The following is a 54,935-nucleotide window of genomic DNA, read 5'->3' on the forward strand; positions in this document are numbered from 1 at the left end:
TGGACGGTGAAGGGATGAGCCGGACGATAGCACAGGCCGTTTTCCAGCTCGAACACGGCACTGCGGGTCATGGAACGAATCAGGGAAAGCTTCATAAACAGGATGCCTCCTTGGATGTTGAAAGATTTATGGGTTGCCCACAGGTGGCGGGCATGTTTTACACTTGACCATGTAAAGTGTGTTTGAGTAGGGGGTTGCCCGCAGGTGGTGGGCATGGTACACTGAGAAAAAGAAACTGTTGAATGGGGTGTGCGGATGAAAGCGGAACGGGAAAAATGGAGCGGCCGGGTAACGGCAAAGGCGCTGCGGTTCCAGACCGGCCAGTATGAGCTGGCTGAGGAGGAGGAGATCTGCCGGATCATTCTGGTGTCCGGCGGCAGCTTTACGCTGGTGCGGGGCGGCGAGAGCCTGCTGGTGAACCCGGGCTGTGTGCTGCTGCTGGGCCCCGGCGGGGGCCTGCTGCAGCAGGCGGGCCACATTGCCCCCGAGCTCCTCGGCTGCCGGTTCCCCGCGGGCGTTCTCCCGGTGCTCAAAAACCTGATGCAGCGGGATTTCATGCCGCTGTTCGAGCCGGGAGCACAAACGGCCCTGTACGGCCCGGTGCAGTGGTCAGGCCGCCTGCGCACCCTGTTGGGCATGATGCAGAGCGCCGAGAGCGAGCCGGAAAGCCCCGGCATGATCTATCTGACCCTCATCCTGCACTATGTGGAGCAGGAGTGCCGCAGTGAAAAGCAGGACATCCGCCCCCGCAACGAGACGGTGGAACAGATCTGCGCTTACCTTGCAGCCAACTACCAGCAGAAATTTTCCCTGACAGATGTGGCTGCGCGGTTCTACCTGTCGCCCTATTATCTGAGCCGACTGTTCCGGCGGGTCACGGGCCAGTCCATTGTGGATTACATCAATGGCCGCCGCATCGAGGCTGCCCAGCGTCTGCTGGAGAGCACCGACCTGAACATCAGCGCGGTGGCCGAGCAGACCGGCTTTGCCTCCGCCGCCCATTTCCGCCGCGTGTTCCGCGAGACGATGGGAACGGGGCCGCTGCAGTACCGCAAGAGCCACCGTGGATAAGAACAACGCCCCCTGTGCACAGCACAGGGGGCGTTGCTTATTCATCGAAAGTCAATGGTTCTGTCCGCAGAGGGGGTGCTTAGCCCTTGACAGCACCGGCGGAGATACCTTCGACGAACTGATCCTGTGCACAGAAGAAAACGATCAGCTGCGGCAGGATGGAGATCAGGGACAGGGCCAGGATACGGTTCCAGGCAAAGCCGGTATCACCGTCCATGGACAGCTTGACGAACAGGGACATGGGGTACTTTGCAGGGGTCTGCACGTAAAGCAGGGGGCCCATGAAGTCGTTGCAGCTCCACATGAACTGGAACAGTGCGCAGGACACCAGAGCGGGCATCAGCATGGGGACAATGACCTTGTACAGGGTCTGGAAGGAGTTGCAGCCATCAATGGCGGCAGCCTCGTCCAGATCGCGCGGGACATTGCGCATGAACTGCACCAGCTGGTAAACAAAGTAGGTCTCAGTTGCAAATGCAGTGTGGACCCAGATGGCCAGATAGAACGGGCTGTTGACCCAGCCGAACTTGGTGTACAGCAGGAACTGAGGAACGTTCAGAACGACCTGAGGCAGGAACAGGGTGGCCAGCATGATGCTGAACAGGATCTTCCGGCCCGGGAAGTCGAAACGGCCAAAGCCGTAAGCTGCAATGCAGGAGGAGACCACCGTGCAGATGACCTTGGGCAGAACATAAGAATAAGTGTTCAGCATGGCCTGCAGGATGTTGATGGAACCGCCGAAGTTGTTCAGCGCGTTCTTGTAGCCCTCCAGGGTGGGGTTCTTGATCCACAGGCCGATGCCTGCAAAGATCTCGCTGTTGTCCTTAAAGGTAGCGCTGACCATCCACAGCAGGGGATAGATCATGATCAGGCCCACCAGGATTAGGACAAGATACTTAAAAAACGTCGCAATGGCGTTGGATGCTTTCATTCCCATACTGTCACACCTTACCTTTCATCCGAGTAGTAGACCCACTTCTTCTGGCTGGTGAAGGCGATGATCGTGAGGATGCAGACGATCACGAACATGATCCAGGCCAGAGCGGAAGCCATGCCCATCTGGTTGGACTTGAAGGCGTAGTTGTAAACCAGAATGGAGATCAGGGTGGTGGAGTTGCGCGGGCCGCCGTTGGTGATGATGAAGGGGCCGTTGAACTCCTGGAAAGCCTGGCAGATCTGAGTGACCAGGTTGTAGAAGATGATGGGGGTGATCATGGGAACAGTGATGGAGAAGAACTGTTTCCACTTACCGGCACCATCGATGGTGGCAGCCTCGTACAGGTCTGCAGGCACGCCCTTCAGGGCGGCCAGGAACAGCACCATGGCGGAGCCGAACTGCCAGATGCGCAGGAAGCAGATGATCCACAGCGCATAGTTGGGGTCGCTCAGCCAGGAGGGGCCCTGTGCGTGGCCGAAGGTGATGGCGCGGATGATGGTGTTGACCAGACCATCATCACGGAAAACGGCCTTCCACAGCACGGCGATGGCAACGGAGCCGCCCAGAATGGACGGGATGTAGTAAACGGTACGGAACAGGTTCACGCAGGCGATCTTGAAGTTCAGGATGTATGCGATGAACAGAGCAAAGATCAGCTTCAGGGGCACGGTGATGAACGCGTACTTGAAGGTGGTGACCAGAGCCTTGGTGACCTTGGCATCAGAGAAGGCGGTGACGTAGTTCATCACGCCGTACTGGTGGATGCCGTTGAAGAAGTTCATGTCGGTGAAGCTGTAATACAGCGACTGACCGAAGGGGATGGCCTTGAACACGACAAAGCCGATGATCCAGGGGATCAGGTAGATCAGACCCTGCCACTTATCCAGGAACTTCTGTGCGGGGGTACGCCCGAGAGAGGGCGCTTTGCTTTCTTTCATCCGGGGATCCTCCTTTGGTGAAAATCAGTGCAACAAACCTTATGTCACACTTTGGCAACAGATTTGTCAGAGAATTGTAACCTGTGCCTGAGAAAAAAGGGGCATCGGGCCTACGGGTGGACGATGCCCCTGATATGTAATTTGACTCAGGTCAGCAAAGAAGATCAGACAGTGTAGCCAACAGCAGACATGCCGTCCAGCAGAACGTCAACGACATCTGCACCGCTCTTGTTGTCGTAGTCGACGGTATCGAACACTTCCTGATAGGTGCCGGTGCCGGTAGCCTTCAGATCGGAAGACTCGAACAGGGGATCCAGCTGGCAGGAAACAAAGCTCATGACCTTGCCGTTTGCCTCAGCGACCAGCTCGTTGATCTTACCGGCGGCCTGAGCGGTAGCCAGACCAGCCTTGGAAGCGGGGATGCCGCACTCGGAACCCATGATGGCAGCGCCGTCGCCGTTCCACAGGTACTCGATCAGGGTAGCAGCCTCAGCGGGGTTCTTGCAGGTCTTGGTGATGGCCATGCCCATGGAGACCTTGGAGAAGCCGCCGTTGTAATCGCCGAACTTGATCTCCTCACCAACGGTGAAGCCGGGCTTGTTCTCCTCGTCCAGAGCGTCCTGGTACTTGGAAGCAGCGGAATCCCACTCGAAGATGCCGGCGATCTTGCCGGTGATCCACTCGTTGGACTGGTGGGTAGCACCGTCGCCGTTTGCACCGTAGTAGGTGGGCAGCGGCATGATGACGTGGCCGTCGACCAGGCTCTTGATGAAGTCGATGCCCTCGGCGATCTCGTCAGCGGTGTAGTTCAGGGTAGAGGTGGTGGGATCTGCCCAGTCCTTGCCGTACTTGGACTCGAGGTAGAACACCATCAGGATCATACGGTCGTATGCGCCCAGGTGCAGGGGATAGTAATCATCGCCCAGCTTCTCCTGGAAAGCCTTGCCGGCTGCAAACAGGTCATCCTCAGTGGCGGGAACTTCGGTGATGCCAGCCTTGTTAAAGGTGGTCATGTTCCAGTAGAAGATACGGCCGGTCATGGAGATGGGCACGCACTGCTGTGCATTTGCAACGTTGCAGGCACCCAGCTTTGCGTCGTCCCACTGGGACATATCCAGGTAATCGGTGACGCTGTTCAGATCCAGGAAGGTCTGGCCGTTGCCGGAGTAGTTGTACAGCCAGTTCCAGTTGATCTGGCAGACATCCTCAGCCACGCCGCCTGCAAACTTGGTGGACATGGTGTCCTCCCAGCCGGACCATGCAGCGAAGGTGGGGTTGACGGTGATGGTGGTGTGCTCAGCAGAGAAAGCCTTCAGGGCCTCCTGGTAAGCGTTGTGGCGGGACTCGCCGCCCCACCAGCTCATGGTCAGGGTAACGGGATCGCTGCTCAAGCCAGCCACGGAAGCAGCCTCGGCTGCGGAAGAAGCGGTGCTGGAAGCAGCGCCGCCATTGCCGCCGCAGGCAGCCAGCAGACCAGCTGCACCAACAGCACCGGTGACCTTCAGGAAATCACGACGGGAAATTGCCTTGCTCATTGTTGTTCTCCTCCTAATAAATCAAAAAACATCGAGCGGGCCTTTCTGCACAAGGCTCGTTGTATACAAATATGATAACAAAAGGGCTGGGAAAAAGAAAGATGTAAATTGAAGTGATACGGACAAAAAACGAACAAATATTGCTCTCGTGATTTGCGGCGATTTGACGGCATTGCCGAAATGAATAAACTTGGAGCGAAAAAATATACAATCTGCATAATTGGATAGATTGCATAGAAACGGGCCGAGAGAGTGTGGCAGAACCTCTAAAATTGCAATGGTTTTGTAACTTTTTGCGAAATTGACGGTATAATGTTGTATACAACATGTGAAAAAAGTGACGATATCGCTGTTTTATAAACTGATATATCAATTGTGCAAAAAACGTTCGCCGTGGGATACAACTGATATATCACTTTGGAAGGCGGCAGGCAAAAAAGAGCGCCGCCCGGCTGGGCAGCGCTCTGAAAACTGTAAAAATCTTTTGGGAGATCTGGGATCTCACGCAGGAGAGGGCTCCTGTGCCTGCCGGAAATCGACACTTACTGTGCGTTCCGTTTGGCGTAAAACGCCCGCCGTGCCTTGAAATAGCACTGGGGGCACATGCTGACATACTGCACATCATTTTCCAGATCGATGGCGACCTGCTCGCCCTCAAAGACGAACTCCCCATTGACCCTGCGGCAGTTGCAGGTGGCCTTGCGCCCGCAGGTGCAGATGGTCTTCATCTCCTCAATGGTGTGGGCCAGCTCCAGCAGACGGGTGGAGCCGGGGAAGCCCTTGAGGGAAAAGTCTGACCGCAGGCCGTAGCAGATGACCGGGATGTTCAGGTCTACCGTGACCATGAACAGCTGCTCGGCCTGTGCCGGGGTAAAGAACTGGCTCTCGTCGCAGAGAACACAGGCCAGCGGCTGCTCCCCGGCAGAAGCGGCGCGCACGGCCTCGAACACATCCACCTCTGGCGGGATGAGCAGGTCGGCCCTGCGGCGCACGCCCAGGCGGCTGACCAGCTCGCCGCCGCCCTTGGTGTCCACCTGGGGCTTCAGGATCAGCACCCGCATCCCCTGCTCTTCGTAGTTGTGGGCCACCTGCATCAGCGCGGTGCTTTTGCCGCTGTTCATGGCACCGTATCGGAAGTATAGCTTCGCCATAGTTGCTCTCCTCATAAAAAGGCAACCCTCTCTGCTCGTTCGGGGGGAGAGGGCTGCCTGTTTTCTGTGATACGTTATGAATAGATGATAGATCAGTCCTGATTGCGCAGGCGGTAACCCAAGCTCATCAGGCTGTCGCCCAGGTGGACGTTCTCCACCACCACTTCGGGGTAGGGCACCGACAGGTCATAGTGGGAGAAGTTCCAGAAGCCTTTGATGCCCAGTTCGACCAGCCGGCCGCTGAGCTCCTCCGCACCGCTGCGGGGCACACAGAACACAGCCACCTCAGGCTTATGCTCTGCGCAGAAGGCCTCCAGCTCGTCAACGTGTAAGATCCGGATGCCGTTGATCTCTTTGCCCACCTCGCTGGGGGAATTGTCAAAGGCGGCGATCAGCTTGTAGCCGTTGGTGTCGGTGGTGATGAAGCGGCTGACTGCCTTGCCCAACCGGCCGCAGCCGATGAGGATGGTGGGCAGCAGGTCACCGTTGCCGAACAGCAGATGCTCCAGGATGGAAAGCAGGTTCTCCACCGAGTAGCCGATGCCCTGGCGGCCGTTCACGTCGCCGATGCAGTTGAAATCCTGCCGCACCTGAGAGGCCGTGGTGCCCATCTGGGCGGCCAGCTCGCGGGAGGAGATGCTGGTGATGCCGTCGTTCTTCAGCGTCCGCAGGTAGCGGTAGTACTTGGGCAGGCGCTTGATCACCGGAAGGGAAGCTTTGCCGGGATTGTTCATGGAAATGGTTCTCCTTTCATCCAAAGGGAATGCCGGTCTCTTTGCGCCCTGCAAGGTGCACCGGCGATTAAGACAGTTTCTGAACAATAATGATATATACTTGTCAATCTTATTCTTAGTATAAAGTATACTGCAATGAGACAGAATGTCAAATCCTCTGGGCCAATTTTTTTCAAAGTAAAGAAATCTTAGCCGCCGCATATTGCTTCGATCCCCGGGAACACTGAAAAAAACACCCTGAGGAGGAGCCAACATGCCGGAATATGAAAAGGAAACCACCGAACAGCAGCGGCTGGAGAAAGAGCAGCTGGAAGATCTGGGCACGGTGTGGCGCACCCGCGGCCCCCATGCCATCCACTGCCTGACCGTGATCGGCCAGATCGAGGGCCATGTGGAGGCCCCGCAGGGCCAGAAGACCACCAAGTATGAGCATGTGATCCCGCAGCTGGTGGCAGTGCAGGAGGACCCCGCTGTGGAGGGCCTGCTGGTGCTCATCAATACCGTGGGCGGGGACGTGGAGGCCGGGCTGGCGCTGGCAGAACTCATTGCCAGCATCTCAAAGCCCAGTGCCACGGTTGTGCTGGGCGGGGGCCACTCCATCGGCATCCCGCTGGCAGTCAGCGCCCGGCGCAGCTTTATCGTGCCCACGGCGACCATGACGGTGCACCCGGTCCGCCACTCCGGTATGATTTTGGGCGTGCCCCAGACCATGCGGTGGTTCGAGCAGATGCAGGAGCGCATCACCGGCTTTGTGGCGGGCCACAGCGGCATTACGGCAGCGCGCTACTCGGAGCTGATGCTCCGCACCGGTGAGCTGGTGATGGACGTGGGCACCATGCTGGACGGCAAAAAGGCCGTAAAGGAAAAGCTCATCGATCAGCTGGGCGGCATCTCTGATGCACTGGAATGGCTGTACCGGGAGATCGAGCGGACTGAGTGAGAGAAAAGACCTGCCCGGGGCGGTGTCGGGCTTACAGATCGCCCTTCCGCAGATACTTCACCATCATGGGGGCTTCATAGACCAGCATGAGGATCCAGCCCACAACATAGCTGTACGGCAGGGCCTCAATATCCATCTTCATCAGCAGCACAAAGACGGCAGCGGCCGCCACACGGCCTGCCATGTTGAGCGTGCTGCTGTTCAGGGTGATCTTAAGGTCGCCCAGGCCGCGGAAGCCGCCCTGGATGCCGTTGGTCAGCGAGGGCATCAGGTAGAACAGAGAGACCAGCTTCAAAAAGCGCACTCCCAGATGCACCACGGCGGCATCGGTGACGAAGAGCCGGATGATGGGCTCGGCAAAGAAGAAGCAGACAGCGGTGATAAAAATGGCGTAGAGGAACTCCAGCTTCAGGCCGCAGAAGAAGCTGGCGCGGACACGCTCTTTTTTGCTTGCACCGCGGTTCTGGGCCATCAGGGTGGTGGTGGCATGGCCGATGTTCTGCTGGGGCACATAGGCAAAGTCATCGATGCGGCCTGCGGCGGCAAAGGCTGCCATGGCGTTGACACCCATGGTGTTCACGATGGCCTGAATGGCGATCTTGCCCAGCTGAACAGTGGCCTGCTGCATGGCGCTGGTCCAGCCGTAGCTGATGGTCTTTTTCAGCAGCGATGAGTCAAAAATGAACCAGCGCCTGCCCAGCTGCAACACAGGGACCTTCCAGCGGATATAGATCAGGCAGAACACGCAGCAGAGCGCTTCGCTCAGCACGGTGGAAAGGGCACATCCCTCGGAGCCCCAATCCAGCACCTCAACAAAGAACAAGTCGCCGCCGATGTTCAGCACCGAACTGATCATCAGGAAGTACAGCGCGCTTTTGCTGTCGCCCAGCGCACGCATGGTGGCGGCGAGGAAATTATAGAAGAAGGTGAACAGCAGCCCGCCGAACACGATGCGCAGGTAGTTCACAGCGATGGGAAGGATCTCTTCCGGCACCTGCAGCAGACGGAGCAGCGGGTTTGCCAAAATCACACAGGTCAGCGAAAATACCAGGGAAAAGACGGAGCCTGCAATGGCGGTGGTGGAGACCTGACGCTCCACCAGCTCGGTGTTGCCTGCCCCGAACGCCAGGCTGACAAGGATGCCTGCACCCAGGCAGACACCGTTGATGAACAAAATCGCCAGCGTCATCAGCGGGTTGGAGGTGCCCACGGCGGCAAGGGCATCCTCGCCCACGAATTTGCCGACAATGATGCTGTCCACGGCGTTATAGGTCAGCTGGAACAGGTTACCCAGCACAAGGGGAATGGTGAAATTGACCAGCAGCGGTGTGATCGGGCCGGTCGTCATATCCTTGGTCATTTGGAACTCTCTTTTCTTTATAGATTAAATGCCTGCCGTCCGCTGAAGATAGCCAGCGCCGAGCGGCTGGTGCCGGTGGCAATCAGCTGTGCAGCGGCGTGGAGGGCTGCACCGGCGGCAGGGGAGGCGGGAATGGCATCGGTGGCAAGGACCCGCTGTGCAGCGCGGTTGGCATCGGTGCTGGTAACGGCGGCTACATTATCCACAACATAGGCGTTGTAATTGCCCGGCACGATGCCGTAGCCGATATCCGGGATGCCGTGCCCGCCGGTGAAGCCGCCGCCCAGAGCCTGATTCTCAAAGGGCTCCACGGCCACGATGCGGACATCGTTGGTCCAGGCCTTGATGGTCTCGCCTACGCCGGTGATGGTGCCCGCGCTGCCCACGCCGACCGTGATGGTGTCCACGAGACTGCGGCCCTCCCGGGAGATGGCCTGCACGATGGCGGGGCCGGTCACCCGGCGATGGTATTCGGGGTTATCGTCGTTGGCAAGCCAGTTCATATAGTACCAGCCCTTTTCGGCAGCGGTGGTCTCTGCCAGCGCCCGGGCCCCCGCAAGGCCCCGCTGGGCGGGGGAATGCAGGATCTGTGCCCCCAGCCGGAGCAGGTATTCCTGCCGCAGGGCCGGGGCATCCTCCGGCATGGTCAGCACCACAGGGTGGCCCGCCGTCCGCCCGGCAAGGGCCAGCGCCATGGCAAAGGAGCCGGAGGCCGCTTCAATGATGGGCTGGCCCGGGAGCAGCTTGTGCTTTTCCGCCGCAAGGGCCAGCATCCCCTCGGCCACCGAATCGCGGGACGTGCCGGTGGGCCCATTATAATCAAGGTAAGCATACAGCCGCCCTTTGAGCCCGCAGGCGGCAAGATAGCCCCGCAGCTCCACGATCGGACAGGGGACCAGGGTCTGGTAGATGTTTGGATAGATTGCCACGAAATTCCTCCCTTACGCAAACCTGAGCAGTCAGCACAGAACTGTCTGCCATGCCAAGGGCTCCCCTGTTAGGGGAGCTGGCAAAGCCATCAGGCCTAGACTGAGAGGTTTAATATCTATAAGGTAGCGCATCCTGTGCCCAGCGTCAAGCCGCAATTGGACAAAATGGAGAAAAACCTGCCGAAAAATCAGCAGAGTGATGGAAAAAAGCCTTGACAAGGAAAAGAATGTCTGCTATACTCCGTATGTAAAGCAAATGAACTTTACAACAAATGGAGGTCAGGGCAGAACGCATCATGGCAAAAGACTTTGAAATGGGCTATCTGCTCGATTTTTATGGCGAGGTGCTCACGCCCAAGCAGCGCGAGATGCTGAACCAGTATTACAACGACGACCTCTCCCTCAGTGAGATCGGGGAAAACTTCGGGATCACCCGTCAGGGCGCACGGGATGCCATCAAGCATGGCGAGACCACCCTGAAAGAGCTGGAAGCCAAGGTCGGCTTTGCAGGCCGCTACCGCCGGGTGCAGGAAAAGCTGGAGGAACTGGAACAGCTGGTCATTGACGCGCGGTTCGAGTGCACCGGCCCTTATGCCAGGCTCACCACCACTGAGTATGCAGCAACGCTGAACAAGATGCTGGGGCTGATCCGCTCCATCGACGAAGTCAACGAGAGCTGACACCATTACTATTTTGAGAGGAGCACCGAACATGGCATTTGAATCCTTGACCGACCGCCTTGCCGGTGTGTTCAAAAAGCTGCGCGGCCACGGCAAGCTGACCGAGGCCGACATCAAAGCCGCCATGCGCGAGGTGCGGATGGCCCTGCTGGAAGCCGATGTCAACTACAAGGTTGCCAAGGATTTCTGTGCCAAGGTCTCCGAGCGCGCCATGGGTCAGGAGGTCATGGAGAGCCTGACCCCCGCCCAGCAGGTGGTCAAGATCGTCAACGAGGAGCTCGTTGCCCTGATGGGCGGCGAGGAAGCCCCCCGCCTGATCGTCAAGAACAAGGGTCAGACCATCATCATGCTCTGCGGCCTGCAGGGCAACGGTAAAACGACCCACGCAGCCAAGCTTGCCAAATACTTCATCAAGCAGGGCCGCCGCCCCATGCTGGTGGCCTGCGATATCTACCGCCCCGCCGCCATCGACCAGCTGCAGGTGGTGGGCGGGCAGGCAGGTGCGCCCGTGTTCACGCTGCCGGGTGCCAAGCCCCCGGAGATCGCCCGCAAGGCGCTGGCCCACGCCAGGGATTACGGCAACGACATTGTGATCCTGGATACCGCCGGCCGGCTGCAGATCGACGAGGTCCTGATGCAGGAGCTCGTGCAGATCAAGGAAGCTGTCCCCGTGGACGAGACGCTGCTGGTGGTGGATGCCATGGCAGGCCAGGACGCTGTGAATGTTGCCAAGACCTTCAACGAGACGGTGGGCATCGACGGCATCATCCTGACCAAGACCGATGGTGATACCCGCGGCGGCGCGGCACTTTCGGTGCTGAGCGTCACCGGCAAGCCCATCAAGTTCCAGGGCACCGGCGAAAAGCTGGACGATCTGGAAGTGTTCCATCCCTCCCGCATGGCCAGCCGCATCCTGGGCATGGGCGATGTGCTGAGCCTCATTGAGAAGGCGCAGGATGCCGCCGATGAAAAGGCCGCAGAAGAGACCGCCCGGCGGATGATGGAAAACAAGTTCGATATGAATGACATGCTGGCCCAGTTTGCGCAGATCCGCAAGATGGGCGGTGCAGGTGCCATGCTGAGCATGATGCCCGGTATGTCCGGCATTGATGCCAGCCAGATCGACGAGAAAGCCTTTGACCGCATCGAGGCCATGATCTATTCCATGACCAAGGAAGAGCGTGAAAAGCCCTCCATCATCAACCCCAAGCGCAAGCGCCGCATTGCAGCGGGCAGCGGCACCCGGGTGGAGGATGTCAACAAGCTGCTCAAGCAGTTTGAGATGATGCAGAAGATGATGAAGCAGTTCAAGAAGAGCCCCAAGGGCTTTGCCCGCCGCCTGGGCGGCATGATGGGCAACCCCAATGCCTTCCGCGGCTTCAAATAACAATGGTATACACCCCGCAGGGGTTGTACAGATAGATTTAATCAAACCCCGAACGGGGCACAAACATTTTTGGAGGATATTTACCATGGCAGTTAAGATTCGTCTGCGCCGCGTTGGCGCTAAGAAGGCTCCCTTCTATCGTGTTGTTGTTGCTGACAGCCGCTTCCCCCGCGACGGCCGTTTCATCGAGGAGATCGGCACCTACGATCCCAACCAGGAGCCCTCTGAGGTGAAGATCGACGCTGAGAAGGCCAAGGCTTGGATCGCCAACGGCGCACAGCCCACCGATACCGTCCGCGTTCTGCTGAAGAAGTCCAACATTCTGTAAGTAGGAGGGCTGACTCATGCAGGAGCTGTTGCTGGCAGTTGCCCGCGGTCTCGTGGAGGACAAGGAAGCCGTCAAGGTTACGGTGGACGAGCCCCGCGAGGACGGCACCATCGTCTACCACCTGAGCGTGGCAGAGGGAGATATGGGCCGTGTCATCGGCAAGCAGGGCCGGATCGCAAAAGCCATTCGTGTGGTGATGCGCGCGGCTGCTGTGCGGGTCGATGAAAAGGTCCTTGTTGAGATCGACTGAGCACCCTACGGGCCCTTTGCCGCAAGGCAAGGGGCCTTTTTGTATTATTAGGCAGCTCGCCCTCTCAGGCCGCTTCGCGTCCAGCTCCCCCAAAGGGGGAGCCCTTGGCAAAACCAGAAACTTTGTGGTGACTGCCAAGGCCTCTCCCCTCGGGAGAGGTGGCATTGCGTAGCAATGACGGAGAGGGTGAGGATGCTAAAGGAGTAAAAGCAATGCAGAAATACTTGGAAGCCGGCAAGGTGGTGACCACCCACGGTGTGCGCGGCGAGATGAAGCTGGAGCTGTGGTGCGACGGCGTGGCCTTTCTGAAAAAGGTGGGCCGCCTGTACACCACCCCCCAGGGCGGCAGGTGCTACAAGATCACCTCCATCCGCCCCCAGGGGCAGATGGCCCTGCTCCAGCTGGAAGGGGTCAGCGATATGGATGCCGCCCGTGCCCTGCAGGGGCAGGTGTTCTACTTTGACCGTGACGATGCCACCCTGCCTGCGGGCAAGTGGTATGTGGCCGACCTCATCGGGTGTGAAGTGCGGGATGCCGATACCGGCAAGGTGTACGGCGTGGTGACCAGCGTGGACCACCCCGGCGCACAGGATATCTACACCGTCAAGGCCCCCAGCGGCAAGGAATATATGTTCCCCGGGGTGGATGCCTTTTTGAAAGAGCGCAACCCGCCGGAGGGCTATCTCCTCGTCACCCCCATCCCGGGCCTGCTGGATGACGATTTTGACAGTGAGCGGGAGGAGGAGTGAGCCATGGGGATGCGTGTGGACATCGTGACCCTTTTCCCGGAGATGTGCCAGCAGGTGCTGGATTCCAGCATCATCGGCCGCGCTGCCAAAAAGGGATATATTGAGACCCACTGCCACCAGATCCGGGACTACACCCTGAATAAACAGAAGCAGACCGACGACTATCCCTATGGCGGCGGCTGCGGCATGGTGCTCTATGCCCAGCCCATTGCCGACTGCCTGCGGGCAGTCCAGAAGGAAGTGCAGGAACAGGGACGGCCTGCGCCGCATATAGTATTCCTGACGGCAGGTGGGCAGCGCTATACCGAGGAGCACGCCCGGCGGCTGGCCCAGTACGACAACCTGACCCTGGTCTGCGGCCACTATGAGGGCATTGATGAGCGCGTGATCGATGCCTTTGCGGACGAGGAGATCTCCATCGGCGATTATATCCTCACCGGCGGCGAGCTGGCCAGCCTGGTGGTGGCAGACAGCGTCCTCCGCCTGAAACCCGGCGTTCTGGCCGAGCAGAAGGGCTACGAGGAGGAGAGCTACTGGGACGGCCTGCTGGAGTACCCCCAGTACACCCGGCCCGAGGTCTGGGAGGGCCGTGCTGTGCCGCCTGTCCTGCTGGAGGGCAACCACCAGAAGATCGATGCCTGGCGGGGGCAGCAGAGCCGGGAGCGCACCCGTCTGCGCCGCCCGGAGCTCTACGAGCAGTGGTGTGAGACCCATCCCCTGACCGAGATCCCCAAGTGGAAGCGGGGCGAGAATGTCCGGCTGGTCAAGACCGCCGAGCAGATGGAGGCTGCCGCAAAGCTGTTTGCGGAGGGCCGCCGGAGCATTTGCGCCAGGGGCTGGGTGCAGGAAGCGCTGGATGCCCTGACCCCGGAAATGTTCCTGCCGCAGCTGCAGCAGGAAAAGCAGGAAGGCTGGGTCTGCTACCTCCACTATACCAAGGATGTGCCGGATGCCACGGTCAGCGTACACCACAAGACCGGGCAGGTGGAGCATCTTTTTGTGACGGAGAGCGCCCGGGGCAGGGGCATCGGCCAGAAGATGCTGGATTTCGCCCGGAAGAAGCTGCCGGAGCATGAGCACCCGGTGCTTACGGTGCTGAACACCAACACCCGGGCACTGGCTCTTTACCGCCGCATGGGCTGGCAGGTAGTGGGCGCAAAGGAGAAATTCGACCCGGCCAAAGACCCGCTGGTGGTGCGCCCCAGTCAGGTGCTGGAAATGCGCTATCAGGGCTGAAAACAGGGTCGAACGGGCCGGGAAACTGTCGAAGGTCGAAAAAATGTTGAAAACTTTTGTATTACCCGGCCAACACTGGGGGAATAATTTTGTTATCTTTGTATAAAAGGCGAAAAAGACCCCCCTCATCATTGGGAAAACCGCCAAAAATGCGTTCTGGGGCTGTACATTGGTTTCGGCTTGCGCTAAAATAGGTACAACGCAACAGGCAAGAAACAAATCGAATTCCCGAGAACGATAATAGATAGGAGCGTTTTACTATGTACGTCAAAGAAGTTACCGTTGAAAATCAGGTTGGTCTGCACGCTCGTCCGGCTACCTTCTTTATCCAGAAGGCTAACGAGTTCAAGTCTTCCATCTGGGTCGAGAAGGAAGAGCGCCGCGTGAACGCTAAGAGCCTGCTGGGCGTTCTGTCTCTGGGCATCGTGGGCGGCACCACCATCCGCATCATCGCTGACGGCGCAGACGAGCAGGCTGCTGTTGACGGCCTGATCAAGCTGGTCGAGTCTGGCTTTGCAGAGTAATTCGAGCCTTTGATTTTTGAGGCGGCGGGATGTTTTTCCTGCCGCTTTTTGTTTTACCAAGGAGCTGCCATGACCAAAGCAGAACTATATCAGAAAGCCTGTATGCTGCCGCTTTTGCCCGGTGTGTATATCATCCGGGACAAAAGCGATACCATCATTTATATCGGCAAAGCCAAGCGCTTGCGCATCCGGGTGAGCCAGTATTTCCGCGAGGGTGTGCCCCACGACAACAAGGTCAGCCAGATGATCGCTCACGCCTATGCGTTTGATGTCATCGTCTGCCAGAGTGAGTTCGAGGCGCTGGTGCTGGAAGCCAGCCAGATCAAGGCGCACACCCCCAAGTACAATATCCTGCTGAAGGATGACAAAGGCTACAGCTATATCAAGGTGACCCGGGAAGCCTGGCCCCGCCTTTCCTTCGTGCTGCAAAAGGAGGAGGACGATGCCGAATACATCGGCCCCTATACCTCGTCCTTTGCGGCCCGGCAGATGGCCGAGACCGCGCTGGATGCCTTTTTGCTGCCCCGGTGCAGCAAGCGGTTCCCCCAGGATATCGGCAAGGGGCGGCCCTGCCTGAATGCCCATATCGGCAAGTGCATGGCCGTGTGCAGCGGCAAGATCAGCTGCGAGAACTACAATCAGGCCGTGAAAAATGCGGTGCATCTGATCCGGTACGGCAAAAAGGACATTCTCAAGACCCTGAACGAGCGGATGCTGGAAGCCTCTGACCGGCTGGAATTTGAGACAGCGGCCCTCCTCCGGGACCAGATCAACGCCATCACCAAGGTGACAGCGGGCCAGAAGGTCGTGGTGGACCCGGAGGTGGAGATGGATGTGGTGGCGCTGGCCGGTACCCCCAGCAGTGTCTGCGCGGCGGTCCTGCGCTTCCGGGAGGGGCGGCTGACCGATAAGCGGGAGTTCCTTTTCCACGATACGGCAGATATTGCCGCCGTGCGGGAGGAGTTTCTGCCCCGGTACTACCTGGATGATGAGCAGATTCCAAAGATCATTGCCGTGGACGAGCTGCCGCCGGACAGCGAGGCGCTGCAGCAGGCCCTGAACGAAAAGCGAGGCAGTGAGGTACAGCTCTATGTGCCCCAGCGGGGCGATAAGGCCCATCTGGTGGAGATGGCCCACACCAATGCGGTGGAACGGCTGGCCCGGGAGAGCGGCCGCTATGCCCGTGAGGAAAAGCTGCTGGATGAGATGGCGCAGGTGCTGGGGCTTTCCAAGCCGCCGCGCACCATTGAGAGCTACGATATCTCCAACTGGGGCGATGGCACCAGCGTCTGCGGCATGGTCACCTTCCGGGATGGCAAGCCCTACAAAGCCGGGTATCGGAAGTTCCGGATGAAGACCGTGCTGGGGACGGACGACTACGCTTCGCTGGCCGAGACGGTTTCCCGGCGGGCGGCAGAGTATGAGAAATACGCCGCGCTGGCCGCACAGGGGCAGGGCAGCGATAATTATTTCGGGCAGAAGCCGGATCTGCTGCTGATGGATGGCGGCCGGGGACAGGTCAGCGCGGCCAAGGCGGCACTGGCAGGAACTTCGCTGGCCGATGTGCCCCTTTACGGCATGGTCAAGGATGACCATCACCGTACCCGCGCCATCGTGGACAGTGAGGGCCGGGAGATCGCCATCAATATGAACCGGGGGACATTCACCTTTATCACGGCCATCCAGGACGAGACCCACCGCTTTGCCAATGCCTACCGCAAGCAGCAGATGCGGAAGAAGAGCTATTCCTCCACCCTGACAGAGGTGCCCGGCGTGGGTCCCAAAACGGCCAAGGCCCTGATGACACAGTTCAAGAGCGTGGGTGCTGTGCGGGAGGCCACCCCCGACCAGCTGGAAAATACCCCTGGCGTTGGCCCCCAGCTGGCACAGACCATCTATGATTATTTTCACGCATAACAAAAGGAGGGCGGCTGCTGATGCAGCCGCCCTCCTGGCGTATTCAGGGAAAGCTCAGTTCTCAGAGGAGATATCCTGACCGAAGTACTTCTCGCTCAGCTCCTTCAGGGTGCCGTCGGCGCGCAGCTCATCAATGGCGTTGTTGACGGCTTCCAGCAGGGTGGCGCTGTTGTCGCCCTTGCGCAGAGGGATGGCAACGTGGGAGGCATCCTCAGTCTGGGCCACGATCTTGAAGTCGGCATCCGGATGGACGTTCAGGTAATCGTAGAAGGAGACATCCGCATTCAGGGTGGCATCAATGCGTCCGGCAGCCAGCAGCTGGATGGTTTCCTCCAGGGTGTCGATGCCCTGCACGGTGGCACCGTAGCTCTCAGCCAGCTCCATGTAGGTGGAAGCTAGGCTGTTGGCAGTGGTCTTGCCCTTCAGGTCCTCAAAGGTCTTGATCTCGTCGTTGTCCTTGCGGACGGCCAGAGCGGTGTGGATGTAACCGTAGGGGGTGGTGAAATCATAAGTCAGGGCGCGCTCGTCGGTGACCTCCACGCCGTTGCAGACCATGTCAAAGCGTCCAGCGTCCAGACCGGCGAACAGGCTGTCCCAATCGCTCTCCACATACTCCGGCTCCACGCCCAGCTTTTCGGCGATGGCGCGGGAGACCTCGACATCATAGCCCACCAGAGTGTCGCTCTCGTCATGGTAGCTCCAGGGCTGCCATGCGCCCTCCAGTGCCACGATCAGCTTGCCACTGGCCTGAATGGCAGCCAGCTGGTCAGCAGAGGAACCGGCAGCAGAGGATGCACCGGCGCTTGCGGCGGTGGAGGTGCTGCTGTTGGAGCAGCCGGACAGGGTCAGAACGCCGGCAGCGGCCATGACACTCATCATCGAAATAAAAGTTCTGCGCTTCATAGTTAAGATCCTTTCATAGAAAAAGCTGTATCCTTATGCTGTATGCTCGATCTTCCGCAGGAACTCCCGGGTTCGCTCCTCGCGGGGGTGGGCAAAGAATTCGTGGGAAGGGGCCTGCTCCACCACCACGCCGTTCTCCATGAATACCGTCTTGGAGGAGACGTTGCGGGCAAAGCCCATCTCGTGGGTGACCACCAGCATGGTCATGCCCTCTTCGGCCAGCTTCCGCATGACCGAGAGCACCTCGCCGGTCAGCTCCGGGTCAAGGGCACTGGTGGGTTCATCAAAGTAAATGATCTCAGGGTCGGTGGCAAGGGCGCGGGCAATGGCAACGCGCTGCTGCTGTCCGCCGGAAAGCTGGCGGGGATAGTAGTCGGCCCGGTCGGCCAGACCGACCTTTTCCAGCATCCGTCTGCCGATCTCGTCTGCCTGCTCCTTTGGCATCCTGCGGGCAACGATCAGGCCCTCGGTCACATTCTGCAGGGCTGTCTTGTTCCGGAACAGGTTGTAGTTCTGGAACACAAAGGCCGTTTTTTTGCGCAGGCGGGCAATGTCGGCCCGGGAGATCCTGCCAAGATCGAAGGATTCGCCGTCGAACACCAGAGTGCCGCTGTCAGCGGTCTCCAGAAAGTTCAGGCAACGCAGCAGGGTGGTCTTGCCGGAGCCGGAAGGGCCCAGAATGGCAACAACGTCTCCCTTTTCCACACTCAGGTCCACGCCGTTCAGGACGTGCAGTGCGCTGCGCACCCGGCGGGCAGTGCCGCGCGGGAAAGGCCCGATGTGGAAGCGGGGCTTATCATCATAGGTGTAAAATGTTTTGTGGATGTCTTTGATCTCTAACATGGCCATACCGTCCACCCCTTTCTCACTGGAAGCCGTGTGCGTTCAGCTGCCGCTCCACCAGCGCCTGCAGCTTGGTGATGATGGTGCAGAACAGCAGGTAGACCACAGCCACCTCGCAGTAGATGGGCAGGAAAATGTAGGTGCGGGCTGCCACACGCTGGCCTGCCATGAACAACTCTGCCACCGTGATGTTGGAGGCCAGAGAGGTGTCCTTGATCATGCTGATGAGGGAGTTGGACAGGGAGGGCACGGCGGTGCGCAGGGCCTGCGGCAGAACGATGCGGCGCATGATCTGCCACCAGGTCATGCCCACGCAGGAACCGGCCTCCAGCTGGCCCTGGGGCACGCTTTCCAGCGCGCCGCGCATGGTCTCGGCGCAGTAGGCACCCTCGTTGAAGGCAAAGGCGATGACGGCTGCCGGAAAAGCATCCAGCATGATGCCCAGGCTGGGCAGGCCGTAGAAGATGATGAACAGCTGCACCAGCAGCGGCGTGCCCCGGATGACCCAGATGTAGAACCGGGCGATCTGGCGCAGCACCGGAACATTGGCGTACTGCACCAGCGCAACAGCCACTGCAATGACCATGGCAAGGCTGAAGGAGATCAGGGTCAGGGGAATGGTCATGGTCAGGCCTGCCGTCAGGATGCGGGGCAGGGCCTCCCACAGCACGCTGACCGTGCGGTTGGTAAGAAGTGCTTCAAACATATTTTTCTTCCTTATTGACAAAAAACGGTGGAATATCTTTAGGATACACCTTAAACTATGGTTCAGGTCAAGAGCATATCCTACAATTCCTACCAAAATACTATAGCATGAAATGGAGACAAGTGCAATCCATTGGCGAAAATCTTTCACTCTGGCCAAAAACAAAAGAAAACACCGGTTAACTTTGTGCAGACTGGCAAGGAGTTGACGCGGTACGATGTTTCGTGTAAAATGGAATCAGACAGGCCCCGTGCAGGAAGCGCGGGGAACAGGCCGGGCACACAAGCAGCCCGGCGCATACGGAGGACAAAACACAATGAAGCATAAAATTGGTATTCTGGGTGCAGGCACCTGGGGCATGGCTCTGGCGCGGATGCTGACGGTGAGCGGCAATGACGTGACCGTGTGGTCGGCGCTGGAACAGGAGATCGACAACCTTTCCACCACCCGGGTCCACCCCAATCTGCCCGGCATGACCATTCCGGCAGAGATGAAGTTCACCAAGAGCGTGGAAGAGGTGTGCACGGACAAGGAGATCCTGCTGTTCGCGGTGCCGTCGGTGTTCGTGCGCTCCACCGCAGCCAAAGCCCGGCCCTTTGTGCCGGACGGTCAGATCATTGTGGACGTTGCCAAGGGCATTGAAAAGGATACCCTGTTCACCATGACGGAGATCCTAGCCGATGAGCTGGGCAAAGAGGGCGGTCCCAAGGGGGTGCGTCTGGTGGCCCTGAGCGGCCCCACCCACGCCGAGGAGGTGGCGATCGACCTGCCCACCACCATCGTTTCGGCCAGCAAGGATATGGAAGCGGCCAGATTCGTGCAGACGGTGTTCACCAACAACGTCATGCGTGTGTACACCAATGAGGACATCAAGGGCGTGGAACTCAGCGGTGCCATGAAGAACGTCATTGCGTTGGGCGTGGGCATCTCCACCGGCCTGGGCTATGGCGACAACGCCCGCGCCGCACTCATCACCCGCGGCATTGCCGAGCTTGCCCGGCTGGGCGTGGCCATGGGCTGCAATGTCCACACCTTTGCCGGTCTGGCTGGCATCGGTGACCTGATCGTGACCGCCACCAGTATGCACAGCCGCAACAACCGGGCCGGCATCCTTATCGGCAAGGGTGAGACCCCGGAGCAGGCCGTGAAGGAGGTCGGTATGGTGGTCGAGGGCATGAACGCCCTGCCTGCCGCGCTGGAACTTGCCGCCAAGTATCAGGTGGAAATGCCCATCGTTCAGACCGTAAACGCTGTTGTGAACAAGGGCATGAGCGCCGCCGAGGCGGTGCGTTCCCTGATGGACCGTGACCCCAAGAACGAGCTGCCCCAGAGTTACGAAAAGTAATATTTTTTTCATCGAGAGGGACGACCCTCTCCGTCATTGCTTCGCAATGCCACCTCTCCCGAGGGGAGAGGTTTGGTGCTGTACTTTACGGCATCAAAAAAGCTCCCCCTTTCGGGGGAGCTGGCAAAGCCGCAGGCTTTGACTGAGAGGATTGTTCCTCTTTCGTTTTACTGCTGGGCCTCGATTGCCTTGACGATCTTGTCGGCGATGTACTTGTGGCCGGAGACGGTGGGGTGGCCATCCAGCTCAGTCTGAGCAAAGGGGATGGAAACGTAGGTGGCACCGTAAACATCGGCCAGCTGCTTTTCGTAGTTGTTCAGCTTGCTGAAGTAATCGCTCCAGCTGGGCAGCAGGGGCACGGGGTTGGTGGCACCGATGATCAGGATCTGGGCATCAGGGTTCAGCTCCTTGACAGTCGCCACGATCTGGCGCAGGTTGCTGCTGCTTTCGGGATAAGCGTTCTCGCAGATCTTGTTCATGCCGGAGAAGAACAGGTTCCAGACGGCATCTTTCTCGCTGCGGGTCAGGCTGAGCTTTTTCAGGCTCTCGTTCAGTGCGTCCTCGGTTTCCTTGCTGCTGCCGCGCAGGTTGCCGCTGAGCACGATGGAAGCCAGGTCCTCACTTTTCCAGTTGGTAGCCTCGCCAAAGGAGACCACGGTGGGCACAAAGGCATCATTGGAGCCCAGCTGGATGGAGATAACATCGGCACTTTTGATGTAATCTACAAACTCGGGGTAATTGTACTGGCAGCCGGAGAGGGTGTTCATCTCGGCCATGGTGCCGGTCTTGACCAGCTCCAGCATATCCTTGCTCATCACGCCGGGCAGGCCCAGATTGATGGCATGATCCCGGTCGAGGTTCAGGCTTTTGCCCACCTGACCCACATAGCAGGCCTCGGGGTAACCCTTGAAGTTGAAGGAAACGTCCACGCCCATCAAGTTATGTGCATATTGAACGGTAGTCAGGCCGATACCGGCGCAGATGCTGTCGCCCAGGGCAACATAGGTGATGGAGTTGGGCTCCTTCTCTTCTTCGGTGCTGCTGGAGGTGAAGAAACAGTTCTCCTCCTCTGCGGCGGTCTGTTCAGTGGTCAGAGCGGGGTCTGCGCTCTCTTCCGGGGCGGCTGCAAAGGCCGGAACGCTCAGGACAGAGAACAGCATGGCGACCGAGAGGGCCAGGCCAATCAGTTTCTTTTTCATGGTGTCGTCACGAATCCTTTCCAATGTGTATTATTCTGCTTAATAATCGCGGGGAGTGATCTCTTCTTCCAGCTTGCGATAATCAAATTTAGCGGCCAGTGTCAGGGGCATTTCGGGGATGATCTTGTACCCCACGGGCTGGACATATTCGGGCAGCTCCTCAATGCAGAGCTGACGCAGCTCCTTGATGATCTGCTTGCGCTTGGCGGCGGGAACCGCAGGGTCAAGCACCAGATAGACAAAAGGCAGGCGGCCCTGCACATGATCCTTGTCGGCGCAGCCCACCACAGAGCACTGATGCACGGCGGGATGCTGGCTGACCACATTTTCGATCATGGAGGGGAACACCTTGAAGCCATCGTGGCGGATGATGAGCCGCTTGATCCGGCTGTCCAGATAGACAAAGCCGTCCTCGTCCAGATAGCCGATGTCACCGGTATGCACCCAGACCCGGCCATCCGCATGGGTGTGCTTGATGGCGGCGGTCTCAGCAGGCTTGTTGTAGTAACCCTTCATAACGCCGGGGCCGGAGATGCACAGCTCACCCCGCTGGCCGATGGGCAGCTCTGTGTCGGTGCCCGGCTCAAAGACGGACACCAGCGTGTTGACCAGCGGCAGACCCACGCTGCCGGGCTTGTTGTTCCGGCCGGCAGCAGCGGTGGCGGCGGAGGAGACCTCGGTCATGCCGTAGCCCTTGGCGATGGGGAATTCCACATTGTGAGCGGCCAGGAAGTCGTTGACCGTCTGCTCGGCACCCCGGGCAATGGCATCGCCGCCCGCGGCATAGTTGCGGATGAAGGAGAGATCCTTGTTCTGCAGCTTGGGGTCAACAGCCAGCTGCTGGTAGTGGGAGGGCACGCCGAACATGTGCTCGGGCTTGTACTTCCAGATCAGGCTGCCCAGCTTATTGGGGTCGAGGTTGGGGACGATGACCACCTTGATGCCCAGCGTCAGCGGCAGATGTACGCCGCAGGCAAAGCCGTAGGCAATGAAGGGGGGCATGATGTTCAGCAGGGACTGACCCTTGGAGAACAGCGTGTCGCAGGCAGAGAACTGCATGGCGATGCCGTTGAAGTTGTTATCGGTCAGCATTACGCCCTTGGGGGAGCCGGTGGTGCCGCCGGTGTGCACCACCACGCAGGCGTGCTCCGGGTCATAGGGCTCCGCGGCAATGCTCTCGTCCTTCCCGGCAGCAAGGAACTGCTTCCAGTGGATGACATTGGAGTGATACTTGTTCTTGTCGAGATTCTTGATTTTGTAACCCAGCGCCAGAGGCAGCGGCAGGGAGTCGGCCGGGGAGAGCACCACCACATGCTCCACATGGGTGCGCTTGGCAGCCTGATGGCAGCGCTCATACACCACATTCAGGCAGATCAGCAGGTGGGAATCCACCTCTTCGATGTACTCGCGGATGCCCTCCACACTGTAACGGGGATCCACCAGGTTCAGAGTCGCGCCGATCATGTCGGCGGCATAGAATGCAAAGATGATCTCCGGGGTCATCACGCTGACCACAGTGGCGATATCGCCCTTTTTCAGGCCCGCGGCCCGCAGGGCTGCTGCCGTCTTTTTGACGTTGACGATAAAATCAGCGTAGGTGAACTTGCGGCCATAGTATTCCAGTGCGGTCTCGCCCAGCCGGTTCTTGTTCTGCCGGCAGACGAGCTCAAACGCCGTGCAGGCGGGCATGGTCTGGTCAATGTACTTCTGATCGTAGAATTTCAGCCAGGGACGTGCCTGGGAAGCATAGATCGGGGTGTTGGATGTTGTCATAAATTGTCCTTTGTCCTTTGAGCAGTCACTGCACCCGCAGCTGGGGCAGCCGGATTCAACAGGGTCTTAAATTTCGTCCGTTTGTTAAAAACAACACAATACGTACAAGAGCTATTGTAGTAGAGCAGGGTGGAAATGTCAAGAAACAAAGGGCGAACTTTGTCAAAAAACGCAAGAGAAAGTTTACATTTCAGTCAGCCAGTCTTTGGCCTCCTGCTCGCTGCAGAGCACCCAGTGGCTGGGGCGCAGCTCCCGCCACTGGGGAGCCTCCTGCGTGTAATCGTGCATGGCGGGGTCGTAGACCAGCAGCTTTTTCTTCCGCTCCAGCCTGGGGTTGGGCATGGGGATGGCGGAAAGCAGGCTGCGGGTGTAGGGGTGGATGGCATGGGTCACCAGCTCTTCCGCATCGGCCAGCTCCACGATATCGCCCTTGTGGATGACGGCGATGCGGTCCGAAATGTACCGCATGACCGAGAGGTCGTGGGCGATGAACAGGTAGGTGATGCCGCGCTCCTTCTGCAGATGGCGCAGCAGGTTGAGCACCTGGGCGCGGATGGACATGTCCAGAGCCGAGATGGGCTCATCGGCAATGATGAACTCAGGCTCCACGATCAGGGCGCGGGCAATGCCGATGCGCTGGCGCTGGCCGCCGGAGAACTCATGCGGGAAACGGGAAGCGAATTCAGGCAGCAGGCCCACATCCAGCAGTGCCTGCCGGACCTTCTCTTCCCGCTGGGCGGCGGTCAGGTCGGGCCGGACATTCTGCAGGCCCTCGCCCACGATGTAGCTGACCTTGGCACGCTCGTTCAAGGAGGACTGCGGGTCCTGGAAGATCATCTGGATCTCCTTGATGACCTGCTGGTCCAGCTGGCGGGAGATCTTGCCGTTGATCTTCTGGCCCTTGTACAGAACCTCGCCGCCCGAGGTGGGCAGGATGCGCATGATGGCGCGGCCGATGGTGGTCTTGCCGGAGCCGGACTCGCCCACCAGACCAAAGGTCTCACCCTTGTAAATTTCAAAGTTGGCACGGTTCACGGCCTTGAAGGCCTTGCGGCCGGAGCCGTAGGTCACCTCGAGGTCCTTGACCTCAAGCAGGACCTGCCGGGGCGAAGCCTCTCCATCTTGCTGGCGCAAGACCGTTTTTTCGCTCGAACACCCCGCCGGGGTGTTCGCTGCTTCGCAAACGCGAATGTCACGATTTTCAGGCATCCTGCATCCCCTCCTCTTTCAACAGTTTGACGGCGGCAGGCGGCTCCACCTTGGGGGCCCGGGGGTCCAGCAGCCAGGTCTTGGCCTTGTGGGTGGGGCTGACCGTAAAGTAGGGCGGGCGCTTGACAAAGTCGATCTTCAGCGCCTGAGGGTTGCGGGGCGCAAAGGCATCGCCGTGGATCTCGGTGAACAGGTTCGGGGGTGTACCCTGAATGTTGAACAGATCCTCGCCCTTGATGCCCATCTGGGGCATACTGGACAGCAGCGCCCAGGTGTAGGGGTGGCGGGGGTCGTAGTAGATCTCATCGGAGGTGCCGATCTCCACGATGTCACCTGCGTACATGACGGCCACCCGGTCGGCGATGTTGGCCACCACGCCCAGATCGTGGGTGATGAGGACGATGGTCAGGTTGTACTTGACCTGCATCTCCTTGAGCAGCTGCAGGATCTGGGCCTGAATAGTCACATCCAGTGCGGTGGTGGGCTCGTCGCAGATCAGGATCTGCGGGTTGCAGGCCACCGCAATGGCAATGACGACGCGCTGGCGCATACCGCCCGAAAACTCGTGGGGATACTGCGCAAAGCGCACCTCGGGGTCAGCAATGCCCACGTCCCGCAGGTATTCAAGGGTCTTTTCCCGGGCGGCCTTGCCCTTGAGATGCTGGTGCAGCTCCACGGCTTCCATGATCTGGTCGCCGATGGTCTTCAGGGGGTTCAGGCTGGTCATGGGGTCCTGCATGATCATGGCAATCTCATGGCCCCGGACCTTCAGCCAGTCCTTCTCCTTTTTCAGGTCGGAAAGGCGGATGGGCTTGCCGTCATCGGCACCGTAATAATCAATGGTGCCCGAGGTGATGGAGCCGTTGGCATCCAGCAGGCCCATGAAGCTCTTGGTGAACACGCTCTTGCCGGAGCCGGATTCGCCCACGATGGCAAGGACTTCGCCGTGGTAGATGTCCAGGTCGATGCCGCGGATGGCATGCAGCACCTTGCCGCGCAGGTTGAATTTGATGTTGAGGTCCTTTACAGAAAGGATGAGCTGATTTTTTTCCATCTTCTGTCCCTCCTTACTGCAGGTGGTTCTTCGGGTCAGCAGCGTCCGAGAAGGCGTTGCCGATGAGGTAGAACGCAATGGTGACAAAGCTCAGGATGATGGTGGGGTAGAGCAGCTGGTACCGCAGGCCCGCCTGCATCATCACCTTGCGGCCGTCGTTGATCAGGTTGCCCAGAGAGGGCGTTTCCACAGAAAGGCCCAGGCCGATATAGGTGATGAACACCTCGCTGCCGATGGCGGCGGGGATGGTCAGGGCCATGCGCAGCATGATGACCGATACCAGATAGGGCAGCAGGTTGCGCAGCACGATGCGGCGGATGGGGGTGCCGATGCAGCGGGAAGCCACGTTGTAATCACGGTCGCGGATGATCAGGATCTGGTTGCGGATAAAGCGCGCCATGGCGATCCAGCCCGTGATGGACATGCCCAGGATCAGGGTCTGGATGCTGGGGGATGCGACATAGGAGATCAGGATCAGGATGATGGTGGAAGGGATGTTATCGCAGATGTTGTACAGCTCGGTGAAGAAGAAATCAAGCTGGCGGACATAGCCCCAGAGCACGCCCACCGTGATGCCCACCACGGCCTCGATGAGGGCCACGAAGAAGGCGATGGTCAGACTGGTGCGTGCACCGGCCCAGATGCGGGCCCACAGGTCCTGGCCGATGGCGTTGGAACCCCAGATAAAGCCCTCTTCCCCGGGGGCGATATTGCGGAACTGGATACCGGTGGTAGAGTCTACCTGGCAGAGATTGGGATCTGCCTGACCGGGCAGATAGGGCTGCAAAAAGGCAAAGCCCACCACGAACACCAGTGCAATGAGCAGGGCCACGGCGATCTTATTCTTGAAGAAAGCACGGAAGGTGCTGCCCCAATAGCTGTAATTGGAGTAGGAGGTGGCCTCGGCACGCTCCTCGCTGAACCCGGCGGGGGTGAACAGCTCGTCCTCGGGCAGGTCGGCCCAAGCGGCGGGGCCGTCCTTCTGCAGCTTGTTCAGATCGTTTTCCAGAACAGCTGCCTTGTGATCTTTCATGTGGAACAGCATTATCGGCCACCTTCTTTCTTGCCAAAGTTGATGCGGGGATCGATGAGCACCATGAGCAGATCGCCCAGGATCAGGCCGATGATGCCCACGCAGGCGTACAGCAGCACGATGCCCTGCACCATGGTGTTGTCGTGGCGCTGGACGCAGGTGACCAGCAGGCCGCCCATGCCGGGGATGGAATACAGGCTCTCGATGTAGATGGAGCCGACCACAGTGTTCAGGAAGGCAGAGGGAATATACTGCACCAGCGGCACCATGGCATTGCGGAAGATGTGGCGCAGGGCGATGTTGCTCTCGCTCACGCCCTTGGCCAGCGCCAGCCGGACGTAATCCTTGTTGCTCTCGTCCACCATGTAGCGGCGCAGCCACATGGCGTAGAATGCCACGTTGCCCAGGCTCATGGAGCAGACCGGCAGCACCCAGTACCGCCAGTCGGAGGCATCAAACAGCAGGCCCACGCCCAGGGCGGTGGTGCCGTACATCTGAATATAAAGGTAATACACGGCAGCAGGCACGGCCTGAATGAGCACGATGATGGCGGTGCCGATCTTATCCGGCCAGCGGTTCTTGAATCGGCCCATCAGCAGGCCCATGGGAATGCCGATGACCAGGCTCAGCAGCATGGCGAACACGCCCATCTGGATGGAGATGGGCAGCTTTTTGGCCAGGATGCCGGTGACCGAGGCATTTACCTTATAAATATGGCTCACGCCCAGGTCGCCGTGGAGGGCATTCCACCAGAAGCGGCCGATCTGCACCGGCAGCGGATCCAGCAGGCCCATGGACTGCAGGCCCGCCTGGATCTGGGCCTCGGTCATTTTTTCATAGTTTGCAAAGTAGCCTTCCACCGGCATCAGCCGCAGCAGGCAGAACACGAGCGTTACAATGACGAACAGCGTCAGGATGGAACGCCCGATGCGTTTTGCCAGATATTTCAGCATATCTGTGCGCACCCCTCTTTCGTTTGTGGTTCCTCCGCGGACAGTGGTCCTGAACAGCGGATAGGAATAGAATACATCAAAATTGCACTTTTGGAAAGTGATTTGCCCGGATTTTGAAAAATGTTTTTGTAAAAGCAGGGTAAAGTGAACGTTTTTCTTACAAAAACAACCCTCTCCGCCGGGTTGACGGAGAGGGATAAAAGTTTTTATAAACCTCTGCGCTTCAAAATCTCATCCAGAATGGCATCGGCCACATCGGCCTTGCTCATCAGGGGCAGCTCCCGGGTGCCGTCGGGGGTGATGAAGGTGACCACGTTGGTGTCCACCCCAAAACCGGCCCCGGCGACTTTCAGGTTGTTGGCCACCACCATGTCCAGATTCTTCCGGGTCAGCTTGGCCGTGGAGTTTTCCACCATATCCCGGGTCTCCATGGAAAAACCGCAGAGGAACTGGTGGGTCTTTTTCGGGCCGATGGTGCCCAGAATGTCGGCGGTGCGCTCCACAGGGATGGAGAGGTCGCCGTCCTTTTTCTTGATCTTGTCACTTGCCACCGTCACGGGGCGGTAGTCTGCCACGGCGGCAGCCATCACCAGCACGTCCATCTCCTCAAAGCGGCTGGTCACGGCATCGTACATATCCTGCGCCGTGGTAATGGGAACATCGGTGGTGAAGCGGACCGGCGGCAGGTCGGTGTGGCCGTGGATGAGGGTGACCTCTGCTCCCCGCATGGCGGCGGCCCGGGCGATGGCATAGCCCATCTTGCCGGTAGAGTGGTTGGTCAGGTAGCGTACGGGGTCCAGCGGCTCCTGCGTGGGCCCGGCGGTCACAGCGACGCGGACACCGGCCAGATCCTTGGGCCGGGCGATGGTGTGCAGGATGTACTCGATGAGCACATCCTCCTTGGGCAGGCGGCCGCTGCCCACATCCTTGCAGGCCAGCACCCCGCTCTCAGAAGGGATGACCGTGAAGCCGTAGTGCTCCAGCGTGCTGAGGTTGTCCTGCGTGATGGGGTTTTCCAGCATCCCGGTGTTCATGGCCGGGCTGACCAGTTTGGGGCACTTGGCCGCAAGCACCACGGTGGTGAGCATATCATCGGCAATGCCGTGGGCCATTTTGGCAATGACGTTGGCCGTGGCCGGTGCCACCAGAACGACATCCGCCTTTTTGGCCAGCGAGATGTGGGTGACCTCGAACTTGAAATCGCGGTCGAAGGTATCCACCATGCATTTGTGGCCGGTCAGCGTCTCAAAGACGAGAGGGGTGATGAAATGGGTGGCGTTCTCGGTCATAATGACCTCCACGTCCGCCCCCAGCTTTTTGAGTGCGCTGGCCACATTTGCCATTTTATAGGCGGCAATGCCGCCGGTAACGCCCAAAAGGACGCATTTGCCCTGCAGATCCATCCAAAAAACCTCCTGTTTTGCGGGTTTGCCTCTTTAGTATAATCCAAAATCACCGCCAGCACAACAAAATCTTTCGGTTGGGTCTTGTATCCAGCGCAAAAATGCGGTAAAATAGCTTGACTTAGAATAAAACCTCTCCGTCAAGGTCTGCGTCTTTGCCGCCTCTCCTGCCGGGAGAGGCAAGCCACCCGGCTCCTCTGGCAGGGGAGCCGGAGCAAAGCGCCTGAGAGGTTTTGCAGGAAAGGTAAAATATGATCTTAGCCATTGATATAGGCAACACCACCGTCGCCCTGGGCGGCATCAAGGACGGACGTGTATGCTTTGTGGCCCACATGGATACGGTGCGCACCCGTACCGCCGCGGAATACCGCATTGAAATGGAAAAGGTGTTTGCCCACCGCCGCCACCCGGAAAAGCCCATCCGGTTCGAGGGCGCGGTGCTGACCAGCGTAGTGCCCCAGATCACCGGGGCACTGGCTGAGTGCGCCCGCTATTACACCGGCAAAAAGCCGGTCATCGTTTCACCGGAGATCCGCACAGGCCTGACCATGGGGGTGCCTGACCCCCATGCCGTGGGCAAGGACCGGCTGGTGGATGCCGCTTACGCTGCGGCGAACTTCCCGTTGCCGGTCATCACCGTGGATCTGGGCACTGCCACTACATTTAATGTTGTGGATGAGAACAGGGTATTCCGGGGCGGTGTGATCTGCCCGGGGCTTTCCACCGGCCTGCGGGCTCTGGGGGAGCGCTGTGCCCAGCTGCCGCAGGTGCGGCTGAGCTCCCCCAAAGCAGCCATTGGTGTGAACACTGAGAGCTGTATGCTTTCGGGCTCTGTGCTGGGCACGGCAGTCCTGCTGGACGGCATCACCCAGCGCATTGAGGAAGAGCTGGGCCGTCCGGCCACCCTGGTGGTCACGGGCGGGCTGGCAAAGTATGTCACGCCGCTCTGCCGCCATCCGCTGACCTACGACCCGGAGCTGCTGCTGAAGGGGCTGGCACTGCTGTACCAGATGAACGCACCTCAGCCGCACTATGCCGCCGGGGGCAGGCGGCGGAACCCGAACAACAATTTCCGCCGGGGCCGCCGTCCCCGCTCCCAGCGCCGGGAACGCCGCGAGGAGAAGAGCAAAAACGGCTGACGACGAAACAGGATGGAGAGAACAATGAAACTAGGGATCCTGGGCACGGGGATGATCGTGCGGGAGTTTCTGCCCTGGCTGGCAGGGCCGGACTGCCCCTTTACGGTGCAGGCGCTCTGCAGCACCCAGCGCAGTGCGCCGGTGGCCGACGAGATGTGCGAACAGTACGGCATTCCCCAGCGCACCACGAACTATTTTGAATTATTGCAGTGGGTGGATGTGGTCTATCTGGCCGTGCCCAACCTGCAGCATTACCGCTATGCCAAGGTGGCGCTGGAAGCGGGGAAGCATGTCATAGTGGAAAAGCCCATGGCCTGCACTGCTGCCCAGACCGAGGAGTTGGCAGCGCTGGCCCGCCGCAAAAAGGTGTTCCTGTTTGAGGCCATGACCACCCAGTACCTCGAAAACTACAACAAGATCCGGGAGCTGCTGCCCCGCATCGGCAGGGTGAAGCTGGTGCAGTGCAATTTCAGCCAGTATTCCAGCCGCTACGATGCCTTCTGTGCCGGGGAAACGCCGGTCTCCTTTGACCCGGAGTGTGCGGGCGGTGCCCTGATGGATCTGAATGTCTACAACATCAGCTATATCGTGGGCCTGTTCGGCGAGCCGAATCAGGTGCACTACCTGCCCAACATGGAGCGCGGCATCGACACCAGCGGTATCCTGACCATGGAGTACAACAGCTTCAAGGCAGTCAGCATGGCCGCCAAGGACTGCGGTGCGCCTGCCCGGTATGTCATCCAGGGTACAAAGGGCTATATCCTGCAGAAATCCACGGCCAACTGGTGCGGCGGCGTGACCTTCCACCCCAATCAGGGCAAGGAAGAGCACTTCAACCTGAACGGCGGCAGACCCCGGCAGGCGGCGGAGTTCCACGCCTTTGCCAAGGCCATCGAGGGCGGTGACCAGGAGCTGTGCAGCCGGATGCTGGATACCTCCGTGGCCGTCAGCCGTGTGCTGACCGTGGCCCGGCGGAGCGCCGGCATCAAATTTCCCTGTGATAGATAAACATCCTAACCCTCTCAGGCACTTCGTGCCAGCTCCCCCAAAGGGGGAGCTTTTGACAAAACCGCAAACTTTGCATGGATTGCCAAGGCCTCGCCCTTCGGGAGAGGTGGCATTGCGAAGCAATGACGGAGAGGGTGAGGTCGTTTATAAATTTTCAAGCGTCCCTGACATTTTATCAAAAACCAGATTTGCGCCGTATCCGACGTATAGGGCGGAACGGCAGCAGGAGGAAAACTGAATTATGAAAAACAACGATCTTCGCACTCTCACCCGACTGGCACTGCTGGTCGCCATCGAGCTTGTAATGAAGGCCATCGGCCTGGGCAGTGTGCCCATGGGCCCGCTTTACATGAGCTTCCTGACCCTGCCCATTGCGGTGGGTGCCATCACCATGGGCCCTGTGGCCGGTGCTGTGCTGGGCGGCGTGTTCGGCGCGGTGAGCTTCTATGATGCCGTTACCGGCGCTTCCGCCATGACCGGCGCTCTGTTCCAGGTCAGCCCTGTCAACACCTTTATCCTCTGCGTGGGCATGCGTGTGCTGATGGGCGTGTGTGTGGGCCTGATCTTCAACGGCCTGAGCAAGCTGGACAAGAGCCGCACCTGGAGCTATATCGTCAGCGCCATGTGCGCTCCGGCCCTGAACACCCTGTTCTTCATGGGCTATATCGTGCTGGCGTTCTACAACTGCGACTATGTCCAGAACCTGGTGTCCGTTAAGGGCGCTGCCAACCCCCTGATGTTCGTTGTGCTGCTGGTTGGTGTCCAGGGCGTGGCTGAGTTCCTCGTCTCCGGCATCCTGGGCGGCATCGTGGCCCGCGCCGTGCACAAGTTCCTGAAGTAAGAGCCCGCGTTCCGCGTCAGGGAAGAGCGTATGGGTTTGTAACATTGTAAAACAAAAGACCAGAACTGAACTGCCACTTGGCAGAACAGCTCTGGTCTTTTTCTGTGCGATGAAAAACAGAAACGCAGTCTTTACAGAGGCAGCTTGCCGCCGACCTTGTTGACGACATAGTAGGCGGCCTCTTCCTCAGGCTTGACGTAGATCTTGCAGGACTGCACGCCCACTTTGTGGGTCAGGCGGTAATCAGCCTTGGCGCGGTCCACAAGATCGGTGATGTTATACTGCTTACCGGCAAATTCAACGTAGATCTCAGGGGAAAGCGGGGGACGGCCCTTGTGGGCGGTCTTTTCCGTTTTGGGGGCTTTCTCCGTTTTGACAGCGGACTTTGCGGTCTTGCGTGCGGGCTTTGCCTCGGCTGCGGGAGCTTCTGCAGCGGCAGGAACGACAGGCTTTTTCACTGACATGGATTCTACCTTCTTTCTCATATAGTTTTGCGTGTGGGAATAATACCGGAATGCACCGGTAGAAAAACTTTGCATCAAACAGCAGCATATAACTATATAATAGTTTTTTGCGGCGCATTTGTAAAGAGGTTTTGTGAAAAAAGGTTCGTTTTCAGGCAGGAAATGCTTTTTTGTTTCTGGAAAAGTTACTGGGCGCACAGTCCCTCGGCCCGTGTGACGATGGACAGCAGCAGTTCAGCATCCCAGTCCTCTGCCAGCACAAATAGATCATCGCAGATCTCCTTCTGGATTTGTGCCGTCGTTTTTTGTCCGGCAAGGACGCAGACCGCGGAAAGCAGTCGAACTTTCAGGGCACAAATTTCTGCGGGTGCGCCCCATAAACGGGCAAGGTCATAATTGCTGGTGTTTCCGCAGGGCATGGCACAGGTAGCGCAGTTGGGAGCCACCCGGTGCTTCTCGGCTTCAACGATGTCAGTCATCCGGAGCAGCGCACTCTTGGCGGCCTCCGGGTCAGCCGCCAGCCGCAGACCGGCAGCTAGCACGCGGTCAGTGTCCTCCGTTTGGGGTTCATTGACCGTGGAGCGCGCCAGCCCCACCAGCGCGCCCAGCAGAGTGTCCCGCTGACGCTGTGCAGCGGTAACGGGAGCAGAAAACGTGTGATTCATAGGAACCTCCAGGCTCTTTTTTGCTGTAAGGATACCACGGAATCCCCGGAAAAGGAAGGCGAAAAATTCTTTTTTCTGCAAAAGGGAATAGCGTCTTGATTTTGGATGGAAAATCCGCTATAATAATACCGTTCTACATACGCCGGTGTGTCGGAATGGCAGACGAGGGGGACTCAAAATCTGCTTCGTGATTTTTCGTGTCTGTGCGAGAAATTTACGAGTGTTCGTTGAATTTTGAAAGTTTGTCGAAGCAGGATTTCCTACATCCCTCCTGAACATCCCTCCAATCTTCAGAAACCGGTACTAATGTCTCAAAATTGAATATAAGCCGATGTGGCGGAATGGCAGACGCAAACGACTCAAAATCCGCTTCGTGATTTTTCTTGTCTGTACGAGAAATTCACGATTGTGCGTTGAATTTTGAAGGTTTGTCGCAGCAGGATTTCTTACATCCCTCCTGAACATCCCTCCAATCTTCAGAAACCGGTACGAATGTCTCAAAATTGAATATCAGCCGATGTGGCGGAATGGCAGACGCAAACGACTCAAAATCGTTCGGGAAACCATGTGGGTTCGAGTCCCACCATCGGCACTCCATCATAAAACAGCTTAGAATCGAAAGATTTTAGGCTGTTTTTCTTTTTTGCCCATTTTTTATACTTTGGCGTTTTCTGGGAAGATATTGACGATTGCATTCGCCGAAGATACCTTACTGGAGAAATCCAGATGTGTATAAATGTTGCTTGTCGTGCTGATGTCGCTGTGCCCCAGCCACTCCTGAATCTCCTTCAGGCTCACGCCATTGGCATAGAGCAGACTGGCGCAGCTATGGCGCAGATCGTGAAAGCGGATACGCTTCATCTGGTGTGCGACCAGAAAATCCGGGAAATGTTGGCTCAGGAAATCGGGCCGAATCCGTTTTCCCATCGGGTCTACATAGATATAGTCAAGATAATCGGTGCAATAGCTTTTGCCGCAGACCTTCCGATTCTGCTCCTGCTCCTTTTTCATTTTATTGAGCATCTGCTCACAGGCAGGGATTAGGGGAAGTGTCCGGCAGCTCGACTTTGTTTTTGTCTTATCTCGTGCGATTTCTGTTAGCGTTCCGTTGACCTTTGCGGTCACAACCGTATGCTGAATGCTGATTTTCTTGTTTTCAAAGTCAATGGCATCCCATTTCAAGCCAACAACTTCACTGCGCCGCAGGCCGTAGAATGCAGCCATGATAACGCCAAACTCCGAAGGGTCACCTTGAATCGCTTTGAAAAGCTGCTCCAGTTCTTCACCGCTGTAAATCTCCGACTTGAACTTTTCCTTACGAGGACGTTCAACGCGATCTGCCGGGTTGGAACGGATCATGCCGATTTGAAAAGCGTACTGCAAGCATTTGCGGATGTTGGCGTGATAGTGAATGACGGTGTTTGCCGTAAGGCCACGATCCAACTCATGCTGGTAGAAGTCTTGGATGTATTTGGGATGCTGTTCCATATCCTGCAATGTATAGTGGAGCGGTTCAAAATATGGGACGATCTTGTGAACGATTGCTCTTTCATAGCTGGTATAGGTTGTGATTTCCACTCGTGACTTCATCATTTTCAACCAGTCCGTGATGAAGTCGGTGAAAAGTACCGGGGAGTTATCAAGGCAGGGGTCAACTTCTTTGATGGGGCTGACCTTCAGCCAATTATTGTCAACGGCATATTGTAGGGCATCGGTCAACTCCTTGTGCCAATCCAGAAGCTGCTGTACACTGGCCTCCTCCTGCTGACGCTCATAGCGGAAGAACGTTTCCAGATCGCGCGGAGAGAGTGCTTTCAAAGACAGCCGCTTCTTTTCAAAGTATGGGACAACTACTCTTCCCAGATCATAAGCATATCTGCCATAGGTTTCGGGCGGAAGGTTCATCACGCTTTCCCGAAGCCAGCGGTTCAGATATTCCGATACCGGCAGGTCGGAAACCTGCTGCATCGTTTCAGGGTTAAACTCTTTTTGTGTTTTACGCAACAGAGATTCAGCTCTTTTTTTGTTTCCTTTAACAGGAAGTCCTGTGCTGATGGATTTGGTTCTGCGCTTTCCATCTGTGTCTTTCCAGCTCAGAATCATCTGATACATACCGTTTTGTTCTCTTAAATGTCCGGCCACATTTGTCATAGTTATGCTCCTTTCTGTTCGCAGCCAAACGTCCTTTGCTTAGGCATCATAAGTTTAGAAGATTCTGGAGTGTTTTGCAAGGATGGCACAAGGGAGTTTGAAAGGTGCATCCCTCCAAGTTGCCGATCCTGATCGAGCAGGTACTCTACCACGCAGAGTTTTGGTATCTTATAGCTGCGTCCTACACGCGCCGAGTGGATCTTATTCTGCTTGACCAACAGATACGCATTCTTCCGGCAGATGCCAAGCATTTCCTGAAGATGCTCCACCGTCACCACATCCGGGTAGTCCTTGAACATCGTCAGATACCTCTCCGTCTTTCGGTCAGGCTCTTCCTGAATCAAAGTGCAGGCTGCGATCTCGCTCATTCCTGTCCTCTCTTTCTAGTTCAATATGTCGATTATTCAGCAGAAAATACTATATGTAAAGTGTGATGGTCTTTTTCGGGAACCATCTCACTTGCCAAAGGAGATATTCGAGCTTAGAACTTCATCGGCAGTGCGTCTTTCCTGCACTTGCCGTTGTAGGTGGTGTAGATGGGGTAAACGTACCGCCGCCAGCCCGGAAGCTTGGCGGGGTTATCCCGGCTGACACGGTAGAGCTCCATGGGATGGACGCCGCTCAGCGCACGGACAAGCCGCTCCTCGCTGTACTGCCCATGATACAGCTGCACAAAGTACATCACGCCCCGCAGGACAGCCGCCCGGAAGGAATCCGGTTTGCCCTCCCACGCTTCCACGATGTGCCGCAGAGCTTCGCAGTAGATCTCTTCGCCCAGCTGGTCGTACAGCTTCAGCGCCGTGCCCACGCAGCCGATGCGGTAGTCGCTCAGCTGCATACTGTCGTAGTTGAGGGAAAGCCCCGCCCGGTTAGTGGCTGCGACAAACGCCTTGGAAGGCGCATCGCCGCCCACCACCTTAGCGCGCAGCTTGATGCCCGCCGACAGGGGTGCGGCGTGACCGTTCTGCTCGGCAAAGAGCAGGGCTTCCTGCTCCATCGTCAGACCGGTGTAGACCTTGCAGAGGATCGGGCGGTCCTCGCCGCCGTTGAGGAGGATGCAGCCCTCGATGGTGTGCTGCCCATCCATTACATAGTACCTGCCGTTGCGGAAGCTGACCTTCGGCTCGTTAACGATGTACTCGTTGAAGTCCCTTGCAATCAGCTCCACCCTCTTGCGCTCTACGCCCCGCTGGTAGATCTCGCGGGGATAGATCAGCTTGCTGCTGTGGATGACCGAAAGCTGGTACGGCGGGTTGATACCAATGAAAGTATTGTTGTCGTTCAGGCGCATCGCATTTCCTCCTTGATTCTCCAAATGTACTTCTCGGCTTCCTCTAAGATCTCAGTCACCTGCTGCTTCCGCTTCGGGCTGGTGAGCAGGCTGGGATTGAAGGTGAAGCTATATTCGAGCCGCTGGATCATGGCATGAACCGCGGATTGCAGTTCGGTGTACAGCATCATTTCCTCGATGCTTCCGGCGTTCTCAAAGGACGACCGGATGGGCGTATAGGGGTAGACAGGCGGTTTGCCATCCACCACCTCAGGCGGCGCATAAACCGCCGTAGAGCGCCGGATAGGCTCTATCTGCTGGATGCTGCCCATAGGGTTCAGCGCAAGGCTGATGCGAACCGCATCATCCACCCGGCGCATCTCCTCTGGGGTCAGATGCCCCAGATACTTCAGTGCCCGGCTTTTGTCGATGGTGAAGATCTGCTCTGCCTGCACAACGGACGGCATATTCAACCCTGCGTTTTCCAACAGGCAGTGGGTCGGCTGGTTTACTTTCTTTTCCGCCTTGCTTGTCATGGTCGCAACGATCAGGGTCGGAGAGTGATAATTGCCCACGTCATTCTGAAGAATGACCGCCGGGCGGTCACCGTGCTGTTCCGAGCCGGTGCTCGCCCCGAAATGGGTGAAGAAGATGTCTCCGCGTTGGAATTTCCAGTTTTGCTGCAAAATTGTACCTCCATGTTGTTATGTGCAAAGCCCGCTGCCGGATGTTCCGCAACGAGCTTCGTTCAAGGTATGGTGGTATGGTTGGGTCAGCGGTGCATGACCACATAATCATAGCCGCGCCGCATCTGGCAGACGGTGCATGTGTCCATGCTCCGGTCTGGGCTGGGTACAAGCGCGATTTTGAAAGCCTTTGCATCCACAAAGTGCCGCAGACAGGTACCGCAGAGAGTTCGGATGGACTTGACCATCTCAGGGGTCAGCTCCATCTCCTCGTAGATCTCCTGCTCGCGCACCGTGGGGTTCAACTCGTCCATAAAAGTGTCCTCCTATGTATCAAAAGTGAATATTCGGATAAAGAATAAATAAGAGTACGTAAAAAAACGGGAACTGCCGGATGCGTGGAACGTACCCGACAGTTCCCGGATCAATATGATTAAAGGTCTCGCATATTCGCCCTCGGCTCCCTGCGAGTGGGGCATGAACATCTGGCAGCGGACTTGTACCGCTTCATTGGCATTTCAGCCACCCCGTCTGCTTTGTGACCGGGCCGCGAATTACGGAAGTATCATTATCGGAGTACCAGATGACGGAACTATTCAGTTTTCAAGGTCCCTGAGGTCGGACGTTTCGCCCTGCGGCAGGTGCCGCTTGGGAAATTGTCCTCTCACTTGGTAGCCGACGAGAAAGGTCAATTCGTAGCATTGAAATTGAAGTTTTTCAAAAATTTAGTAATTCTCTTGATTTTGATACTAATAGTGGGCCGAGATACGCCGTAGACTTTAGAAATTTCAGTGATGTCGTATCCCTCGTAAGCGTACATGGTGATGATTTCCAAATCTTCGGTTTTCAAAGTTTCGAGTGCAGTAAGCAACTGCTCGTTCTCAATCTCACCAATCCATGCAAAACGGCTTTTAGTTTCGTGGTAAGTATCTGTCACGGTAATCGCATCCTGATAGCGTAGCATCAAAGGCGACGCTTCTTCCTCAGAGCTTTCATACGCAGGAGCGGTGAATTCCTGCGTCCGCTCGATAAAGGTACGCTCCGAATTGAATTGCTGACGGTCATAATCGTACATCTTCTGGATGGCCTCTTTCGTCATTCCCGCAGCTGCGTACTCGATGCGCAACTTTTCCCAGTGTGCTTCAAACTTCTTCAACTCATAGCCTTTATTAAAAGACATCGTAAACCTCCAAATTTTCGATAAGTCGTAAAAAGTCGAAAATTTGGAAGGCTACGGATATTTCGCCGCTTGGGGCATCCATGAAAAACGGACAAACATAAAGCCTGCTCCTTTTTACGGGAGCAGGCTACCTGAAGGCTAAAAAAATAGCCGGACAACCAACTAACAGAGCGGTTCTAAAGCAGAATCACTCTATCAGCTGTTGCCCGGCTATTTGGTGCGCGTTTCATACATTGCCTTGCGGCAATGGCCCGTTGCTCGGTGACGAACAGTCCATATTCAGGGTGCAATGCACCCGATTTTTGAAATTGTGGTTTGTCTAAAAAAGTCAGCGTCTGCGGTAGGCTAAGTCAACTGTTGCTATGTTACCGCACTTGAGGCACTTTATGCTGATAGAGCCTGAACAGCTCTCGTTTTTTTGGTAGAGCTTGTGTCCGCAAACCGGACAAAACCTCCAGCCAATGCTGAATTGTGCCTGCTGTATATTGTTCAGCGGTTTACTCTTAAAAGAGCGATTATTTGACCAAGTCATATTATTCTCCAAATCGAATGACGTCCAATGGATGGCAGTGGATGGGTTTTCCGTTGATGACCTGCATCTGCTGTAATCTGATCCTGATCGCAGACCACGATACCCCGATCCGTGCAGCCATCTCCAGAATTCTTTCATAGTTCGGGTCCGATGCGGATTTGTACAGGATTCCATTTGGCAGGCACAGCGCTGCACGTTCTATTTCGGCGTTGACCAGAAATGTTGGCATCAGCAGCTCCGCTGCAAGGGTATTCGCCTGCCATTCTTCCCATGAGGGCTGTCCGTTTCGTTCCCGATAGGCAATGTGCCCACGGCACTTGACTGCTTTTCCGTAGTCGTTCGGAAACAGGTCAGCCAGTATATGGTGCGCCGCTTCATGCGCTATCGTGAAATTCCGGCATCCGGTGCAGCTGTCTGACGCAAGGGCGGAATCGATTACAACGTCCTTCGGCATGAACACCTCCACAAGCTTTGTCCCGTCCCCCAAGGTTACGGTAAAACCGCATTTCTGGAAAACAGTCAGTCCTAGAATACTTCCATCGCTGCATAGCGGCAGCATTTTCACATTCAGCCCAAGAACAGAACTTGCGAGCCGTTCAGGGTCAATGGGTTCTGGGTCATCTTTACTGATCCCGAAACGGGTATAGTACTGGTCGATATACTTACCCGCTATGTGCGAAAGATCTGCGCGGGATAAGTATCTTGCCATTACGAAGCACAGCTTTCCGGCACGGAGCAGTAGGCTTCCACGAACCACTTGCCCCGTTCAAGCCAAAGATTCCGCTTCTGACCGCAGATCAGGCAGGTGAAGCAGTGACCTTTTCCGCCTAGGCGTGATGTCCCATGTTTGACTGCCAAGACACGATCAATTCCATAAGTGTGAGCCTTGTCATAGTTTATGGCAAGAGGGCGGATCTTACCGTCAGGAGTAAAACGAACGTCCACTTCGACGTATCTTTTCTCACGGCGAAGGTTGTAATCACCACACATCAGAATTCCTCCTTTTTGCGGATTTATCAAAACACGGCGTGCATTACTTGCGAATCATACTGCGTGCCACGAGCTGTTTTTCGTTCAACAGCGGAACGGACACTGTATGTTTTTTCCACTCATCCATAGAGCAGGTCACTGCTTTGCACAGACGGCATTTTGTCCAGCCACCGGTTTCATCAAGATCCACATCATAATTCATGGTTCCGCACATTGGACATCTTACATTTTCTTTTCTCATAGTATCACCTCGCAAAAAAACGCCAAACAAACACAATCCCATACGAAAATAACACCAAAAGGCTGTTATTTGTGGATTTGGTTTGATTATACACCCACTTTATGGAGATGTCAATTACGAATTTATCGCCATTTTAGAGATTTCCTGTTGATTTCTTATATTTTCTATACTATAATAGAGCTACCGGATCACAAAGGAGTGTTCTTGTTATGAAAAAGAAAACCACGCTCACCAAAATGCACATAGCCCCATCCACAGTGCGCTATGATGCAGTCGCTGCGAGGGATAGCAATGAGGTTGGTCAGATTCTCGCAGGCACACGAAAAAGGAATGGCTATTCACTTGTAACTTTCTCTGAACTTCTCCGTCACTATGGCGTCGATGTCAGTGATAAAGGAATCAGCAAATGGGAAAAAGGCTATACCACTCCTAGCATCTACCAACTAGTTGCAATCTGCTACGCATTGAACATCAAGGAGGGTCCTTCCTACTTTACAAAGAACTTCCAGAAACCCGCCCTTCTAAATGACATCGGGCAAAAAAAAGTCGCTGAGTACGAAATGGACTTGATTGCATCCCGGCGCTACCAGCCAGACGCAGAAGAGCCCGCGGAAATCGACTACATAATGATGCCTGTATCAGAGTTGCCAGTATCGGCAGGTCTAGGAGCTTTTCTTGAGGGTGAAATGTTCCAGCAGATACAAGTGCCTGCCAGTAGCGTTCCGGCTGGTGCCGAGTTCGGGATATATGTTAGCGGTGATAGTATGGAGCCACGCTATCATAACGGACAGATTGTATGGGTGAAGCGCTGCGAAGAACTTGAGTGCGGGGATATCGGGATATTCGTATATGATGACTGTGGATATCTGAAAAAATACGATGAACATACCCCAGACAAATCCCAAGCAGAGTTCCTTACCGACAGCTATGGCGTGGTGCATAACCAACCGGTTTTGGTTTCTCTTAACACCAAATATTCGCCGATCCTTATATCTCCAGAGCAAAGATTCGAGGTTGTTGGAAAAGTTTTGAACTAAAAAGATGGGAGGAGTTTTTGTGGATACGATCAAGCGTGTTCAGGATTTGATGCAAGTGCGTGATATGAATCTATGTGTATTGGCAAAGAAATGCGGAATATCGTACTCCACGATTCAAACCACCGCCCGTCGGGGAGGGCAGTTAAGCGTAGAGACGATTGAAAGAATTTGTCAGGGTTTAGGAATTACATTAAAAGACTTCTTCGATTCCTCCTACCTGTAAATATAGGGGCAGCAAAAAAGCCGTTCGCCACGCTGGAAAATCTGCGTGGTGAACGGCTTTAATACTGCTTCTATTTATCCTTTGGTAATCTCCAGATAAACACTAATCTCCATGATTGTTACCATTGAAGGAATACATTTGCGACGATCTTCGGGCATACCGAATAAGATTTGCATTGGCAGTTGAAGACGGCTCATGTTACCTATTGCAATTCTGACTATTTGGAAATATACTTGTAAGTATCAAATTATTTCACTTTATGGGAGGAAATTATTATGGCAAGACCCAAGGGAAGCAAGAATAAGGCTCGTACTGTAAAGGCCAGCGTTGATTATGTAGCAGTCATTGCAGAAAAGGCTGCAAAAAAAGAGAAAATCGAATCTGAGGTTGCTACGTTGACTGCAAATCTCGATGATCTGAAGACGCAGCTGAAAGCCAAGAAAGCAGAATTGAAAGCCGCCACCAAGGAACTTGCCAAAGCCGAAAACAAAAAAGCTGCCGCCGAAGCAAAAGCAGCAGAAGAAGCAAAGAAGGGCGAAGCAGAAGATGTGCTGAAGAAGCTGCTTGCCAGCGGTATGACGGCTGAAGAAATCCTTGCAAAGCTCCAGTAATGCAATATGATGAACTGGACAAGCTGCTGAAGTAAAGGAAGGGGCTGTTGCACAAGGATAAAACCGGTGTAACAGCCTCTTTTTCATTCATGCTGCAATTTTTTCAGCTTTTCAAACGTATCTAAATTAAAGTGGCATATCATCTTCCTATTTCACAAATCCTTGCCGTTTTCAGACAGGAGGTTGCTTTTATGAAAGTATCTGCCGACTATCGTATGCTCGCTCTCGATGCCCTGCGCGGAAAATAGAAAACTGCTGTTTTGACAGGTATTGCCGCCAGTGCGCTCGGTGCTACCATTGTGAGCAGTTCCAACAGTGCCGTATCCAATTCCAATCAGGCAAAGGACATCCATTTTGAACTGTTCTCCCAGCCCAACGGCGGTCGGCTGCTTGCTGTTCTGCTTGCCGGCATTGTTCTGTGGGCAGTCCTCCAACTGATCGTGGGCGGTGCAGTTCAACTGGGATATGCTCATTTTAATCTGAACCTTGTAGATGGAAATGATGCTGCCATCTCGGACTTGTTCTCTCAGAAAGACCGTCTGTGGGATGGCTTCTGCATGAAATTCCTGCAGGGTCTGTACATCGCCCTCTGGTCGCTGCTGTTGGTGATTCCGGGAATCGTGAAAACATACAGCTATGCGATGACACCTTACATCATGTCCGAGCATCCTTCGCTGACCGCAAATGAAGCGATCACAGAATCCCGGCGGATCATGAATGGCAACAAATGGCGGCTGTTCTGTCTGGATTTCAGCTTCATTGGCTGGGAGCTGCTCTGTTCGGTGCCACTGTATGCCGAGGGTTTTCTGGTTCTCAAATATTTCACCGGTTCAGAGGCTCTGGCGATTTCTCTTGTTCTTCTGCTGACAATTCCATTGAGCATTGGCTTCTTTTTTGTACACCCCTATGAGGAAGCTGCATGGGCTACTTTCTACCGCGATATTACCGCAGCACCTACCGAACCGGATGAAGCATATTGACTTTTATATTAAAATTATCGTTGTAGTTCCCTTCATCGGCTATGACTCTAAATGGCCGGATCAGAGTAAACATAGATTGAAAAAGCTGATCCAAAACGCAAACGATTCTATTGTTATTTCACATTCTGCGGATGTTTCCAGTTATAAAAAAAGAAATTATTATATGGTCGATCATGCAGAGTACCTTATCGGTGTGTTTGATAATCAGAAAAAGCTGCGTTCAGGCACAGCACAGACAGTCAACTATGCCTTGCATCAGGGAAAAGTAATCACTCTGATCCATCCAGACACTATGGAGATAACAGCCCCTGCGCCTTAACAAATTCACAAAAATTTTTCATTAGCATTTCTAACAAAATATTTTCATTGAAGGGGTGCTGTGATATAATAAGATATAAAACTACGCTCAGAACAAATGGTGCCGCTATGAACAAATATATTGGACAGCAATTTGCTGCTTTAAGATACGAAAAAAATATTTTGGTTGTTGAAGAAACTACATCTGCTGGTGGATGCGGCTCCTTCAACGCGGCTTCTTCATGTCCTGCGTCAGCCTGTCTTTATGACAGTGCGGCGTGGGGCTTTTTTATTGCCTGAAAGGAGTATGAGAACATGAGTCTGAAATATACCTGCCCCAGCTGTGGAACCCCATTGGGTTATGAGGGATTGTGTTGGAAATGTAAGTGCGAGCAAGAACGGCAAGCTGCTCTGGCCTGGATGCCGGAACAAATTGTCGAAAAACAAAGAAACTTGATACAGAACATCCAGAGGCTGGCTGATATGGAGGACCCGGAGTTCACCGACTTCTGGCAGCTGCTTGGCTACCATGATGCCATCACCCCGGAGATTCAGCGAGTGGCACTGGCCGCAGAGGTGTTCTGGCCCTGTGAGATCTATTATCATGCTCCCGCCGATGTGCGGGATGGTCTGATCCATGCGCTGTTGTCCGCGGAATATTCCAGCGCGGCCTCCAACCTGATGAGTTGCCTTGCTATGCAAGGAGATGACAAGGCAATGGAGACTCTGCTGGAGCTGGAGCGAAATCCCCGGCCCTGGCGCAAGGGCCTCTATGTAGACCCATCCAGCTATGCGCAGATCGGAGGCTGGACCTTCGACAAGGAGGGCCAGAAAATCCAGCTCAACTTCGATACCTGCTATCCTATGGTCAAAGGAACCACCAGCGAGAAATCTCCCGTCCGCATTGGCCGGGCACGGGAGGACACATGCCCCCACTGTGGCGGACGCATGGTGGACATGCTGGTGCTGGATGGCCGGGATGAGCGGCTGAAATTTCTGGGGTTGGATGGTATTCTGACTGCCACCTGCTGCCCCAACTGTGTGGGATTCTTGAAAGGTCCAGCCTTTAACAGTTTTACCCTGGATGGCGGCGTGGAAGTCTTTCCCTCCGAGTTCTTTGACGGGGCGGAGAAAACGGATTGCTATGTCAGTCCCGAGGACTACAAGGCCCTCACGGAAAATCCCTTTGTGCTGGGCGAAGCGCCCGTGCCCCTGTTTTACGGTGCGGCCTGCCAGGATGTGAACACGGTGGGTGGCTTTGCCAACTGGGTACAGGACGCGGAATATACGACCTGCCCCCACTGCGGGAAACCTATGAAATATCTGGCCCAGATTCAGTGGGATACGGTGTTTGACTGTGCGGAGGGCACGCTCTATGTGGAATTCTGCCCGGACTGCCATATCGTGTCCATGCAGCACCAGCAGACCTAAAAAAGTCGCACAGTATGAAAAGAGAAATACCAGCAGGTATTTGCGTAAGGAGGCGTCCACTATGTGCGAGCACTGCCGAAACATTCAAACATGGAGAAAATTTGACGCCCCAAAGGACTATCTGGCCTGTATTGCTTACATTCAGCAGTTGGTGTCGGAGGGGGAATTTGAACTGATGCAAGAGGAATCCACCTGCCCACTGGAGAAGGTAAAGACAGAGGATGGCTGGGCAGACGAAATTATGGCTCACATGATTAGGTGCAAGCACTGCGGCCAGATCTTCACCTGTGTGGTCAACACCTGGCGAGGCAGTGGACACTTCAAAAAAGCAAAGCATGACACAGAAAAGGCGGTGAAATGATGAATCAGGCAGAAAAAGCAGAGCTGCTGGAGCAGCTTGAGCAATGGAATAAGAAGGACGAGTATTCCCGGTGTATCCGGGCCATCGAAGCCATCCCGGAACAGGAGCGGGGCTATCTGCTGACCGTCAAGCTGAGTCGGGCTTACAGCAATCTGGCGGTGCTGGGAGATCATGGAGAGCATGGGACCGACGGTGAAGTGGACGGGGATCTCATCCGACACGCCATTGAGCTGCTGGAGTCCGTCCGCGCCCAGGGTGAGAACGATCCCTACTGGAACTCCCGGATGGGCTATTCCTGCCTGATGGCGTACCGCTCCGCAGCCACCGCCTATGAATACGCAAAATGCTGGCTGGCCCTGGCCCCGGATGACCCAGCCGCCCAAAAGCTGGTTCGGGACTGCGAGGAATATCTTGAGGAGGAAAAAGCCTTGGAAATAGATTTGAAAGAACGGGAGGAATTTATTCGGCGGGAAACTCCCGATGATGAAAAGGGGGTTATATGTAAATGAACAGCGAACAGATCACAGCATTTTTACAAGAGCATTGGTACATTGCCTCGGTGCTCATCGGGGCCGTGATTTTGTTTGGAGCAATCCGCAACTGGAACTGGCTCTGCGACCCCACTGGTACGCGGGATGCCCATCGACACAGCAGAGGATACCGGCGTGTGGTTTTCTTTCTGCTGGGTGTCCTCTTGATTGTGGTGAGTATCTGGGGATTTGTGCTGAAATTGAAATAGGAGGAGAAAGACTATGATGACTGAGAAATATCCCACCTGGCTCATCGGCCATGTGAAAGAATGGGCGGAGAAGCGTTTGCCCACCGTGATACTTTGTTCCACCACCGGCAATGAACTGCTGGAGGTTTGGTATTACGGAGAACTGCTCACGGTGAAAGGAGAACCCCAATCCTATATCATAGATAGCGACGAGGCCCCCGGACTGGTGACAGCCCGTGACCCGGAGAGCGGCGAGGAGTTCGTCATCTTTGACGGTGGACGGCATGGCTACGACAATATGTTCTGCGATGAACATGATCCATCCGAGCTGGAGCACCGCCCCCTCAAGCGGTATGAGATCCCCGCCTCCAAGTTGGTGCTGGAGCTGGGGTACAGCATTGACTATGAGGACGAAAAAGAGAACTTTGAACCGGATGAGGCGGATACCGTGGAACTAATCAACGGTGAACGGATGCCGTGGGAGCAGGCCAAGCGGGACGGCATCGACTATATCGCCCTTTACTATGTGAACGAGAAAGGAAAACCAGTCCAGATCCTGGACGCAGAGCTGGCCTGAGTATACCGCAGCCAGATGACGGGATAAAGGAGGGCGACAGCGTGATCAGGACAGATGAAAACCGGGCGGTGCTCCATGTGGAGGTCATCTTCTGGAGCGGCAAACGAAAAATACCACCCAGCCTGGTCAGCGGAAAGTATTGTCCCCATTTTGTGGTCACAGGAACTACAGAATATTTGGGTGTATGCTTTCTGGACGGAACCGAGTGTACATTTGATACACCAGCTTTGGGAAATGCCCAACCCCTATATCCAGATACCATTGACTATGCCCCGCTGGAAAACAATGCGGAATTTTTGATCTATGAGGGAGCCAATGCCGTTGGCAAGGGCCGGGTGCTGGGCCGAACCGTTCCCTATAAAGTGAAACAACAACGAAAGCAGGTGCCTTATGTACCAAATTGCATATATTGGCCGCTGGGAGACCCTCCCGGAAACGGCTGCCGCCATCTGTGACCATGACACTCCCAAGCTGGAGGCGCTGCTCCAAGGCGGTCTGGATTTAGATGTTCCCATCCAGCTCAGCGAATACATCAAGCTGATGCCATTGGAGATTGCGGTTTTTCGGAATGATGTGCCCATGATCCACTTCCTGCTGGAGCATGGAGCTGATCCCGGTCTGGCAGAGGAACAGCCCCTGCTGCTCACCGCCGCCCGCTGTTGTGGGCCGGAGGTGGTGGCGCTCTTTGCTGGACAGGCCGCAAAACTCAGCTCGAAGCAGAAAGAGCGGGCCTTCCAGGAAGTGCGCTGGGGCAAGCGCCCGGAGAATATCCAGGTGCTGGAGCAAGCTGGGATCACAGTGAACAAGTTTGGCGGCGAGGCATTCCGGGCCGCTGTGTCTGAGGGCAATGCCAAACTTGCCCAGCTGCTTCTGGAAAAAGGGGCAGACATCAATTACCACAAGCCGGACATGGTGTTTCCGAACGCCTCTACCCCTGTCACCGAGGCCGCCCGCTCCAACAATTTCTCCATGGTGCGCTGGCTGGTGGAACAGGGAGCGAATATCACCCTTGTTGACAAATACGGCGACCGGCCTTACAGTGTGGCAGTTCAAAACAAGAATCAAGAGATGGCCGACTACCTGAAGGCGCTGGAGCCGGAGGACTGGCACAACGAACAAGAAAAGGTCCGGCAGCTTATGCCCTACAAGCTGCCTGCCAAGTTGGTGGAATACTTGAAAACCGGCCCCCTGCGTTTGGAATTCCCGGAGCAGGAATGGGTGAAATGGGCGGAGCTGTACGCCTACATGGATGTGCAGGAGATGACCTGGAAACGGAAGAAGCTGCTCTCCCTCATGGTGCAGATGGACAACTACAGCGACTATCTGCTGCTGTGGAGCCCCAGGGACAAAAAGCTGTGGTATCTGGACATAGAGCATGAGGAATTCCACCCTCTGGCCAAATGGGATGACTTCATCGCAGATCCCGGCCGGTATCTGAACGGGATGATCGAGGGCGAGTTTGAGAAATGAGGAGAATGATCTATGTTCGAAGAATTCTATGAGATGTATGAGACCGAGGAGCAGGAAGTGGTCGCTCTGATCAATCGCTGCATCGGAGGCGGATTTAACTGGAAAGGCAACTTTTGGGAAATGACCGTTGTGACGCTGGGCGTGGTATTTTGTGACACCGGCAAGGTCAGCACCAAAGAGGAGCGGCTGGAGTGGCCGGTCACCGATGAGGAGCGTAACAGCGAAAAGGGCTGGGAACGCTTTCAAAACGAGCAGATCTGCCGCCTGAAGATCCGCCAGATGAAAGAGGAATGGGCAAAGGATCTGGTGGCGTGGCCCTGGTGTATCTCCGAGGTGGTCAAGACCCATGAGGACTGCCCGGAACTTCAGGCCGTTCTGGACGAGTACCACAAGCCGGTGGTGATCCAGGACCAGGTGCTGGGAAAGCTCGAGCTGGACAAGGACCATGATGCCTTTGAGGGTGAGATCCAGTGGCGCGGAAAGGATGTGCTTCTTTCCCTTGAGGTCAATGCGGAGAGCAAGCCCTCCTGGACCCGCGCCCGCAGTGCCGCCAAGAAGTTGCTGGCCGACTGTGAAACTTGGGACAAGGCCATGCGAGAGCTTGCGGCCAAGAACCTGACCGAGCTGGCCAACAACTGGCTCTCCCAGGATGAGGAACCCCCCCGCAATCCGGAAACCGACCCCATCACAGAGGAAGAATTGGCCCGACGGATCAGCCTGACGAGCCTGTCCGTCACCTCCGGTGGCAGCTTCACCGCCTGGTTTGACTGCGACGAGATGTTCACCGACCATGCGGTGACGATCTACGGCTCCTTGAAAAAGGGCCTCAAAACTGCCAACATTGAGGGATAGGAGTTGTCTATGGAAAAAGCGACTGCTGTTAATACCTGCTTAGGTGTTTTGAAGGGACGGGACTGCATCTATCTGGATCAGGTGAAACAGGATGCTCTGAACAATCTGACCTTTACGGGGGACATCAATGGCCATCTAATCTCCCAGTGCAGGGACGAAAAAGACTGGTTTCCCTATACACTCACCTTCCGGCAGGTGCTGGCCTATTTTACCTGTGAATTGGACACCTATGAAAATATGGCTGGGACGGAGTATCTGGATGGCAGTTCCTTCGATTTAATTGAGGACAGCACCTGGCTGAAGTCTCTGCCAGTGCGGGAGGACTTTGACAAAGGCATCTATCGGCACTACCGGCTGTTTACATACGATGATGTTTACAACATCATTGCGGTTTCCTATGAGTTTGCAGCAGAGTTGTAAATGCCTGAAACATGGAAGACCATTGGAGGGATCTATCAAGGAAGGAGGTATGGCGATGAAACAGAATAAGCATCAGTTGGAGCATCTGCCCACACTTCTGGTTCAGCAGATCCGCCTGCAATGGTATAAAGACTGCCGGGGCGGAAATGCGGCCGCACAGCGGAACCAGTATCCCAGAGCCATGCGTCTGCCGAAAGACTTCTTCTCCTATTATCCTTTTGGTCTGCCTACTCACTTTGCATCTATCATACAGAGGCCCGATGGATTTCAGATCGATAGGGACTGTCGTAGGCTGATGGAATGGAAGCCGAATGGCACAATACGGCTTCACCCTTTCGAACTGATTCAGCAGGAGCCCGGAATCCATGTGCGTTACCGCAATGATTGGCACATCGGGGCGATACCGGAGCGATATACCTACGATAAGACCGGGCAGAAACAGCCTCTCAATGAGCTGGCACTGGATTTGATTCCTGGTGATTATGGTCGAGCTGTCTGCAATGGGCGGTTCCGAGACTGGGACACTGGGGTCTGGTATTATGTACTGGATATTTTGAATGTGATGCCGCTTGCAGAACCCACCGACGCATTGACCAGTTTTACGGACAGAGAACCGAATAAGATATATACCCAGATCGATCGGCTGTGGTGACGAAAAACAGGAGGATACTACCATGATCAAAGAACGCATCCCTATCTCTGGCGATCTGGGCAGCAAGGTTAAGCAGCTGATGGAGTACGCCGGGTGGTACGAAGGCCGCAGTGTGGACATCTCCATTGCGGAGCAGTATTACGCCGATCATGGCGTCCCGATGATGAAGACCACCCAGCGGCTTTATCGCAAATATTTCGGCCTGTGCTGCGAGTGGTACTTGGCACAGAAAAAGCTGAAATGGGCAGCTGACTTTGAGTTTGCTTTATTCCCTTACCTAGTCAATGGGATCAAAAACCATTTGGAGGACGCCTATTTCCGGGATATGTCCGGCTGTGAACTGGCAGAGATCGAACAGGCTGCCGGTGAAAAATGCCAGCCTATCGGTCATATCGGCTACTACTACCCGGCAGAGGTTTGGATCTCGGAGTATGGGAAACTGTATGCGAAATATGAGTATCAGGACGAGATCGAGTGCTTTCCCGATGTGTTTGCCCTGATCGAACGGGAACTGCGGCAGTGCAAATTTGATTCCGCTGCCATGAAAACGGTTGAGGCACTGGATAATAAACTTTGAAATCCTCAAAAAGAGGGGGTACTTTTATGCCAGACTGGGCACAAATCATATCTGATGCCTTGGACATTTTGAAATTTGACGGAGCCGTACAGGACACTCTGGCGGAACTGCGAGAAAAATGGGGCGCGCAGGTCCCGGCGCTGCTGGATGAACGCTTTGATGCCGTTGGCGTTCAGTATATGAAGCTATCCCATGAAAAAGGGGCGGCGGCATTGGGGCAGGAGCTGTCTGCCTTCGGCTGGGCGCTGTATAACCTGGATGATGAGGACGAGTATCTGTTTGCCTTGATCCCAGAGGAAGAACGCAGCGAATGGGAACGCTACTGCAAAAAGCAGGGGCAATATTGCCACCTGATGAAACAGCAAGGGCGAAAATGGGGCGACCATGCCAAGGAGCAGGACCCTGGGAAGCTGATGCCCTGCGAGGAATACATACTTCAGGATGAGTACGATTATTTCTTCAACTCCCTGGCGGGTGATTTTGCGGCGGGCGAATGGAAAAACCAGGATGCAGAAGAATGGAAAAACGGCTGTGTGGCCGATCTGCGCCAGCGTCCGCCCCAGGTGACCCGCGCCCACAGTTTGTCGCACCTTGGGTGCCTCACTTATTCCGCAGAAAATGGACTCTATGCCGCGTCCAGAGCCGCTGGCAGCGGGACTATTGGGCGGGCATTACTGAGCAAGAATCCGGCTACCCTCAACTGGTTCGAGCCGTCCCCCATTGGATATGACGGTCCGCCCCGGACCCTGTGCTGGGCTGACCATTCCCTCTGGGTGGGCGATCCCACCAACGCCACACGGATTGAACTCACCGACCGGGGCACCTGTCAGGATGTGAAAAACTGGCCCCTGCCGGAAGATGGATGGAGCACCAAATACCATTGTGGCATCGTGACAGACGGGCTGGGCCGGGTCTACTTTTCCAACGAGTGGTACAAGGGGCAGATTTACCGCTGGGAAAACGGCAAGGTAACAAAACACACCTTCTCTCTGGACGGATACGACCATCTCTCCGAGGCCGTTCCCGTTCCCGGCACAGGCCGCATTACCATGATCCACGCAGTCAGTGGCAAGGGGCGGATGGAAGAATGCCTGCTGGAACTGGACATGGACACCGGGCGGTGCCGCATCGCCCCCCTGCCCGGAATGGGCGAGGGGCTGAAACTTCGCTGGTTTACCGGGGACTGGCTGCTGGTGCAGGGAAACGGCGAAATCCTCTCCGATGACTTTGCTCAGCTCATCAATAGGAACACCTGTGAAGTGCTGCGTATCCGTCCGGGAATGTTCGGCGGGGAGAAAATGCAGCACATTGGAATACTCACCGATGGCACGGTGGTCATCGTTACCCGGCGGGACAGGGTTGGGCCGGTGTTCCGTTATCCCATCGACTTCTGGGGCTTCCTTCGGACGGCAAACAAGCCCAAAAAGCTGGAATGGCGGGAGTACAAAGAAGTATACCAAAATCTGCCCATCTTCCTACCGCCCAAGGCCACAGAGCGAAAAATCATTCTCAAAAAAGACAGCCTGACCATCCTGGGGTCGGTATTTACGCCGCCGTTTACCCTGTCGCAGCTGGCGGAAAAGTTGGGGCCTGCCCACATTGTCCTGCAAAATGGAACACGGAAAAGCCCCATGACTGGCCGAGAGAGTCCCTATACCCAGGCACTTGCTTTGTGGGACGAGCTTGGACTACAGGGCTGGTTGGACGAAGATGAGCAGACCATCAAAACCATTGGTGTCCGGGTAGCGGCACAGGGAGAGTATGCGGTCCGGCAGACATTTGACGGAGCGGTTTGGATCGGGTCCAAGGACTACCGAGAGGCCAGCTGGAAGGATTTCGCCGGATTTGCCCATACCCTCAAATTAGGCGGCTTTACCGTCTATACCCGCTTGCCGGGTCCTGTTTCAGAGGAGCAGTCAGCGCAGAAAGCAAAGCTGGAGGCCCTCTCCGCCATGGTGCAGATCAGCTGGAAAGAGCCAGAGCAAAAGGCGGCGAAAGCACAGAAATACAAGTTATCCAAGCCGACTGAACCAGTGCTCACCTTTACCAGCTTCAACTTCAAGCTGGCGGTCATGGAAGTCCTGATGTACGAGAAAGGCTTACTGGCTCCTAAACTGGATGCCCATGAGTTTGCCAGAGAGTATAGCCGACGCAAAATCGACATTGACACGGAAGGGTATGAACCCATCCCAGAGATTCGGAAGTGGCTGGAGAAATACCCTGTCCCGGAGCGGCTGGCACCGGAGGTCACAGAAATCGAGATGGATGGCGGCAGCGAGATTTATACCCAGCTCTGTCCGTTCTGGGATGGCGAGGATGGAGCCTTTGATCTTAATACCGTTACTGAGGCGGAACTGCGCCAGTTCCCCAATCTCAAACATATTACTCTCATGTCCTCCAAGCCAGAACAGGTGCTGCCGGTTCTGGAACGGTGCAGTATCAAGGTAGACTTGCTGTGAGGTGAAAGTATGAAAGAGAAACTAAAAGTGATAAAGAACTGGGAGTTCGAGGAATTTGAACTGACGGGAACTTCCTTCAAATACAGCCCGACTGGATGCAAGGGTATGGTAGCCCGCAGCGAGGATGAAATTGTGTTTTGGACCTATCATCTCTTGCAAAAGTGCAGCGGCGTTTTGTGGGTCAAAGGCGAAGTTTCCAGGTGGATTCCCAGCCCAGAGCCGAAAGAGCAGCAAGATGTTTGGGAAGTTCCTGTCTTGCTCTCATGCGACAGAGGAATACTGTTGGTTTGCCCAGCCAGTAAATCCCTTTGGTGGATGCCGCAGATGGATGGAGAGTGGATTCCGATCCCCATGGATAACTGGTGTGCCCAGGGTATTCCCAAGCCGGTGGCAGTCACCGGAAGCCATAGCGTTTTCCCTATTGTGTGCCGAGTGGACAACTCCGCTGATGCGACCAACAGTTTTACCAGCCTGACGGTAGACTTTGAAGCCATAACTGCACACTGGGCAGAAAGCGGCTCTTGTGTATACAGCAAAGCAGGAACCCGACAGACCCATTTGGCGGCGGTAGAGCGAGCTGGCGGCAATTTTGCCCAGGCAGACTTTCACTACAACTATCCTATGATTGGCTCCATACTGGAACAGAATGGACAGTTTTATGCCTTTTTGGAAAGCAGCACTATCAATCCGGCGGGTCTTTCTCTCATGGGCTACTATTGGTATCTGGAACTGGAGGAAAACGGACTATTCAAAAAGAAACTGTGGGGTAAAGATAATTTAAGCCGCCTGCCCGGAAAACATGGGATGCGCGGAAAATTCTCCGGTGACAGGACTTGCCTGATCCTATCTCCCATTTTTAAGAATGATGACTGGAAGGGTAAACAAAAGGTGCTGTGCCTTTCGGATTTGGTGCTGATCGACCTTGCCATGCCCCGTGGATACGCTTCCTTCCATGTGCTGGATGTATGGGGAAATCGGGCATTTCTCAGCGATGAGAAAGACAAGCTGGTTCTTTGTGAAATGACCTTGGAGTAGTTATGAGGGCTGAGTATGATAGCGTTGATATGAGGTAAGCCAATGGAATTATTTGCAAAAAGAATGACTTGGGAGCTGGACAATGATGAAGGGCTGTCCTGCCTGTCCTTTGAACTGGAGGATGGTTACTTTACACTCTCCCGCAAGACCGGCGCGGAAGCACTCCGCTTGGAAATGAATGATCCAGCCAATGGTCAGTTGATTGACCCGGACTGTTTTGAATATGCCCTTGATAATACCAGGTTTCGTCTAAATATCATGCGGAACAACCGAAAGGTTCTGCGGTATCTGGAAGAACACCACATCAACACGGAGTTGTATGGAGAAATTGTCCTTCACTACACTCCTCTCAGCAAGCCACAGCTTGAAACATTATCTGCCGTGACTCTCAGGCTGTTTTTCGGTGAACTGCTTTTTTAGGCTGAAACAGAAGTGTCGTTTGCAGAAATCATGCGAGGGGATAACTATGGTTAAAATTCATCGTATTTGGTTCAATACGGAGAGAATGGACAGAGAGGATCACTACAAAATCACATTATTCAGTCGCCCTCGTGTATCTATTCATGTGGACGAGTACATTTGGAGTTTCATCGAAGAAAACATTGTGAAGCCACACAAGCTTATGCGCAGTGAGAAGCATGGGTATCTGTTGGACATTTCGTTTGACCAGTTTGACCCAGCAAAACACCGATATTATCCACTTTCCCCGTACAACGGGCCGCTTCGGGAAGGTGTCGAGATGGACAGCGCAAACAGAAGCTATTTCCGTGAGGACTTTGCAGGCGGCAAGGATCGGACTACCTGGTTCTCTCCCGATAAAATCTGGACAAACTGCGGCAACAAGGTTCTGGATGTCAATATTGATGCCGCCAATGTGAGCGAGAGCATCACCCCCAGAGAATACGCAGAATTGCTGTTCGATGGGATTGGTGCTGCACTGGTGTTTAACTTCAAAAGGCTCAAGCGCGAGGAGTTTGATGA

The 54,935-nt window shown here is 55.7% G+C and carries 63 protein-coding genes, 1 tRNA gene and 1 pseudogene (2 of these 65 only partly in view); 36 read left to right on the plus strand and 29 right to left on the minus strand.

The features are described 5' to 3' along the window. Window positions 1–95, minus strand: partial view of a glycoside hydrolase family 28 protein gene (locus P0G09_RS12785; RefSeq protein WP_275252867.1) — the start only. 1,462 nt of this gene lie to the left of the window's left edge; 95 of the gene's 1,557 nt are visible here — the first part of the coding sequence; it begins with the start codon at window positions 93–95; its stop codon lies off the left edge, out of view. Between the two features lie 160 nt (window positions 96–255). On the opposite strand from P0G09_RS12785, the gene P0G09_RS12790 reads away from it, so the two are divergent. Then, window positions 256–1,071, plus strand: a complete 816-nt coding sequence (locus tag P0G09_RS12790; RefSeq protein ID WP_005934945.1) for an AraC family transcriptional regulator — start codon at window positions 256–258, stop codon at window positions 1,069–1,071. A 79-nt stretch (window positions 1,072–1,150) separates the two neighbouring features. Here P0G09_RS12790 and P0G09_RS12795 read toward each other — a convergent pair whose 3' ends face one another. The 5 genes from P0G09_RS12795 to P0G09_RS12815 form a co-directional block, all read right to left on the minus strand. After that, a complete protein-coding gene (locus P0G09_RS12795; protein WP_005934944.1) occupies window positions 1,151–2,008 on the minus strand; it encodes a carbohydrate ABC transporter permease in 858 nt (285 codons plus the stop codon). Between the two features lie 11 nt (window positions 2,009–2,019). Further along, window positions 2,020–2,946, minus strand: a complete 927-nt coding sequence (locus P0G09_RS12800; RefSeq protein WP_156060430.1) for a sugar ABC transporter permease — start codon at window positions 2,944–2,946, stop codon at window positions 2,020–2,022. Window positions 2,947–3,110: 164 nt separating this feature from the next. After that, complete coding sequence (locus P0G09_RS12805; protein WP_005934941.1) at window positions 3,111–4,481, minus strand: extracellular solute-binding protein; 1,371 nt, start codon at window positions 4,479–4,481, stop codon at window positions 3,111–3,113. Window positions 4,482–5,023: 542 nt separating this feature from the next. Then, window positions 5,024–5,632 (minus strand): thymidine kinase, encoded by a 609-nt coding sequence (locus P0G09_RS12810; RefSeq protein ID WP_005934938.1) that lies wholly within the window; start codon window positions 5,630–5,632, stop codon window positions 5,024–5,026. Between the two features lie 92 nt (window positions 5,633–5,724). After that, entirely contained in the window at window positions 5,725–6,366 is a 642-nt protein-coding gene (locus tag P0G09_RS12815; RefSeq protein ID WP_275252868.1) for a redox-sensing transcriptional repressor Rex, read from the minus strand. 253 nt (window positions 6,367–6,619) lie between these two features. Here P0G09_RS12815 and P0G09_RS12820 point away from each other — a divergent pair, with 253 nt between their 5' ends. Then, entirely contained in the window at window positions 6,620–7,306 is a 687-nt protein-coding gene (locus tag P0G09_RS12820) for an ATP-dependent Clp protease proteolytic subunit (protein WP_154277053.1), read from the plus strand. Window positions 7,307–7,337: 31 nt separating this feature from the next. Here P0G09_RS12820 and P0G09_RS12825 read toward each other — a convergent pair whose 3' ends face one another. Both P0G09_RS12825 and P0G09_RS12830 read right to left on the minus strand, forming a co-directional pair. After that, complete coding sequence (locus P0G09_RS12825; RefSeq protein ID WP_275252869.1) at window positions 7,338–8,666, minus strand: MATE family efflux transporter; 1,329 nt, start codon at window positions 8,664–8,666, stop codon at window positions 7,338–7,340. A gap of 17 nt (window positions 8,667–8,683) precedes the next feature. Continuing rightward, window positions 8,684–9,595: a pyridoxal-phosphate dependent enzyme gene (locus P0G09_RS12830; protein WP_005934933.1), complete on the minus strand. Its 912-nt coding sequence runs from the start codon at window positions 9,593–9,595 to the stop codon at window positions 8,684–8,686. Window positions 9,596–9,891: 296 nt separating this feature from the next. Here P0G09_RS12830 and P0G09_RS12835 point away from each other — a divergent pair, with 296 nt between their 5' ends. The 8 genes from P0G09_RS12835 to uvrC all read left to right on the plus strand — a co-directional run bounded on the left by P0G09_RS12835 (window position 9,892) and on the right by uvrC (window position 16,666). Beyond that, window positions 9,892–10,275: a sigma factor-like helix-turn-helix DNA-binding protein gene (locus P0G09_RS12835; RefSeq protein WP_035394754.1), complete on the plus strand. Its 384-nt coding sequence runs from the start codon at window positions 9,892–9,894 to the stop codon at window positions 10,273–10,275. Between the two features lie 31 nt (window positions 10,276–10,306). Next, complete coding sequence (gene ffh, locus P0G09_RS12840) at window positions 10,307–11,662, plus strand: signal recognition particle protein (protein WP_005934930.1); 1,356 nt, start codon at window positions 10,307–10,309, stop codon at window positions 11,660–11,662. Between the two features lie 85 nt (window positions 11,663–11,747). Next, a complete protein-coding gene (rpsP, locus tag P0G09_RS12845; protein WP_035394752.1) occupies window positions 11,748–11,990 on the plus strand; it encodes a 30S ribosomal protein S16 in 243 nt (80 codons plus the stop codon). Window positions 11,991–12,006: 16 nt separating this feature from the next. Beyond that, entirely contained in the window at window positions 12,007–12,240 is a 234-nt protein-coding gene (locus P0G09_RS12850; RefSeq protein WP_005934928.1) for a KH domain-containing protein, read from the plus strand. A 212-nt stretch (window positions 12,241–12,452) separates the two neighbouring features. Beyond that, a complete protein-coding gene (gene rimM / locus P0G09_RS12855; RefSeq protein ID WP_275252871.1) occupies window positions 12,453–12,989 on the plus strand; it encodes a ribosome maturation factor RimM in 537 nt (178 codons plus the stop codon). A 3-nt stretch (window positions 12,990–12,992) separates the two neighbouring features. After that, complete coding sequence (gene trmD, locus P0G09_RS12860) at window positions 12,993–14,225, plus strand: tRNA (guanosine(37)-N1)-methyltransferase TrmD (protein ID WP_275252872.1); 1,233 nt, start codon at window positions 12,993–12,995, stop codon at window positions 14,223–14,225. Window positions 14,226–14,485: 260 nt separating this feature from the next. Continuing rightward, entirely contained in the window at window positions 14,486–14,749 is a 264-nt protein-coding gene (locus P0G09_RS12865) for an HPr family phosphocarrier protein (RefSeq protein WP_005920365.1), read from the plus strand. A 69-nt stretch (window positions 14,750–14,818) separates the two neighbouring features. Then, window positions 14,819–16,666 (plus strand): excinuclease ABC subunit UvrC, encoded by a 1,848-nt coding sequence (gene uvrC, locus P0G09_RS12870; protein WP_154277057.1) that lies wholly within the window; start codon window positions 14,819–14,821, stop codon window positions 16,664–16,666. Window positions 16,667–16,720: 54 nt separating this feature from the next. On the opposite strand, the gene P0G09_RS12875 is transcribed toward uvrC, so the two are convergent. Genes P0G09_RS12875 through P0G09_RS12885 form a run of 3 tightly spaced genes read right to left on the minus strand, consistent with a single transcriptional unit; the run spans window position 16,721 to window position 19,118 of the window. Then, window positions 16,721–17,569: a transporter substrate-binding domain-containing protein gene (locus P0G09_RS12875; RefSeq protein WP_275252873.1), complete on the minus strand. Its 849-nt coding sequence runs from the start codon at window positions 17,567–17,569 to the stop codon at window positions 16,721–16,723. A 33-nt stretch (window positions 17,570–17,602) separates the two neighbouring features. Then, window positions 17,603–18,418 (minus strand): amino acid ABC transporter ATP-binding protein, encoded by an 816-nt coding sequence (locus P0G09_RS12880; protein WP_098924510.1) that lies wholly within the window; start codon window positions 18,416–18,418, stop codon window positions 17,603–17,605. Between the two features lie 16 nt (window positions 18,419–18,434). After that, window positions 18,435–19,118 (minus strand): amino acid ABC transporter permease, encoded by a 684-nt coding sequence (locus P0G09_RS12885; RefSeq protein ID WP_005931789.1) that lies wholly within the window; start codon window positions 19,116–19,118, stop codon window positions 18,435–18,437. 316 nt (window positions 19,119–19,434) lie between these two features. Here P0G09_RS12885 and P0G09_RS12890 point away from each other — a divergent pair, with 316 nt between their 5' ends. Next, entirely contained in the window at window positions 19,435–20,463 is a 1,029-nt protein-coding gene (locus P0G09_RS12890; protein ID WP_097773420.1) for an NAD(P)H-dependent glycerol-3-phosphate dehydrogenase, read from the plus strand. Between the two features lie 167 nt (window positions 20,464–20,630). Here the strand turns inward: P0G09_RS12890 and P0G09_RS12895 are convergent, their stop codons facing one another. The 7 genes from P0G09_RS12895 to coaBC form a co-directional block, all read right to left on the minus strand. Next, on the minus strand, window positions 20,631–21,662 hold the full coding sequence (locus P0G09_RS12895) for a GDSL-type esterase/lipase family protein (protein WP_275252874.1): 1,032 nt from the start codon (window positions 21,660–21,662) through the stop codon (window positions 20,631–20,633). Between the two features lie 39 nt (window positions 21,663–21,701). After that, on the minus strand, window positions 21,702–23,435 hold the full coding sequence (locus P0G09_RS12900) for a class I adenylate-forming enzyme family protein (protein WP_275252875.1): 1,734 nt from the start codon (window positions 23,433–23,435) through the stop codon (window positions 21,702–21,704). Window positions 23,436–23,618: 183 nt separating this feature from the next. Continuing rightward, window positions 23,619–24,644, minus strand: a complete 1,026-nt coding sequence (locus P0G09_RS12905; protein ID WP_275252876.1) for an ATP-binding cassette domain-containing protein — start codon at window positions 24,642–24,644, stop codon at window positions 23,619–23,621. Continuing rightward, window positions 24,637–25,698, minus strand: coding sequence for an ABC transporter ATP-binding protein (locus P0G09_RS12910; RefSeq protein ID WP_097771486.1), 1,062 nt, complete (start codon window positions 25,696–25,698; stop codon window positions 24,637–24,639). The genes P0G09_RS12905 and P0G09_RS12910 overlap by 8 nt, the downstream gene beginning before the upstream one ends. Window positions 25,699–25,711: 13 nt before the next feature. Then, window positions 25,712–26,743: an ABC transporter permease gene (locus P0G09_RS12915; protein WP_005931769.1), complete on the minus strand. Its 1,032-nt coding sequence runs from the start codon at window positions 26,741–26,743 to the stop codon at window positions 25,712–25,714. Next, window positions 26,743–27,684 carry an ABC transporter permease gene (locus P0G09_RS12920; protein ID WP_156059757.1) on the minus strand — a complete coding sequence of 314 codons (942 nt, stop codon included), beginning with the start codon at window positions 27,682–27,684 and terminating at the stop codon, window positions 26,743–26,745. Before P0G09_RS12920 ends, P0G09_RS12915 begins: the two co-directional genes overlap by 1 nt. A gap of 206 nt (window positions 27,685–27,890) precedes the next feature. Then, on the minus strand, window positions 27,891–29,087 hold the full coding sequence (gene coaBC / locus P0G09_RS12925) for a bifunctional phosphopantothenoylcysteine decarboxylase/phosphopantothenate--cysteine ligase CoaBC (RefSeq protein WP_275252877.1): 1,197 nt from the start codon (window positions 29,085–29,087) through the stop codon (window positions 27,891–27,893). A 251-nt stretch (window positions 29,088–29,338) separates the two neighbouring features. Between coaBC and P0G09_RS12930 the strand changes: the two genes are divergently transcribed. The 3 genes from P0G09_RS12930 (at window position 29,339) to P0G09_RS12940 (ending at window position 32,075) form a co-directional block, all read left to right on the plus strand. Continuing rightward, on the plus strand, window positions 29,339–30,226 hold the full coding sequence (locus P0G09_RS12930; protein ID WP_275252878.1) for a type III pantothenate kinase: 888 nt from the start codon (window positions 29,339–29,341) through the stop codon (window positions 30,224–30,226). A gap of 24 nt (window positions 30,227–30,250) precedes the next feature. Further along, complete coding sequence (locus P0G09_RS12935; protein ID WP_275252879.1) at window positions 30,251–31,234, plus strand: Gfo/Idh/MocA family oxidoreductase; 984 nt, start codon at window positions 30,251–30,253, stop codon at window positions 31,232–31,234. Window positions 31,235–31,475: 241 nt separating this feature from the next. Beyond that, window positions 31,476–32,075, plus strand: coding sequence for an ECF transporter S component (locus tag P0G09_RS12940; protein WP_097771480.1), 600 nt, complete (start codon window positions 31,476–31,478; stop codon window positions 32,073–32,075). A 131-nt stretch (window positions 32,076–32,206) separates the two neighbouring features. On the opposite strand, the gene P0G09_RS12945 is transcribed toward P0G09_RS12940, so the two are convergent. Beyond that, window positions 32,207–32,539: a DUF6465 family protein gene (locus P0G09_RS12945; RefSeq protein ID WP_035393739.1), complete on the minus strand. Its 333-nt coding sequence runs from the start codon at window positions 32,537–32,539 to the stop codon at window positions 32,207–32,209. A gap of 185 nt (window positions 32,540–32,724) precedes the next feature. Then, a complete protein-coding gene (locus P0G09_RS12950) occupies window positions 32,725–33,204 on the minus strand; it encodes a hypothetical protein (RefSeq protein ID WP_275252881.1) in 480 nt (159 codons plus the stop codon). 513 nt (window positions 33,205–33,717) lie between these two features. Here P0G09_RS12950 and P0G09_RS12955 point away from each other — a divergent pair. After that, window positions 33,718–33,796: transfer RNA gene (locus tag P0G09_RS12955), tRNA-Leu, on the plus strand. 62 nt (window positions 33,797–33,858) lie between these two features. Here P0G09_RS12955 and P0G09_RS12960 read toward each other — a convergent pair. From P0G09_RS12960 to P0G09_RS13000, 9 genes are all read right to left on the minus strand, one after another. Continuing rightward, window positions 33,859–35,355 (minus strand): site-specific integrase, encoded by a 1,497-nt coding sequence (locus P0G09_RS12960; RefSeq protein ID WP_097775163.1) that lies wholly within the window; start codon window positions 35,353–35,355, stop codon window positions 33,859–33,861. Between the two features lie 2 nt (window positions 35,356–35,357). Beyond that, window positions 35,358–35,723, minus strand: coding sequence for a helix-turn-helix domain-containing protein (locus P0G09_RS12965; protein ID WP_113993110.1), 366 nt, complete (start codon window positions 35,721–35,723; stop codon window positions 35,358–35,360). A gap of 113 nt (window positions 35,724–35,836) precedes the next feature. Next, window positions 35,837–36,646, minus strand: a complete 810-nt coding sequence (locus P0G09_RS12970; protein WP_097775162.1) for a DUF6551 family protein — start codon at window positions 36,644–36,646, stop codon at window positions 35,837–35,839. Then, window positions 36,637–37,311 carry a type II toxin-antitoxin system PemK/MazF family toxin gene (locus tag P0G09_RS12975; protein ID WP_097771475.1) on the minus strand — a complete coding sequence of 225 codons (675 nt, stop codon included), beginning with the start codon at window positions 37,309–37,311 and terminating at the stop codon, window positions 36,637–36,639. The genes P0G09_RS12970 and P0G09_RS12975 overlap by 10 nt, the downstream gene beginning before the upstream one ends. Window positions 37,312–37,397: 86 nt before the next feature. Then, window positions 37,398–37,625, minus strand: a complete 228-nt coding sequence (locus P0G09_RS12980; RefSeq protein WP_097775161.1) for a hypothetical protein — start codon at window positions 37,623–37,625, stop codon at window positions 37,398–37,400. Window positions 37,626–37,999: 374 nt separating this feature from the next. Continuing rightward, window positions 38,000–38,491, minus strand: coding sequence for a sigma-70 family RNA polymerase sigma factor (locus P0G09_RS12985; protein WP_015565818.1), 492 nt, complete (start codon window positions 38,489–38,491; stop codon window positions 38,000–38,002). A gap of 533 nt (window positions 38,492–39,024) precedes the next feature. Continuing rightward, window positions 39,025–39,732: an ImmA/IrrE family metallo-endopeptidase gene (locus P0G09_RS12990; protein WP_097784816.1), complete on the minus strand. Its 708-nt coding sequence runs from the start codon at window positions 39,730–39,732 to the stop codon at window positions 39,025–39,027. After that, entirely contained in the window at window positions 39,732–40,013 is a 282-nt protein-coding gene (locus P0G09_RS12995; protein WP_097775158.1) for a hypothetical protein, read from the minus strand. Before P0G09_RS12995 ends, P0G09_RS12990 begins: the two co-directional genes overlap by 1 nt. A gap of 43 nt (window positions 40,014–40,056) precedes the next feature. Next, window positions 40,057–40,254, minus strand: coding sequence for a hypothetical protein (locus tag P0G09_RS13000; protein WP_097775157.1), 198 nt, complete (start codon window positions 40,252–40,254; stop codon window positions 40,057–40,059). Window positions 40,255–40,463: 209 nt separating this feature from the next. On the opposite strand from P0G09_RS13000, the gene P0G09_RS13005 reads away from it, so the two are divergent. From P0G09_RS13005 to P0G09_RS13105, 21 genes and pseudogenes are all read left to right on the plus strand, one after another. Next, window positions 40,464–41,291 (plus strand): LexA family transcriptional regulator, encoded by an 828-nt coding sequence (locus P0G09_RS13005; RefSeq protein WP_097776430.1) that lies wholly within the window; start codon window positions 40,464–40,466, stop codon window positions 41,289–41,291. A gap of 19 nt (window positions 41,292–41,310) precedes the next feature. Then, window positions 41,311–41,514, plus strand: a complete 204-nt coding sequence (locus P0G09_RS13010) for a helix-turn-helix transcriptional regulator (RefSeq protein WP_223383275.1) — start codon at window positions 41,311–41,313, stop codon at window positions 41,512–41,514. A gap of 275 nt (window positions 41,515–41,789) precedes the next feature. After that, window positions 41,790–42,125, plus strand: a complete 336-nt coding sequence (locus P0G09_RS13015; RefSeq protein ID WP_015565819.1) for a hypothetical protein — start codon at window positions 41,790–41,792, stop codon at window positions 42,123–42,125. Window positions 42,126–42,385: 260 nt separating this feature from the next. Further along, window positions 42,386–43,105, plus strand: coding sequence for a DUF975 family protein (locus P0G09_RS13020; protein ID WP_242990387.1), 720 nt, complete (start codon window positions 42,386–42,388; stop codon window positions 43,103–43,105). Window positions 43,106–43,112: 7 nt separating this feature from the next. Then, window positions 43,113–43,424: pseudogene (locus P0G09_RS13025) on the plus strand (SLOG family protein); the annotation flags it as partial. Window positions 43,425–43,531: 107 nt separating this feature from the next. Next, window positions 43,532–43,702 carry a hypothetical protein gene (locus P0G09_RS13030; protein WP_008723379.1) on the plus strand — a complete coding sequence of 57 codons (171 nt, stop codon included), beginning with the start codon at window positions 43,532–43,534 and terminating at the stop codon, window positions 43,700–43,702. 15 nt (window positions 43,703–43,717) lie between these two features. After that, the gene (locus P0G09_RS13035; protein ID WP_117528113.1) at window positions 43,718–44,833 is read left to right on the plus strand and encodes a hypothetical protein; all 1,116 of its coding nucleotides are present in this window, start codon (window positions 43,718–43,720) and stop codon (window positions 44,831–44,833) included. Between the two features lie 61 nt (window positions 44,834–44,894). Further along, entirely contained in the window at window positions 44,895–45,194 is a 300-nt protein-coding gene (locus tag P0G09_RS13040) for a hypothetical protein (protein ID WP_117528111.1), read from the plus strand. Continuing rightward, window positions 45,191–45,703, plus strand: a complete 513-nt coding sequence (locus tag P0G09_RS13045) for a hypothetical protein (protein ID WP_242993151.1) — start codon at window positions 45,191–45,193, stop codon at window positions 45,701–45,703. The genes P0G09_RS13040 and P0G09_RS13045 overlap by 4 nt, the downstream gene beginning before the upstream one ends. Continuing rightward, entirely contained in the window at window positions 45,700–45,933 is a 234-nt protein-coding gene (locus tag P0G09_RS13050) for an immunity 17 family protein (protein ID WP_006773021.1), read from the plus strand. Before P0G09_RS13045 ends, P0G09_RS13050 begins: the two co-directional genes overlap by 4 nt. Window positions 45,934–45,946: 13 nt before the next feature. Then, window positions 45,947–46,489 carry a hypothetical protein gene (locus P0G09_RS13055; protein ID WP_217297650.1) on the plus strand — a complete coding sequence of 181 codons (543 nt, stop codon included), beginning with the start codon at window positions 45,947–45,949 and terminating at the stop codon, window positions 46,487–46,489. Between the two features lie 77 nt (window positions 46,490–46,566). Beyond that, entirely contained in the window at window positions 46,567–46,944 is a 378-nt protein-coding gene (locus tag P0G09_RS13060; RefSeq protein WP_275252885.1) for a hypothetical protein, read from the plus strand. After that, the gene (locus P0G09_RS13065; protein WP_217297648.1) at window positions 46,880–47,959 is read left to right on the plus strand and encodes an ankyrin repeat domain-containing protein; all 1,080 of its coding nucleotides are present in this window, start codon (window positions 46,880–46,882) and stop codon (window positions 47,957–47,959) included. The genes P0G09_RS13060 and P0G09_RS13065 overlap by 65 nt, the downstream gene beginning before the upstream one ends. A 12-nt stretch (window positions 47,960–47,971) precedes the next feature. After that, on the plus strand, window positions 47,972–48,811 hold the full coding sequence (locus P0G09_RS13070) for a DUF2262 domain-containing protein (RefSeq protein WP_217297646.1): 840 nt from the start codon (window positions 47,972–47,974) through the stop codon (window positions 48,809–48,811). 9 nt (window positions 48,812–48,820) lie between these two features. After that, window positions 48,821–49,231: a hypothetical protein gene (locus P0G09_RS13075; RefSeq protein ID WP_006773016.1), complete on the plus strand. Its 411-nt coding sequence runs from the start codon at window positions 48,821–48,823 to the stop codon at window positions 49,229–49,231. 49 nt (window positions 49,232–49,280) lie between these two features. Next, on the plus strand, window positions 49,281–49,883 hold the full coding sequence (locus P0G09_RS13080; RefSeq protein WP_118553539.1) for a hypothetical protein: 603 nt from the start codon (window positions 49,281–49,283) through the stop codon (window positions 49,881–49,883). 22 nt (window positions 49,884–49,905) lie between these two features. Further along, entirely contained in the window at window positions 49,906–50,460 is a 555-nt protein-coding gene (locus P0G09_RS13085) for an SUKH-3 domain-containing protein (protein WP_217297644.1), read from the plus strand. 26 nt (window positions 50,461–50,486) lie between these two features. Then, window positions 50,487–52,919 (plus strand): hypothetical protein, encoded by a 2,433-nt coding sequence (locus tag P0G09_RS13090; protein ID WP_217297643.1) that lies wholly within the window; start codon window positions 50,487–50,489, stop codon window positions 52,917–52,919. 9 nt (window positions 52,920–52,928) lie between these two features. Next, window positions 52,929–53,954 carry a hypothetical protein gene (locus P0G09_RS13095; protein ID WP_118553536.1) on the plus strand — a complete coding sequence of 342 codons (1,026 nt, stop codon included), beginning with the start codon at window positions 52,929–52,931 and terminating at the stop codon, window positions 53,952–53,954. Between the two features lie 42 nt (window positions 53,955–53,996). Then, window positions 53,997–54,374, plus strand: coding sequence for a hypothetical protein (locus P0G09_RS13100; protein ID WP_118553535.1), 378 nt, complete (start codon window positions 53,997–53,999; stop codon window positions 54,372–54,374). Between the two features lie 46 nt (window positions 54,375–54,420). Next, window positions 54,421–54,935, plus strand: partial view of a hypothetical protein gene (locus P0G09_RS13105; protein WP_217297641.1) — the 5' portion only. It continues 184 nt past the right edge of the window; the window shows 515 of its 699 coding nt (coding positions 1–515); it begins with the start codon at window positions 54,421–54,423; the stop codon falls past the right edge of the window.

Source organism: Faecalibacterium sp. DFI.5.82 (assembly GCF_029076575.1).
GTDB lineage: Bacteria > Bacillota > Clostridia > Oscillospirales > Ruminococcaceae > Faecalibacterium > Faecalibacterium duncaniae.

Bases quoted from the DNA above. Each gene is read 5' to 3' on its own strand.
- P0G09_RS12790 (WP_005934945.1), top strand. From the start codon at position 256: ATGAAAGCGGAACGGGAAAAATGGAGCGGCCGGGTAACGGCAAAGGCG.
- P0G09_RS12795 (WP_005934944.1), bottom strand. From the start codon at position 2,008: ATGGGAATGAAAGCATCCAACGCCATTGCGACGTTTTTTAAGTATCTT.
- P0G09_RS12800 (WP_156060430.1), bottom strand. From the start codon at position 2,946: ATGAAAGAAAGCAAAGCGCCCTCTCTCGGGCGTACCCCCGCACAGAAG.
- P0G09_RS12805 (WP_005934941.1), bottom strand. From the start codon at position 4,481: ATGAGCAAGGCAATTTCCCGTCGTGATTTCCTGAAGGTCACCGGTGCT.
- P0G09_RS12810 (WP_005934938.1), bottom strand. From the start codon at position 5,632: ATGGCGAAGCTATACTTCCGATACGGTGCCATGAACAGCGGCAAAAGC.
- P0G09_RS12815 (WP_275252868.1), bottom strand. From the start codon at position 6,366: ATGAACAATCCCGGCAAAGCTTCCCTTCCGGTGATCAAGCGCCTGCCC.
- P0G09_RS12820 (WP_154277053.1), top strand. From the start codon at position 6,620: ATGCCGGAATATGAAAAGGAAACCACCGAACAGCAGCGGCTGGAGAAA.
- P0G09_RS12825 (WP_275252869.1), bottom strand. From the start codon at position 8,666: ATGACCAAGGATATGACGACCGGCCCGATCACACCGCTGCTGGTCAAT.
- P0G09_RS12835 (WP_035394754.1), top strand. From the start codon at position 9,892: ATGGCAAAAGACTTTGAAATGGGCTATCTGCTCGATTTTTATGGCGAG.
- ffh (WP_005934930.1), top strand. From the start codon at position 10,307: ATGGCATTTGAATCCTTGACCGACCGCCTTGCCGGTGTGTTCAAAAAG.
- rpsP (WP_035394752.1), top strand. From the start codon at position 11,748: ATGGCAGTTAAGATTCGTCTGCGCCGCGTTGGCGCTAAGAAGGCTCCC.
- P0G09_RS12850 (WP_005934928.1), top strand. From the start codon at position 12,007: ATGCAGGAGCTGTTGCTGGCAGTTGCCCGCGGTCTCGTGGAGGACAAG.
- rimM (WP_275252871.1), top strand. From the start codon at position 12,453: ATGCAGAAATACTTGGAAGCCGGCAAGGTGGTGACCACCCACGGTGTG.
- trmD (WP_275252872.1), top strand. From the start codon at position 12,993: ATGGGGATGCGTGTGGACATCGTGACCCTTTTCCCGGAGATGTGCCAG.
- P0G09_RS12865 (WP_005920365.1), top strand. From the start codon at position 14,486: ATGTACGTCAAAGAAGTTACCGTTGAAAATCAGGTTGGTCTGCACGCT.
- uvrC (WP_154277057.1), top strand. From the start codon at position 14,819: ATGACCAAAGCAGAACTATATCAGAAAGCCTGTATGCTGCCGCTTTTG.
- P0G09_RS12875 (WP_275252873.1), bottom strand. From the start codon at position 17,569: ATGAAGCGCAGAACTTTTATTTCGATGATGAGTGTCATGGCCGCTGCC.
- P0G09_RS12880 (WP_098924510.1), bottom strand. From the start codon at position 18,418: ATGGCCATGTTAGAGATCAAAGACATCCACAAAACATTTTACACCTAT.
- P0G09_RS12885 (WP_005931789.1), bottom strand. From the start codon at position 19,118: ATGTTTGAAGCACTTCTTACCAACCGCACGGTCAGCGTGCTGTGGGAG.
- P0G09_RS12890 (WP_097773420.1), top strand. From the start codon at position 19,435: ATGAAGCATAAAATTGGTATTCTGGGTGCAGGCACCTGGGGCATGGCT.
- P0G09_RS12895 (WP_275252874.1), bottom strand. From the start codon at position 21,662: ATGAAAAAGAAACTGATTGGCCTGGCCCTCTCGGTCGCCATGCTGTTC.
- P0G09_RS12900 (WP_275252875.1), bottom strand. From the start codon at position 23,435: ATGACAACATCCAACACCCCGATCTATGCTTCCCAGGCACGTCCCTGG.
- P0G09_RS12905 (WP_275252876.1), bottom strand. From the start codon at position 24,644: ATGCCTGAAAATCGTGACATTCGCGTTTGCGAAGCAGCGAACACCCCG.
- P0G09_RS12910 (WP_097771486.1), bottom strand. From the start codon at position 25,698: ATGGAAAAAAATCAGCTCATCCTTTCTGTAAAGGACCTCAACATCAAA.
- P0G09_RS12915 (WP_005931769.1), bottom strand. From the start codon at position 26,743: ATGCTGTTCCACATGAAAGATCACAAGGCAGCTGTTCTGGAAAACGAT.
- P0G09_RS12920 (WP_156059757.1), bottom strand. From the start codon at position 27,684: ATGCTGAAATATCTGGCAAAACGCATCGGGCGTTCCATCCTGACGCTG.
- coaBC (WP_275252877.1), bottom strand. From the start codon at position 29,087: ATGGATCTGCAGGGCAAATGCGTCCTTTTGGGCGTTACCGGCGGCATT.
- P0G09_RS12930 (WP_275252878.1), top strand. From the start codon at position 29,339: ATGATCTTAGCCATTGATATAGGCAACACCACCGTCGCCCTGGGCGGC.
- P0G09_RS12935 (WP_275252879.1), top strand. From the start codon at position 30,251: ATGAAACTAGGGATCCTGGGCACGGGGATGATCGTGCGGGAGTTTCTG.
- P0G09_RS12940 (WP_097771480.1), top strand. From the start codon at position 31,476: ATGAAAAACAACGATCTTCGCACTCTCACCCGACTGGCACTGCTGGTC.
- P0G09_RS12945 (WP_035393739.1), bottom strand. From the start codon at position 32,539: ATGTCAGTGAAAAAGCCTGTCGTTCCTGCCGCTGCAGAAGCTCCCGCA.
- P0G09_RS12950 (WP_275252881.1), bottom strand. From the start codon at position 33,204: ATGAATCACACGTTTTCTGCTCCCGTTACCGCTGCACAGCGTCAGCGG.
- P0G09_RS12960 (WP_097775163.1), bottom strand. From the start codon at position 35,355: ATGACAAATGTGGCCGGACATTTAAGAGAACAAAACGGTATGTATCAG.
- P0G09_RS12965 (WP_113993110.1), bottom strand. From the start codon at position 35,723: ATGAGCGAGATCGCAGCCTGCACTTTGATTCAGGAAGAGCCTGACCGA.
- P0G09_RS12970 (WP_097775162.1), bottom strand. From the start codon at position 36,646: ATGCGCCTGAACGACAACAATACTTTCATTGGTATCAACCCGCCGTAC.
- P0G09_RS12980 (WP_097775161.1), bottom strand. From the start codon at position 37,625: ATGGACGAGTTGAACCCCACGGTGCGCGAGCAGGAGATCTACGAGGAG.
- P0G09_RS12985 (WP_015565818.1), bottom strand. From the start codon at position 38,491: ATGTCTTTTAATAAAGGCTATGAGTTGAAGAAGTTTGAAGCACACTGG.
- P0G09_RS12990 (WP_097784816.1), bottom strand. From the start codon at position 39,732: ATGGCAAGATACTTATCCCGCGCAGATCTTTCGCACATAGCGGGTAAG.
- P0G09_RS12995 (WP_097775158.1), bottom strand. From the start codon at position 40,013: ATGTGTGGTGATTACAACCTTCGCCGTGAGAAAAGATACGTCGAAGTG.
- P0G09_RS13000 (WP_097775157.1), bottom strand. From the start codon at position 40,254: ATGAGAAAAGAAAATGTAAGATGTCCAATGTGCGGAACCATGAATTAT.
- P0G09_RS13005 (WP_097776430.1), top strand. From the start codon at position 40,464: ATGAAAAAGAAAACCACGCTCACCAAAATGCACATAGCCCCATCCACA.
- P0G09_RS13015 (WP_015565819.1), top strand. From the start codon at position 41,790: ATGGCAAGACCCAAGGGAAGCAAGAATAAGGCTCGTACTGTAAAGGCC.
- P0G09_RS13030 (WP_008723379.1), top strand. From the start codon at position 43,532: ATGAACAAATATATTGGACAGCAATTTGCTGCTTTAAGATACGAAAAA.
- P0G09_RS13035 (WP_117528113.1), top strand. From the start codon at position 43,718: ATGAGTCTGAAATATACCTGCCCCAGCTGTGGAACCCCATTGGGTTAT.
- P0G09_RS13040 (WP_117528111.1), top strand. From the start codon at position 44,895: ATGTGCGAGCACTGCCGAAACATTCAAACATGGAGAAAATTTGACGCC.
- P0G09_RS13045 (WP_242993151.1), top strand. From the start codon at position 45,191: ATGATGAATCAGGCAGAAAAAGCAGAGCTGCTGGAGCAGCTTGAGCAA.
- P0G09_RS13050 (WP_006773021.1), top strand. From the start codon at position 45,700: ATGAACAGCGAACAGATCACAGCATTTTTACAAGAGCATTGGTACATT.
- P0G09_RS13055 (WP_217297650.1), top strand. From the start codon at position 45,947: ATGATGACTGAGAAATATCCCACCTGGCTCATCGGCCATGTGAAAGAA.
- P0G09_RS13065 (WP_217297648.1), top strand. From the start codon at position 46,880: ATGTACCAAATTGCATATATTGGCCGCTGGGAGACCCTCCCGGAAACG.
- P0G09_RS13070 (WP_217297646.1), top strand. From the start codon at position 47,972: ATGTTCGAAGAATTCTATGAGATGTATGAGACCGAGGAGCAGGAAGTG.
- P0G09_RS13075 (WP_006773016.1), top strand. From the start codon at position 48,821: ATGGAAAAAGCGACTGCTGTTAATACCTGCTTAGGTGTTTTGAAGGGA.
- P0G09_RS13080 (WP_118553539.1), top strand. From the start codon at position 49,281: ATGGCGATGAAACAGAATAAGCATCAGTTGGAGCATCTGCCCACACTT.
- P0G09_RS13085 (WP_217297644.1), top strand. From the start codon at position 49,906: ATGATCAAAGAACGCATCCCTATCTCTGGCGATCTGGGCAGCAAGGTT.
- P0G09_RS13090 (WP_217297643.1), top strand. From the start codon at position 50,487: ATGCCAGACTGGGCACAAATCATATCTGATGCCTTGGACATTTTGAAA.
- P0G09_RS13095 (WP_118553536.1), top strand. From the start codon at position 52,929: ATGAAAGAGAAACTAAAAGTGATAAAGAACTGGGAGTTCGAGGAATTT.
- P0G09_RS13100 (WP_118553535.1), top strand. From the start codon at position 53,997: ATGGAATTATTTGCAAAAAGAATGACTTGGGAGCTGGACAATGATGAA.